Consider the following 57671-nt stretch of genomic DNA (forward strand, 5'->3'; position numbering starts at 1 on the left):
TCAACAAAAAGATTTACAGAGAAATGGGTTCACCAAAGCTGGAGACAATTGATGAATTGTACCAATACCTTATAGACGTAAAAGCGAAATATGGAGATCAAGTGATTCCATTTGAGCCGGATCGCGGGGTTGACGGCCAAGGCATCGGTGTCCTTTATACAGCATTCAAAGAAGGCGCCTTGTATGATTCTGTCGGCAGACAGCTGATTGGTGTACCTAATGGAGACAAATTGACTTCACTGTTCACTGATCCTGCGTTCCGGGAGTCGCAAAAATTTGTATCCAAGCTTTATCGTGAGAAGTTGATGACACAAGACGCTTTCACGCAAACCAATGAGCATGTTACTGAAAAGCTTCTTTTGAACCGTGTTGCCGTATACGCAAGCTCCAACGTTACACAAAAAACGAATATCGCACATTCCGAGATTATTAAAGAAAATCCGGAAGATGGTTATTTTGTAGTCTGGCCATTCCACAAAGAGGGTCTGGATAAAAACAAAATTTATCCGGGCGGATACGACAAACTGGGCTGGAATGTCACAGTTATAACAAAAAATGCCAAGGATCCCGAAAAAATCTTCGCATTCCTGGACTGGTTCACAGGTCCAGACGGCATGAACCTGCAATTCTTCGGACCGGAAGGGAAGAACTGGAAGGGCTATGACGGTGAAGGTTCCCCTATCTTTACTGAACAATTCGATCCGGTTGAAGTTGCTGATATTCAAACGAAAAATACTTGGATTCAAATTGTTGGCAATACCTCTTATATCGACCCAGCAAAAATGAAGATGGAAGAAACATTGCCTGAGAATGACCGGAACTGGCAGGCTAAATATCAAAGTGAGATCACTTGGCCGACAGGTATCGACATTACAGAATTCAAAGACTTAACTCCTCCGACTGACAGCGATGAAGCGAATATCCAGACGCTAATGACGGAGTTGCTGACGCAAGTACTGGCAGAGTCCTCGCAAGCCAAGTCTGACGCGGATGTAGACAAAATTCTTGACAAGGCAGAAGCTGATGCAAAATCATATGGCTATGAGAAATTACTGGAATGGCGCTCAGGCCAATGGCAAGAAAAACGTAAGATTCTGGGACTTAACTAATCCCGCAAAGCAAGACGAAGCATCCCAACAGGTTCAGTGAACCCGTTGGGATGTCTCTGCATTCAATTATAATCATCTTTTCTATATATTGTTAGTGTTGTTTTTGGTATCATTAGACTATTAACAGTCGAAATTACCATTCTTTCAAGGGGGCACATGGTCAGTGAACAAGAAGAGAGAAATGTTCATGCGACTTCTGCTTACAGCTTTGGCTTTAAGTTTGATCTGGGGCTGCAGCAATGCAGGGACGGTGAAAGAATCAGAGAAGAATCAACCAACACCAATCGATGATAGCGGGCTGTATGAAAACGGCTTGTACATCCTGGGCAAGGAAAGGCTGGACATTACGTTCTACGGCCATTACAGCTACTATTCCATGCCTGTATGGGGAGCTGATCCCGCATCCAGGTGGATCAGGGATCAATTCAATATTCATATTACGCCCATTAGCTCGGACGGTAAGGCAAAGTATAAGCTGCAGAAGATGATTGCCGGCAACAACCTGCCGGATATCGTATGGGGCGACCGCGATTACGATCTGGAGCAGATGCGGGAAGCGGGTATGCTTGTACCGCTGGATGAGTATATCGAGAAATACCCGAACCTGAAGAAATGGGCCGGAGAGAAAGTATTGGAATTGCTTCGTTCGCCTGACAAAAAGATTTATTATTTTCCCAACTACTACACAAGCCAGCCTTACGGGAATGCGGGCTTTGTCATTAATAAAAAAATATATCGCGAGCTGGGATTCCCGCCATTAGATACGACGGAAGACTTGTATCAGTATTTGTTAATGGTAAAGGAGCATTATCCGAACATTATTCCGTTTGAGACAGGGCAGGCAATAGAAGGTCATGGCATTGACCAGCTGTTTTCCGCCTTCAAGGAAAATAATTTGGGTTTTACCAGACTTTACGCTGTAACGGAAGGCGACCGGATGACGTCTATCTATAAGGACCCGGCGTTCCGCGAATCGGCGGTATATGTGGCGAAGCTGATGCGAGAGGGTCTGTTTCCCGGTGATGCGATGACCCAGACGGAGGATCAGGTGACGGATAAGATCGTCCAGGGCAAGGTAGCCGTCTACGCCAGCGCGAATCCGATGATTAACGGGATGGTAGGAGACGCCGCTCTTCGCAAGATCAACCCTGATGACGGATATATGTTCATCGAGCCCATCTACAAGCACGGGCTTGACCGCTCCAAGATCTATCCGGGCACGTACAATCTTCTGGGTTGGAACGTCGCCACCATTACGACGAGCGCGAGAAACCCGGAAGCGATATTCGCCATGCTGGATTGGATGACGGGACCGGAAGGTTCAGCTGTCCAGATGTGGGGGCCTCCAGGACCGGAAGGTTACTGGAACGGCTTTAGGGAAGACGGCATCACGCCTAATTTTACCGCCCGATACGGGACCGATCAGAAAGAGCTTGCAGAAATACAGGCGATTTCAGGTGACATGATATGGGTGGGCAATACCGTTTATTTGGATAAAACAAAAAGCGAATACGAGCAGACGCTTCCAGAGGAACAGCAGAACTGGTCGACGTATTGGCAGCAAAAAATTACTTGGAAATCGCAAGGCGATGCAACGGAATTCATTAATGTGCAGCCGCCTCCCAACTCGGATGAAAGCAGAACGATGAACAAGCTCAAAGATATATGGCTTGACGCACGCAGTGATGCGTTATTCGGCAAATCCGACGAGGAAGTGCTGTCTATATTGGACGATGCGCATCGCGCTTCCATGGATGCGGGATTCCAGCAATATTTGAATTACATTACGATGAGATGGCAAGAAAATTTGAAAGTTCTGAATAACAAATAACAACTTACATTCAGCATTGATGCTTCATGGGGGGAAGAGACGATGTACAATGTGCTGTTAGTAGATGATGAAGAACTGGATTTGGAAGGAATGAAGCAATTTATTCCTTGGACGGAGCTGGGTATGGAGGTCAAGGGCTCCGTCAATAATGCGCTGTCCGCCTGTGAGGTGCTGGATCAGCATGCCATTGATATACTCGTAAGTGATGTGAATATGCCATATATGTCTGGACTTGAGCTGGCCCGTATTGCGCTGCAGCGGAAGCCCAATATCCGGATCATCTTTGTGAGCGGATTCCAGGAATTCAGCTACGTGCAGCAAGCTCTGTCGCTCAAGGCTTACAACTATGTACTGAAGCCAATGGACGACAACGAGCTGATTGCTTCGCTCATGAAGGTGAAGCGCGACCTGGACGAGGAGCTGAAGCACCGGGAAGTCGAAGAGGCGTACCAGAATATGATTCCGATTGCCAAAAGCGACCTGCTGCTGCGCCTCTTCGAAGGAGAGGACCCATCGGATCGCGAGTTCATGGCGAAATTGACGAAGACGCATGAGCTGCATCGCTTGAAGTGGCCGATCCGGGTAGCGGTAATGGAGCTGGATCTGCTCTCCAGAACGGAAGACAATGCCCGTTCCCGGTTGGAAGTGTCTAGAGTATTCATCAAACAGCTGCATGAAGCGGTCAGCGCAGGCGGGATTATTCCTTATTGCAAGCTGAATTCTCAGCGAATCGCTTTGCTGCTGGAGGCTGACGGAATCGAAGCTAGAATTGCCAAGCTGCTAGATACGGCCCAGCGCCGCTTGAACGTTACCGTGACGACCGGTCTCGGCGCGCCGGTGCATGCGGCGGAGAGGCTTCATGAATCGTACGCACAAGCTATTCAGGCTGTCGAAGGCAAGATGTTCCTTGGAAAAGGCGGCATTATCAATTACGAGGAAGTAAGCGCGGAGCCGGGCATGCTGGACTCCCGCATGCTGGACGCTCATATGAACGCTTTGATGAAAGCGGTTAAAGATTACGAGCTTGTCCAAATCTATGACGAGTTCGAAGGCTTATTCCGCTCCTTGACGAGCTTGCGCTCCAAATTTACGGTTCATAACTTGACCAACTATATTATTTGGAAGCTGGATCAGCATCTGAGCGCGATGAACGAGGACCTGTTCGAGCTGCTAGGCATCGATATCCGCAATCTGGATATCTTGCTCCAATTCGAGACGGTGAACGATATTCGCAGATGGCTGCTTTACCGTGTATTCGAGATTTCGGAGAAGCTGCATCATAAGAACAGCACAAAGGACAGCAAGTTTATTCGCAACGTTATGAAGACGATCAAAGACAGGATGAGCGAGAATATTACGCTGAAGGATATTGCGCAGCATTTCTCCTTCTCACCAAGCTATCTAGGCTTTCTCATCAAGGAAAAATCGGGGCATACGTTCAATGAGCTGCTGGTTCAGCTGCGCATGGAGCGGGCATGTGAGCTACTTAAGACGCCGGGCATGAAAATCTATGAAATAGCGGATCAGGTAGGCTATCGTTATCTGCCGTATTTCAGCAGGCAATTCAAAGAGAAGTTCGGCATGACGCCGCTTGAGTATCGCAAAAGAGAGCAGTAGCCTATGGAGGGAAAGATGAAATCGGCCTGGGAGAAACGAAAACGCCTGGGATATATGCCAATCGGCTATAAGCTCATGCTCTCATATCTTGTATTTATTATTATTCTGATTACGGTGAACGGCTACGTCTCTCACTCGATGTATGATTCCTCCATGCGGAAGCAGACCAATGACAATATCAAGAATACATTGGTTCAAATCCGGGATAATGTCACGTATAAAACAGATGATATTATTCGGATATCTTCTGCGATGTACGAAGATGACAAGTTTATTGATAATCTCAGGGATGAGCTCTATGACAGCAAGGAAGTGAATATCCGTCATGTGGATGTGTTGCGTCCAAAGCTCGATAGTACGTCCAGATCTATTGGCATGAATTTAAGATTGTTTGTTTACTATAATAATCCTACGATTGATGAAGAATATAACAACTATAATAAGCCAGAGGCGCAATACAATGAAAAGGTAATTAACCTATTAAGATATGATCGAATCGTTCACCAACCTTGGTATTATTCGTTTCCGACAGAAGAATATGGCGTTACGATGCAATGGAAGCAAGTGGAGGATGATCGGGCAGACGACCGCATTTCCATGATTCGCCGAATTATGGATTTGTCCATTCCAACCAAAATGAAGGAAGTTGGCATGATGCGGTTCAGCGTGCTGATTGACGAGTTGTTTGAGAGCGTCTATTTCCGCAATCTTGGGGAAGGTGCTGTCTTGCTTGTGAAAGACAAGACGGGAAAAATCCTCTATGCTTCTAATCAGCAGCTCCACGATGCGAAGGAAGCGAGCGAACGCGCGCCAATTACACTTGCATCCATGGCGAAGGCGCATCCGCCGGGTGAATTTCTGACGCTTCAAGAATATATGCCCAAGCAGGATTGGACGATTGTCGCTTATGTGCCGTTGACGATCATCAAGCAAGAGGCAGAGCGTGTCCGGACTTATATTCTATTGCTCTGTCTGCTTTGTTTTGTCTTGTTCACATTCACGGGCATCTTTATGTCGCGTTACTTCTCCAAGCGGATAACGAAGTTTGTCTCCGTCCTGAATGCGTTCCGCGAAGGTGACTTGCACAAGCGGATCTCTTATCGGGGGAAGGATGAATTCTCGCAAATCGCCACGGCGCTTAACGGAATGGGCGAGGATGTCGAAGCGCTCATTAATAAAGTTTATTTGACCCAATTGCAAAAGAAAGAAGCGGAGCTTGAGATGCTGCAGACGCAGATCAATCCGCATTTTCTATACAACACGTTGTCGTCTATCAACCGGCTAGCCAAGTTTGGGGAGAATGAGAAGCTGCAGAAGATGGTGGTGGAGCTGGCGAAGTTTTACCGGCTGACACTTAATTCCGGCAGAACGCTTATCCCTGTTTCCTCCGAGGTCGAGCAGGTGAATGCCTATCTGGATATACAGAAGGTGAAGTATGGGCGCCGGCTGGAGGTTACCTTCGACGTGGACGTCAACGTATGGCAATACGAGACGATCAAGCTGATTCTGCAGCCATTCGTAGAGAACGTGCTTAAGCACGCGTGGAGCGGCGACCGAATTCATATCCGCATCGTGGCCAAGCTGGATGGCGGCGACATTCTCTATCGGGTGATCGATGACGGGATGGGTGTGAGGCAGGAGCGGATTGCAGAGATTATGAGCGCTTCGAATGAAAGCGAGACGGGCTTTGGCATTCGCAATATTCACCAGCGCGTTCAGTTGCAATACGGCGAGCAATACGGCGTATCGATATTTAGCGTGAGAGGTGCAGGGACCTCCGTCAATGTCCGTATTCCGGCCCGGAAGCGCAAGCTGTTCTTGGAGGACTTGGAGGACGATCAAGCCAGCAGCTAATTTACTGACGGAAATGACATGGCCTAATATCCAAACTGCGCAAGACTTATCCTTCCGATCGCTGTTGTAACCAGATTCCTTCTTGAACAAAGAGGTAAAGGGGGAATCTGGTTACAAAGGCGAACGCTATCGCTTCTCCAGGATAAGTCTTGCTCCGTTTGGTTCGGCCATGTTAAAGCTATGCAGCAAAGATGGCGGTGCAGGGATAAGCTCCCGACACCGCCATTTTTGGCTTCACCTAATTGTTAGGATACGAGTCTTCGTCACTTAACCTCAATACCCATCTGTTGAATGCCCAAGCTCTTCGGACAATTCCATGCCCTCGTTAGCTGGATGAGTACCGACATGGCCTTCGGGTCCGTTAGCCGACTTCAAGCCGTCGGCTACCCTTTTGCCGTAATCGGTATCCGCTTCCGTGAAGTGACGCACCATCGTTTCCTGAATCAGGGATGTACAGGTGCTGAGCGCATCCACAAGATTGGAGATGAGTTCATCCTGCTCCCATGTCTCCATACTGCGATAGGTGTCGCCTGCCTGCTTGAAGTTATTTTGCCGGTCGATTGGTTCGCGGGTTAGCTTGTCGTTATATTCCGGCTCATGCGGAGCCCCCGGACGATCAGCCTCCACCAGTCCACCAAGCGAAGAGGGCTCGTAGTTGACATGAGGATTTTGCCCAGGCGCCACATCGACGTAGAAGGCCATCTGTCCGTCGCGCTGATTGGTCGCTACTCGCTTCTTAGGAGCGTTGATCGGAAGCTGCAAGTAGTTGCTGCCTACCCGGTAGCGCTGCGTATCCGAATAAGAGAAGGTGCGGCCCTGCAGCATCTTATCATCTGAGAAGTCCAGGCCGTCCACGAGAACGCCTGTACCGAAAGCGGCTTGTTCCACCTCGGCGAAGTAATTCTCCGGATTGCGGTTCAGCACCATCTTGCCGACGGGAAGCATCGGGAATTGCTTGGGATCCCATAGCTTGGTGTCATCCAGAGGATCGAAGTCCAGCTCCGGGTGCTCGTCATCGCTCATCCATTGCACTTGAAGCTCCCATTCAGGATATTCTCCGCGCTCAATTGCTTCGTACAGGTCTTGAGTTGCATGATTAAAGTTTTTGGCCTGCAGTTCTTCGGCTTCCTTCTGCGTCAAATTGCGGATGCCCTGCAGCGGCTCCCAATGATACTTCACAATAACAGCTTTTCCATCAGCGTTGACCCACTTATAGGTATTGACCCCAGAGCCCTGCATTTGGCGGTAGTTCGCCGGAATACCCCATGGAGAGAACAGGAAGGTAATCATATGGGTCGCTTCAGGCGATTGCGACACGAAGTCGAAGAAGCGCTCCATACTCTGCACGTTCGTAACCGGGTCTGGCTTGAAGGCATGCACCATATCGGGGAATTTCATCGCATCGCGGATAAAAAAGATTTTCAGATTGTTGCCGACGAGATCCCAATTGCCGTCTTCGGTGTAAAACTTCGTGGCAAAGCCTCGCGGATCACGAAGCGTCTCGGGCGAATGCCCGCCATGAATAACGGTCGAGAATCGTACGAATACCGGTGTACGCTTACCGGCATCCTGGAACAGCTTGGCACGGGTATATTTGGAGATCGGCTCGTCTCCCAGCTTCCCATAGGCTTCGAAGTAACCGTGCGCGCCAGCACCGCGTCCGTGCACGACACGCTCCGGAATCCGCTCGCGGTCGAAATGCGATATTTTTTCAATGAAATGGTAGTTTTCCAGAGTGGACGGACCGCGGTTGCCGACGGTGCGGATATTTTGATTGTCTGTAATGGGATGGCCTTGCCGGTTCGTTAACGTTTCCTTAGTCTCGCCGGGCGCCAGCTCGCTGCTGGCAGCACCGGAAGCCGGCTTTCCATCGTTATGCGCTGTCATAGGATGTCCTTCCACCTTCGCTTTAATTTGGAAATCGTTTCAGCGTATTATGGGTAGGGGGTGCTTTTTTTATGCGGAGTTTAAGGGGAGAAATTCATATCATAGGACTCATCGGAACTTCGTTTGTGATATGATTGGACTATATACCATTTCATAAATATTGGGTATTGTGGAGGATGGCATGATTAAATTTACATTTCTATTCCTTTGGCTAAGCTGGCTATTGGGAAATCCGATAATAGCAGTGATTGTACTGCTCCTTATTCTGTATGCGCTGGATCGCAGATTCGTTGGCCTTACGCCAAGCCTGTGGAAGCCATTCAAGCGGAGAAGCCGCATCTCCAAGCTGAGGCAGCATATTGCTTCGTCCCCAAGCGATGTCTCCTCCAAGCATGAGCTGGCACGCTTGCTTATCGAGAGCAAGAAGTTCAGGGAGGCAGCCACGGTGCTTGAGCCGCTTCAAGGAACGCTGGCGGAATCGGCTGAATACTGGGATGACTTAGGACATTCTTATCTGAATCAAGGAGACATAGTGAAGGGTGAAGCCTATACGGAACAAGCGTTGAAGCTCAACCCGAAGGTTAAGTACGGAGCACCTTATTTACGGCTGGCGGCTTCGCGGATGAAGCATAATCCGGAACAAGCCTTAAAGGATCTGGTAGACTTTCAGAGCATTCATTCATCTTCATGCGAAGCGTACGACAAACTGGCGACGATCTATAAGGAAATGGGCCGGACCCAGGATTCCAAGCTGGCTGCTCAGGATGGACTTCGCTTGTATAAAGCCTTGCCGCGATACAGGAAGCGATCGGAGCGCAAGTGGGCGGTTCGATTGCTGCTCAAAAAATGATCATAAAGGGGCAAGAGTGGACAGATGCAGCGCAATGTATGGCTTATGGCAATCAGCGTGATCGCCGCGTTGATCCTGATAAACAATACGGTCTATTACTTCTTGACGAAAAAAACGCTGGAAGACGGCCATAAGCAAGAGATGCTCCGGCTCGCGAAGCAAATCGAGCTATCTGTGGAACAAACACGCAAAGGCGCGGAGTTCTATGAAGAACAAATCGGCAGAGAACTAAGGACGGCTTCCATAGCTGCCCAATATGCGCTTGATCCGGATATCGAGAAAGTGACAAGCGACCAGCTTCAGGAGCTAAGCGAGAAGCTCGATATCGCTCATATCAGTTTGCTTAAGCGAACCGAAGACGACATTGTACTGTATCAATCTTCTGACCCTACGCAGCCAGGAACAAGCACAAAGCAGTGGAAGCCATGGCATGAGATTTTCCAGCAGCTGTTCGAACGGGAAGAATTGTCGAGCAATTGGCTGGGCCAGAAGATGACGAATTTTTGGAGCGGTCCGTTCGAAACCTCCTCAACGGATAAGGAGAAAATTTACAAGTGGGGCTATTATTACGACGGGACGACGAACTATATGATCGATCCTTACGTCGACTTCAAGAGCAGCCAGGAAACCTATATGCAGATCGCCGGTGTGGAGCGGCTGCTGATGGATTTGGTGGACAAGGATGAATCGCTTCTGGAGATTGCGGTGTTCAATCCTCGAACTTTCCCGGAGGGTATTCAATCCACGGATAAGGAAGGCGATACGAAGGAGCATATCGTTCAGCGTTCGCTCCTGTTCGGCAAATACGGGATAAAATCCGGCGGCGATGTGTTGTCTGTCCAGCAGGCGCATCATTCCAATACAATCGTGACGGACATGGACAAAGTGGATGGACGCCAAATATTTAAAATGTTTATTCCCGTATCCATAAGCGACAGTGACAGGAGCGTCGTGGATGAGCTGGGCAATCCGCTTAATAACTATGTTCTTACGATCATTTCGGATTATGGCATTATTCAGGAAAAGCTGAACAAGCAGTTTTTGAATCTGGGACTTATTATTACGCTATTGACATTGGCAAGCCTGATTATTGCCATCATTGCAATGAGATATGCCAAGCAATCTCGGGATAAAGCGGTTGCTGTCACGCAGGAGACGTACGCTGAAGAGATTAACAGCCTGTTCCACTCCATACGCGCACAGCGGCATGATTTCATCAATCATGTGCAAACCATTCATTCGCTGGCCGAGCTGAACAAGCATAAGGAATTAGTGGCGTATACGAAAGAGCTCACCGGTGAAATTAAGGTCATGAACGATATTATCAATATCGGCAATCCAGCAATTGCGGCTCTTATCCGTTCCAAAATCTCGCAGGCGGAGGGACACAGAATCCACTTCCAATGCCGGTTCAACGGCCTCAGGCTGCAAGGGATGGGCGGCAAGACGCTAGACATTAACCGAATCCTGGGCAATCTGATCGACAATGCATTTGATGAGGTGCTGAAGTATGGCGAGGATGAAAGGAATGTTCTGCTGGTAGGGAACCAAACGGAGCATTCGCTGGAATTTATGGTGACGAACGTCTGTCATCAAGCCCAGGTGCAAGCCGCAAAACCATTGTTCGAGGCGGGTTATTCCACCAAACAAAATCAGCATCAGGGGCTGGGACTGGCCATTGTAAAAGGAATTGTAGAACGGTACAAAGGGGAGGCCGCCGTCGTCGCCGAAGGGCAAGACCAGCTCACCATAATCGTTCGTTTGCCGTTATAACAGCAGGACACACGGTACTTGGAATAAGCGTCATTGGGCGGAACACATTCGTCGCCATGGCGTTTTTTCTGTTATAATGGTAAGAATGCATTGTACGGGAAAGAAAGCGGGTGAAGAACTCCTATGCGCCTCGATGAGAAGCTGCACGCTGCCTTCGAGCAGCAGCTTGGCAACCATGTATCCGGCACAATAATCAAGCGGGGCTGGAGTTACTATAAGGACGGACATGTCCAGAACGCAAAGGAAACCGTTCACGATACGCTTACAGGAATTGTACGGGGTAGCGATCTTTATGCTGTCGTTATGGATGCGGAGCATTTTGGCTACAGTACGTGCACTTGTCCATTTAATGGTTATTGCAAGCATATGGTTGCTGTGTATTTTCAATATTGCGCAGAAGTCCTTGGAGGCGATTCGGCTGCGGAGCAGTCTTATTTCCGCTTGCTTGGATTGGTTCCGGCAAGCGTACTGGCTAAGCGGGGCAACCCCGACCAGCTTCAGGAAGATTCGTACAGCCATCCAGGCGAAGATGGAACGGCCATGGAATGGTATGCCTGGATGGAGGCTGAATACGGGGACACATGGAAGAAATGCCGTCACTCGCTCCATGCGCTGCAGCCTGTCCTCTCCGGACTGAAGGGATTGTCTAAGGATTGGGAGCCATCACGCAGGCGTCTGCACTGGTCGACGGCCATTCTGTTCGTGCTGGAGCAGGCAGAGCGCGCCATCAATACCGTAGACAGCTTCAGCCGGTATTATCATGAGATGTCGTTCCTAAGAATGGCAGAGCCGTGGATTGAGCATCTACATACACTTTCGGGAGAGCTGCAGCCTGCATCGATGAGTGATGCAGAACAAGCGTGGTGCGACGAGCTGATAGGGCGCATGAAAGCACGGGCGCTCATGACGGATCGCCAGCTGTTCGAGTGGGGGCATATGTATTTGGCCTTCTGCGAGAAGTTATCTGCCGATCTGGCCTGGCATAAGCGGGAGCTGGATTCGTTGTTGTCAGAGCTAGGCATGCCATCCCCAAGCGAACGCAATGATTCGTTCCTGCATGCCGCTGTCGGCATGCTGTATTTCTTGAGAGGCGAGGATGAGCAATCGATTCATTATTTTGCTCAAGGAGCTTTTGAGCGCATTCAGAAGCTGATCTATCCTTGTGTCGCCCAGCGGATGGAAGCGGGACAATGGGACTTGGTCGAGCGCTGGATGAGCTTCCTTAATGAGCGCGTATACCAGAATCGCAACGCCCGCAACATCGGTCCTTTCATGGCGCTGTGCCGCCGGGCGGACGAGGATCGTCCGGAGCTTCCGGTATGGAACGGCTATATGACGGAGCTGCTTCCCTATTCGTATTCGGAGCTGTCGGAGCATTGGCTGAGCTTGCAGCGGTATGAGGATTGGACGGATCTGCAAATGTTCCTTGGCGTGAAGGCTGAGGAGATAGACGCGGCCGCCATGAGAGAGGTTGCGAAGGCGGCGCCGCATGTGCTTCTGCCGCTCTATCACCAATCTGTAGATAGCGCGATCGCCTCTCGGAACAGGCAAGGCTACCGGCTCGCAGTCAAGCAGCTCAAGAAGCTGGAGAAGCTGTACAAATCGATCAAGGAAACGGCGAAGTGGGACGCCTACCTGACAGAGCTAGTTACAAAAAATCAACGGCTGCGGGCGTTGCAGGAAGAGCTGTGGAAAGGGAAGATCATCACATGAGAACGATGACCAGCTCGAGAGAATGGACAATTGACGGTTTATGGAACGGAGAGCATGGCGAGAGCGGGATTTTCTTGACGGGCTTGGACCGGAAGGATATACCCGAAGGGAAGCAGAGAACGCTCTTATTCGGGTGGCATAAGGCGTCGTGGTACGGGGCTAAGATCGAGGAACAACGCATCGGCGCTCAGCTGTATCTGAAGCTTTCTCCTCTCTTGGCTATCGATTATTTGTCTGCGCCTGCGCCCGTTCGCTTGCTGCGCATCTCCTGGTCCCCTCGAATGACCATTATGATTCAAATCGCAAATATAGTCAGAGAAGCGCTGCTGAACGGCTGGTATGAGCCGGACTGGAATAATTGGTCGGAGGAGCACAGAGCATGGTCTGTAGCCATACCTGATGAGCGCATCGAGCTCAGAGAGCTGTGGGAGCAGTCGCTTCAGCAAGCAGCCGGGTTCGGTGATGTCGAGATTCATCGATGGCTTGGCGAAGCGTTGGAAGAGATTCTAGAGGGCGATCAGGAAGCCGGTGCGCTCTGGCGTTCCATTGCAGCAACTGCGGGCGAAGGCGTCTTGAGACGCAAGGGTGCCGACGAGTCGGAATGGCTTGTTGCGATCGGCTACCAGAAGGATATGCTTCCATTCCGCGTGGCGCTGCAGTTGGCGGAGCCTGCGGAAGGAAGAAGCTGGCGGCTTACCCCTGCGCTGCAGAATCGCGATGGCGGAGAATGGCTGCCGCTTGAATCCGATGCCCCGGGCAACCGGACAGCTCCCGAACTGCCGGAGGAGTGGAAGCCCTTTCTGGCTGCGAAGCTGGAGAAGGAGGAAGTAAAGTGGGCAGGCGTCCTGGCTCATCTGGAAGAGAAGGCCGGAGAGATCAGGAAGACGCTTACTGAGCAAGAGGCATGGACGTTCCTGGAGCATGACAGCATCGCGCTGCTGGAAGCGGGCATACCCGTACTTCTGCCTGCATGGTGGGAAGCGGTACGTTCCAGAAAGCTCAGGCTGAAGGCCAAGATGAAATCTTCTGTCGGTTCTTCCACCCAATCATTGTTCGGACTGGACCAGATCGTACAATTTGACTGGAAGCTGGCGCTTGGCGACGTTCAATTGACAGAAGGCGAATTTCTCCGCATGGCGGAAGAGAATAAGCGGCTGTTCCAGGTAGGCAATGAGTGGGTGCATCTGGACCCGCAAGATGTCGCGGAAATTCGCCAGTGGATGAAGCGTGTCGGCAAGCGCAACGGATTGACTTTCCGCGATGTGCTGGAGATGCATTTGCGCGGAGGCGCGGACCTTGATATCGGAGACGAGGATTCGCATGATCTGCGGGCCGAGGTGGAGTTGAACGAGCATTTGGCAGAATGGCTGGAACAGCTTCAGCATGTGAATAAGCTGCCTGTGGCCGATCCTCCGACCTGGTTCAGGGGGGAGCTGCGTCCGTATCAGCAGCAGGGCGTATCGTGGCTGCTATTCCTGCGCAGGTTCGGCTTTGGCGGCATATTGGCTGACGATATGGGTCTTGGCAAGACGATTCAGTTCATGGCTTATTTGGCGACGGTTAAGGAGCGCGAGGATGGGGCCAACGGTCCGTCGCTCCTCATCTGTCCTACCTCCGTTATAGGCAACTGGGAGAAGGAAATCGCCCGGTTCGCTCCCAGTCTGCGAATGGTGCTCCACTATGGAAGCAAGCGCCCCAAGGGAGAGGAACTAGAGGAGTCCGTGCGCGATGCGGATCTCGTCATAACCTCTTACTCACTGGCGCAGCTGGACGAGGAGGAGCTGGCGCGCGTGCATTGGAACGCACTATGTCTGGATGAAGCGCAGAACATCAAAAATGTCTACACGAAGCAGTCGGGAGCGATCAGAAGGCTGGAATCCCGCCACAGGATTGCGTTGACAGGCACGCCAATGGAGAATCGCCTCACCGAGCTCTGGTCGATCTACGACTTCGTCAATCCGGGTTATCTCGGCAGTCTGCATGATTTCCGCAGGGCGGTAGTCGCGCCAATCGAGCGGTCCAGAGACAAAGAGATGATTGAAGGCTTGCAGCGGTGGGTGAAGCCGTTCATGCTCCGGCGCGTCAAAAAAGACCCGCTTATTCAGCTGGATCTGCCGGATAAGATTGAATCGAAGAGCTATATGACGTTGACGACCGAACAGGGGACAATGTATGAAAATATCGTATCTGACCTGATGGAGAAGCTGGATAAGCTGGATGCCATGCAGCGCCGCGGTCTGATCTTATCCAGTCTCACCAAGCTGAAGCAGTTATGCGATCACCCCTCGCTCCTGCTTAAGGAGACGGGCGGCACCGCTTGGGAAATCGAGCGTTCAGGCAAGATGGCTCGTCTGCTGGAGATGTGCGAGGAAATCGCGGCTGAAGGGGAGCGCTGCTTGATATTCACCCAATACGTCGAGATGGGCGAGCGCATCAAGAGCATGCTGGAAGATGGGCTTGGCGTTCCCGTTCCTTATCTGCACGGAGGCGTGCCGAAAGCGAAGCGGGATGAAATGATCACCGCATTCCAATCGGAAGACGAGCCGCGCTGCGCATTTGTGCTATCGCTCAAAGCCGGCGGGACAGGGCTGAACTTGACGGCGGCCAATCATGTATTCCACTTCGACCGCTGGTGGAATCCGGCAGTCGAGAATCAGGCGACGGACCGTGCATTCCGTATCGGGCAGACCAAGCAGGTGCAAGTACATAAATTCATTACGCTCGGCACGCTGGAAGAGAAGATTGACGAGATGATCGATAGCAAGCAATCGCTGAGTGAACAGGTCGTAAGCGGTTCGGAGAACTGGATTACTGAGCTCAGCACGGATGAGCTGAGAGAGCTATTCGCACTTCGCGAGGGCTGGCTGAAAGGATGATAGCGTCTAATGGCAGGAGAAGGATTGCAGGATCGCATCAATCGTCTTAATCTGGAGGGCAAGAGAGCGGATCAAGGTGATTCGGCCGGGAGCCATGGTGACTCCCTGCAGTCCGCCGATCCGGGGCCCGTCCATGCGAATGAGCATTGGCGGGCATTCTATGCTCGGGTTAGGGAGATCATGGAAGGACTTCGTCGGTAACAATAGAATTATATCCCTTATTGTCGTATTTTTTAGCCTCGTTCCTGCTTTGCGAGTAAGGCTATAATAGAAGTACGATCAGGGAACATGTATCTCTGCGAGGAGGATTTCCTACGTTGAAGAAAAGCTATATTCTAATTGCTGTTCTTCTTGCATTCATGACGAACGCTGCATCCTGCGGCGTGAACAAGCCCAAGGATTCCCATGATCAGGAAGACGCTTACCGAGAAGTGACGCTGTCGCTGCGGCATACGCAGATTAAGGAGACGAGCAAGACCCGCCTCAGATTGCTGGAGGATGTCGTTGCCAAGACGATGGCCGAGAATAAGGGCGTTACCTTCAAGATGGAGGGCATCGAGGAAATCGTCAACCGCGATACGAAGCTGAAGCAGGAGATGGCTGCCGGCAATCCGCCCGATATCTTCGAGGTGTTCGGCGGAGCTGATCTGAATCTGTATGTCAAGGCGAACCGGATGCTGGATTTGACGCCGATTCTGAAGGAGCTGGATCTGATGGACAAGTTCCAGAGCCTTGATGAATTCACCATAGACGGCAAGGTATACGGCGTGCCATATGGCGGCTATAGCGAAGGGCTGTTCTACAATAAAAAAATATTCAACAGCCTGCATCTGGACATTCCGAAAACGTGGGATGAGCTGATGGAGACGGCGGAGACGATCAAAGAAGCGGGCTATGTGCCGTTCGGTCTGGCTGCCAAGGACGCCTGGATGACCGGCATGATGTGGAATACCATCATGGAGAGGTACGTTGGCATCGACGCGTTCAACAAGCTGGTTACGGGCGAGACGAAATGGACGGACCCGCAGTTCGTGAAAGGCTTCGAAGCTTATGCTGAAATCGTGAACAAGGACTACTTCACACGAGGCGCGCTTGGACTTCTGACGCCGGCGCAAGGCTCGCAGCTGCTGAAGGGTCAGGCGGCCATGGTCTTCACAGGCACATGGGATGCCATCCAATTCACGAGCCAGGATGCTGGAGGATTGCAGGGACAGCTAGGCTTCTTCTCTTTCCCTGAGATTCCGGAGGGACTGGGCGATCAACATTCCATCAATGCTTCTTATTCGAATGGGTTCGGTTTTTCGTCGACACTGTCGAAGGATCAGATGGAGATCGTCAAAAAATTTATCGCCAACTTCTTCAACGAAGAGGTGCAGAAACGGGCATTGAAGGAAGACAAGCTGCTGCCTTCGATGAAAATATCCGACCTTTCCGATATCGATCCTTTGATGAATGAAGTGCTGACCGTCATGAACAACGCCTCCAGCTCGTGGCCGGCGTTCGACGCGATCGTGCAGCCTGTCGTAACCGCCGAAATCGGTATCCGGCTGCAAGAGCTTCTTGGCGGGCTCAGCACCCCTCTGGAAGTGGCCGCCAATATTCAAGCCGCCCAAGAAAAGGCGAATGCCGCGCAAGTGAAGTCGGCCGGACTCGGCACTCCCCCGGCGTGGGAAAGCAAATAGGGGGCAAAGCTTAGATGAATCTTAGACCAAAGCTGATGCTTGCCTTTATATCGCTCATCATTATTCCGATGATCGGTCTTGGCATCTTTTCTTTCGTAAATTCGGAGTCGCTGCTGGAGAAGAAATACAGCGAGCAATCCGAGATAACCCTGAAGGCGATCGGGGGCAATATATTGTACTTCTTCCGGGAGCTGGACCAGCTGTCCAACGGCAACGTGATCAGCTCCGAAGTGCAGGATCCGCTGAGGCTGAGCGAGCTTCCGATGGATGATCCCAGCACGCTTATTCGCTTCACTCAGGCAGAGAAGGAGATGAGCCGGATTCTGTTCCAGCATCCGGCCGTCAGCTACGTTGTGCTCTATGCGAAGAACGGGATGATGTTCCGCTCCTACCGCAATGATCCCATGACGTTCAAGCCGATATCCTTCAGCGAGCTGCAGCGGCATTCGCTCTACGACGACGTAATTCGCTTAGGGGGCAAGCCGCTCTGGATCGGTCCCCATGAGCAGCGCGACTTGACCGGGGTCAATCCTCCGCTCTTCACGATGATGAGAGTTGTCAAAGATCTGGAATCGTTCAATGATCTGGGCATTATGGTTACGCAGTTTAAGACGGAGGAAGTCATCAGCATGCTGAAGGCGTTCCAGAATCCGGATGCCGATTCGCCCGGAGCACGCTACTTCATCCTGAATAGCCGCGGGCTTGTCATGCTGGACAGCAATAATCGTTATGACGGGCACAGCATCGACAATTATACGAACTCTATGCCGCAGCTGACCGAGACGTACGAGAGCTCACGGATGAAGTTCGACGGCGTAGACAGTCTGGTGTCCTCCTATCAGCTCGATCGGAACGGGTGGGTTCTGCTATCGGTTCAGCCATGGAATTCTCTGACGAATGAGAATGTCCGGTTCGTGCAGTGGATTGGCATGATTACCGTCATCGGGCTTCTGTCGGCAGTATTGTTCAACGTGTTTTTCGTGAACCGGGTCGCCAAATCCATTATTAAGGTTGTCCGCAAAATGAGACTCGTCGAGCAAGGCTTGCTGGATATTCGCGTCTCCGCGCAAGGCAAGGACGAGACGGTGCTGCTGGCGAACAGCTTCAACAGCATGGTAGAGCGGATCGGCGATTTGCTCAGCGAGGTTAGAAGAGAGCAGGAGCGCAAGCAGCATGCGGAGATGATGCTGATGCAGGCGCAGATCAAGCCGCACTTCCTGTTCAATACACTGGAATCGATCAACGCGCTGGCCGCGCAGAATGAAGGCGGCAAAATTATGCTGATGGTCCGGCGGCTGAGCAATCTGCTTCGGACCAGCATGCATCATTCGGAGGAAATCGGCATCAAGCAAGAGGTAGAGCATGTCCGCAGTTATCTGGAAATTCAGAAATACCGGTTCGAGGAGCTGTTCTCTTATGAGCTTGACGTACCGGAGGAAGCCTTCGAATATACGATTCTGAAGCTGACGCTGCAGCCGCTTGTCGAGAACAGCATTCAGCATGGATTCGACGGATACGAGGACGGGCAGGGGCTTATCTCGATTGATGTAACGGTGGAGCCGCAGCATCTGGTCATCATAGTCAGCGACAATGGCATCGGCATGAATCATGATGTGCTCTATAAGCTGTCAGACGGCTACAGCCCTTCGCGCAAGTCGCATGACGAAGCGGAGATGGGCGAGCGCAGAGGATTGGGCATCCGCAATGTCGCGGATCGGCTGCGCATTCATTACGGCGCTGGCTATGGCATGATGATTTGCAGCTCCGAAGGTTACGGCACGACGATCCGGATTATTATTCCGAAGAGCAGAGGTGAGGGACTATGATAGGCAAAGTGCTCCTAGTCGATGACGAAGCGCATATTACAAGAAATTTGGAGAAAGTCATACCATGGGAGATGCTTGGCCTGACCGTGGCGGGCGTAGCGAAGAATGGCGTTGAGGCGCTGCAGCTGATGGAGCAAGAGTCCATCAATCTGCTTTTATGCGACATTCGGATGCCTGTTATGGACGGCCTCGAGCTTGTGCGGCAAATCCGTGAACGCGAGATTCCATGCGACATCATTATGCTGTCCGGTTACCAGGACTTCGCTTACACGCGGGCTGCAATCCAGTATGGCGTGAATGATTATGTGCTGAAGCCGATCCCGTATGATGAATTAACGGGCGTAATCGCACGCGTTATGTCTAATCAACGGAACAAGCAAAAGCAGCTTTTTGAGGAGCAGCAGAAGATTGGCCGCATGATAGACCTTGCCAGCGAGAAGATTTTATATGATATTATAATGGACTATACCGACTTCTCGGGCAGCCACTGGCTATTCTCCGGCGATGAGCAGCAGCTTCGATTGCAGCAATTTGTGATGATTGTGCTCGACCTGGACGTCAGCTCCGAGAAAACGAAGGACTGGCGCGACTGGTCTGATAAGGAGCGCAAGCTGTGGAACTTTGCGGTGTGCAATGTGCTGCGGGAGAAGCTGCAGAGCAATGGGCTTCATCATGCCGTCATTCAGACGAGGGACGGCGAATGGTGCGTGCTGATTGAGACCGATAAGTCGATGGCATTCGATATGGCGGTCATTCGTGTATGGGCGGAGATGCTGCTCACCGCGGTGCGCAATCATATTAAGCTGTCGCTTAACGCAGGCATCTACCGGCAGTTTGTGCGGGTTGAGGAGCTGTCGGATGCATTCAAGCTCGTCCAGATGGGGATGCAGCTTACGCCTGCCACCAATACGATTACGTATTATCCATTAGAGCAGGAACGCTCCGCAGGGGCCGACCAGGCATTCTGGGTAACCGCCGAGAAGCTGATCAGCGCCGTGAAGCGGGGCGATGTTGCGTCGGTCGGCGCGGAGACGGAGAACATCTCGCAGCAGCTTCAGCTCTTGAATGAGAGCAACAGCTCCAGAGTCAAGCCGTTGCTTCATTTTTTTGTCCTTCATTTGATGAGGGAAATGAAAGAGATGGCCGTCTTCACCCGCGAGCAGGAAGAGCTGCTCTGGCGCAGGCTGGATCTTCGGTTCGGAATTAAGGATCTGCTTACCTTTATCCAGCAGGTAACAAGCGCGGTATCCGAGCGCTCTATGGATAAGAAGAAGCAGTCCGAGAACTCCATGTCGGAAGCCAAAATCTTTTTGGACCGAAACCTGTACCGGGATATCAGCGTAGAAGAAGCCGCTACTCATGTTGGTCTAAGTACGTCTTACTTTAGTCTGTTGTTCAAGCAGACCTACGGGGAGACTTTCATTGAATATGTGACCAGACAACGTATGGAGCGCGCCAAGAGCTTGCTTGCCGAATCCCAGAAGAGCGTCGCGCAGATTGCGAAGGAGGTCGGCTATGCGGAGCGCCGGTACTTCACCAAAGTGTTCATGAAGTATACCGGAGACAATCCGACCGATTACCGGAGTAAATTTCAGTCGCAGGGAAAGGAATTCGAGGCGGAAGCTGAGGAAGAAAGCAGTTAAAAAACGGATGGAAATTGTAGGAGGGTAAATGGAATGGCACTTTATGAGGATTGGAAAAACTGGGACCTGAAACAAAAGATCGGGCAGCTGTTCGTATTCGGCTTTAACGGATTCGAGCCTACGGAAGAAATTAAAGGACTGATCGAGTCTTACGGCATTGGCGGCACGATCTACTTCACGCGCAACGTTGAGAGCGCACAGCAAGTACATGGCTTGTCTGTGAAGCTGCAAAAGATTGCGAAGGACGCAGGCAAACCGCCTATCTTTATCGCAATTGACCAAGAAGGCGGCATGGTAGCCCGTCTGGTCGACGGCGTAACGCTTATGCCGGGCAATATGGCGCTTGGCGCTACAGGTCAATCCGAAGCGGCAGAAGAGACCGCTCGCATTTGCGGCGAAGAGCTCAGACTGCTTGGCATTACGATGAACTATGCCCCTTGTATCGACGTGAACAACAATCCGGACAATCCGGTTATTAATGTTAGATCGTACAGCGACCGTTCCGACGTTGTCTCCAGACTAGGCGTTGCCGCAGTGCAAGGTTATCAAGCCGCAGGCGTAGCTGCTACGGTAAAGCATTTCCCTGGTCATGGCGACACTTCTGTCGATTCTCACCATGCGTTGCCAGTATTGCCGCATAGCCGCGAGCGTCTGGACGCGATCGAGCTGCTGCCATTCCAGGCGGCTATTGAAGCGGGCACAGACTGCATCATGACCGCGCATGTATGCTTGCCGGCTCTGGAGCCGAGCGGCGTGCCTTCGACGTTGTCGGAGAACGTGCTGACAGGCCTGCTTCGCAAGGAGCTGGGCTATGACGGCGTAGTCGTAACCGACTGTCTGGAGATGAGCGCAATCGACGAGTTCTACGGTCCGGCACAAGGCGCTGTGAAAGCGATCAAAGCGGGTGCTGACATGGTTCTGGTCTCCCACCGTATCGAGAAGCAGGTTGCAGCATTGGAAGCGGTGGCTGCGGCTGTCGAGAGCGGAGAGCTCTCCATCGAGCGTATCGACGAAGCCGTTGCTCGCGTGCTGAAGCTGAAAGAGAAGCGCCAGCTGGAGCAGCCGATCGAGCCGTGGGATAACGTGAAGGATGCCATCGGCACAACGTCGAACAAGGCTGTTGCTGCCAAGTGGAGCGAAGCTTCCGTTACGCTGGTGAAGAACGAAGGCGCAGCGCTTCCTCTGAAGCGCGATGTGCAGACGCTGGTGCTGTGGCCGGATATCGTGCCGGTATCGGTAGCCGACGAGATGTTGTCCGGCGACGGTACGCTGGGCGACTTCCTGAAGCATTACGGCGCTAATGTGGTAGAGCGCAAGATGAACAGCGAAGACGCGCTGCAAGGCTTGGATGAATTCGAGCAAATCGTTGTTGTCACCTACGATGCATCGAAGCATCCGCTGGAGAAGGATGTTGCCCGTGAAGCGATCAAATTGGCCGGCGACCGCGTTGTTGCGGTATCGGTGCGCAATCCGCTTGACTTGCTGCTGTATCCGGAAGTGAAGAGCTACCTGGCAGTGTACGAGTGTAGACCGCTGGCATTGTCTTCCGCAGCGAAGGTGCTGCTTGGCGATCTGAAGGCGGCAGGCACATTGCCACTGGAAATTTCGCCAGCTTATCCGTTCGGCTGGAGCGCTCAGCAATAATACATTATTAATACAAGAAGGACTGTCCTAAGAATAGCGAAATAGTTGTGCCACACATCGCTAATCGCGATAACAGGGCGGAATTGTCTAGATTAATTGCTAGATAGCTCCTCTTGAAATGTAAGATAAACCAAAAGCTAAAGATGGCGGTGCAGGGATAAAACCCTGGCACCGCCATCTCTTATTTTCACCGGTTCATTCATCAAAGTGAGATGTTTTCGAACTACCCTGCTTTTAAGATAGCTCCTTTTTTCTTTATAGGCCTCTCTTACCGGACAAAATGATCATAGGTCAAATCATGCAAGATATACGCGAGGAAAAAGATAACACATGGATTCTCGTAATGATGCTGGATATGAATGAGCTGCTGATAATACTTGTCACCGTAATGGGGGTTATTGCGCATCTCCAGATTGCTCTTGATCAGTGCGTCGATCTTGTCTGCAATGTCCACGAGCTCTCCCTCGTAGGTATCGTCCTTCGCATCGACGAGGAAGTCCGTCAGCTCTTGGTGGAGGAAGGCAGGGAGCTGTCCCACCATCTCCTTCGCGACCTCGCGCTCATATTGTTCGAATGCCTGGCGAATAGCTGGCGATGATTTCTTGATTGGAGAGGCGACATCGCCGCTGACACCTTCTACGACATCATGCAGCAGCGACTTGCCGAGCAGTCGGTATAGATCAATATCCTTGCGGCCGAACCGCTCTGCTTCAAGCAATCCGTTGAACAACGACATGGCTGCAACGCGGAACGAATGTGTCGCGTCATTATCGGGAACAAGGTTGAAGCTGCCGCCCCAGCGCTCGATCAGATCGAGGTTCAGAATATGGTGTAGGAACTGCCGGATGCCTTCATCCTGCTCCGATTGCTCTAGCAGCCACGGAATCGATTGGCAGGGGGAGCGCAGCAGCTCCCCTCGCAGCTCCTCGTACTTTTCTTTGAACAGAGTGCTGGAGTCGCGTTCATACTCCCGCTTGCAGAAGAGCATCGCGTCGAATGTATCGATGCCGCGCACCAGTTGCCCGATATAGGTATCATCTTCGGCGTCTACGATGTAGTCGTAGAAGCGGGGCTGAAGCGACTTGGACAGCCGGGAGACGATATCCTTGCTTACTTCGCCCTCCAGCGTCTGGATGTGCCCGGCGACATGCTTGTCTTTTTTGGTGACGTATTTGATCGAGCCGGTAACCGTCTCATTGAGATCATGCAGCAGCGCTCTGGCGACCAGCTGCAGCTTGTTGACGGAATGGCCGAAGAGCTGCTCCTCGGCGATGCCGGCAAGCACAGCGATAGATGCGCAGCGGAAGCTGTGGCTGGCGGCATTGTCCTTGTAGCGTGGAGAAAACTCCTTCCATCTGGATACATATTGCATGCCAATTATGGCGCTGACGAAACGGCTATTGTTCATGGCGCACCCCTCGTTATTCATCATTTGAAGTGTATGAACCCCATACTGTCTATGCTATTATAAAGCTTAAACGTATAGAGAGACTAGAGAGAAGATCGAGGGATGGGCATGCGAGAGTGGGGACTAGCGTTTAACCGTTATTTTGAAAAGTGGATGTTTCTGATTATTCCAGGGTCGCTTGTACTTGGATTTCTATTTGCCGATATGCTCAGCCCGATGGTTCACGCTGTGCCGTATTTATTTGCATTCGTGACGCTGACGATGGCGCTTGGCTGCGGTCTGGGCGAGCTTGGCGGTGTGCTGAAGAGGCCTGGCATTATGGGGCTGACTTTGATCCTTGCCCATTTGGTATCGCCTGCAGCGGCTTATCTGGGCGGCTCGGCTTTGTTCGGTGCTGATTCGCCTTACGTGGTCGGGCTTGTGCTCTTCACCATTATTCCGCTTGGCGTATCAACCGTGTTGTGGGTCAGCATGTCCGGCGGCAGCGTGCCGCTTGTGCTGGCGCTTGTCGTGTTGGATTCGCTGCTTAGCCCGCTTGTGGTGCCTGCCGCAATTCATCTCTTCTTCGGAACGTCGGCGCATATAGACGCCGGTCCCATTATGCTGGATCTCGTCGTCCTGATTGTGGTGCCGACGGTGATCGGCGTTGCGCTGAACGAATGGTCCAAAGGCAAGATCCAGGGGCAGACGAAGCCGTATACGGCGCCTCTATCGAAGCTCTGCTTCGTAGGTGTCGTATCCTTGAATGCGGCGGCAATCTCGCCGTATGTCGATCAGTTAAAGCAGGATATGCTCGTGCTGGTGCCGGCCGTCATCGCGCTTGTAGGACTCTGTTATGCATTTGGGTTTGTGGGTACGGCTTTTCTGCGCGACAGCAAGCTGCAGATCACGGTCTCCTATGCGACAGGAATGCGCAATATTTCGCTTGGCATTGTACTCGCGCTGGGTTACTTCAGCCCGCTGGCCGCCGTGCCGGTCGTTCTGTCCATTCTTGTGCAGCAGCCGCTGGCTACCGTACATCATTATGTTTTACAAAAACTTAATAAAGATAAGACTGGCGTAAGCGGCAGCGCGCATGTAGGATAAACGATGGATAGTTGAATGTGAAGGAGCAAAAACGGGATGAACAGCTTTCGTACGAGACTTACGTTCATTATGATATCGATGATTGCCATATCCGTCTTTGCGGCGGGCATGCTTATGATGAAGACGTTCAAAGAAAATCATATAAATGCGCTGGAAGACAACATGGTGCGGCAGATGAAGGTGATCGCCGCCAAGATGGATTGGCATAAAGGCGACGACCTGGGATCCATGACCTCCTATTATACGTCGGAAGCGAAGGAACTGAAGACGTATACGGACGCAAGGGTCACCTTCATTCGCAGTGATGGCGTTGTCGTAGGCGATTCGGATTACGATGCCTCGAAGATGGACAACCATCTGGATCGGGAAGAGGTCATCGACGCCTATAAGAAAGGAACGGGCCGCGCGGTTCGTCCCAGCGAGACCATGAACCAGAATATGATCTATGTCGCCATTCCGGTGGAGATCAAGACAGGCCAGGAGCCTTACGTATTGCGGCTTGCCATGAGCCTGCAAGAGGTCGATCAAAGCATCGGCAGACTGACGATGGTGCTGATCGGCGGACTGCTTATCCTGTTTGTCATCGCGGCGTTGATCAGCTACCGGATTGCGCAGAGCCTGACGGGACCGCTGGAGCAAATTACGAAGGTTGCGAAGCGCATTAAGAATATGGATTACCGTGCGCGAGTAAAAGTCAGAAAGCATGACGAGATCGGCGAGCTGGGGACGGCCATTAATGCGATGGCGGACAGCCTGCAAGTGCAGATGACGCGCATTAAGCAAAATGAAAGCCAACTGGAGAGCGTCCTCGCGAACATGATTAACGGCGTCGTGATGATCGATGCCAAGGGCCAGATTCTGCTGATGAACCGCCGCGCGGAGGAAGTGCTGGGCTTCTCGGCAAGAGAACTGGTAGGCAGGCACTTCACGGAAGCGAAGCAGCAGTACGAGCTGGCGCAGATTATACAGGAGGCGCTGGATACACGCAGACATCTGCGGGAGGAGATTACCTTCTACTTCCCGGAGGAGAGACTGCTGGAGCTTAATCTGGTGCCGATCAGCCAGAGCGGCCCCGGCGAATTCGGAGGGGTGCTGCTTGTGCTGCAGGACGTATCCGCCATTCGCCGGCTGGAGCGAATGAGAAGCGAGTTTGTCGCCAACGTATCGCATGAGCTGAAGACGCCGATCGCGGCGGTGAAGGGCTTTGCGGAGACGCTGCTTGGCGGCGCGGTGAAGGACGAGGAGACGGCGAAGTCCTTCCTGCAGATTATATTCGACGAGAGTGAGCGGCTGAACCGGCTTATCGGGGACATCCTGGAGCTGTCCAAGATTGAATCGCGCCGCGTGCCGCTGTATTTCTCTCCGGTCGAGATGGAGAGCTTTGTTGCCAAGACATTTACGCTGCTGGAGCCTGAGGCAAGGCGCAAAAATATTCAGCTGAGCCACAGCATTGAGACGGGGCTCTTTGTTGAAGCAGATGAGGATCGCCTCCGTCAAATCATGATGAACCTGCTCTCCAACGGCATTAACTACACGCCTGACGGCGGGCGGGTGAGCGTCTCCGTGCTTGCATCGGATCAGGACCATATCCGCATTCAGATTACAGATACGGGCATCGGCATACCGAAGAAGGACCTGCCGCGCATATTCGAGCGCTTCTATCGTGTCGACAAGGCCAGGTCGCGGAGCTCAGGCGGCACCGGTCTTGGCTTGTCCATCGTGAAGCATCTGGTCGAGCTGCATAAAGGTACGTTGTCCGTGACGAGTACGGTTGGGGTGGGGACGACGTTCACGATAGAATTGCCAGTGATTCAATAAAAAGGTTTACCTATTTTTCATAAAACCATGGTAAACTAAGGATGATTCATCTTGAAGTGAGGAAGACGGACCATGCGTCCGATTCCCAAGGTTGGAGGTCAATATGTCGCATAAAGTGCTAGTAATTGAAGACGAACCGACGCTCGCAAGGCTGTTGTCGTACAACTTGACGCAAGAGGGGTACGAGACGACGGTGATCGACCATGGCGGCGAAGGCTTGCAGACGGCGCTGCAGCGGAGCTTCGATCTTATTATTCTTGATATTATGCTGCCCGGCTTGAACGGATTCGAAGTGCTTAACCGGCTTCGCCAGAATGGCGTGCGTACGCCCGTTATCATTCTTACCGCGCGGAATGCGGAGGAAGAGGTCGTACAAGGGCTGAAGCATGGGGCAGATGATTATATTACGAAGCCGTTCGGCGTAGCAGAGCTGCTTGCGCGCGTATCGGCCGTCCTGAGACGGACACAGCAAGACGACGCCCCGCCGGTGGCGACGAACGAGAAAGTGATTACGGTCGGAGAGCTGTCGATCTACCCGGAGAAATACGAGGTGATCGTAGGCGGAGAGCCGATTCCGCTCAGACCGAAGGAATTCGAGGTGCTGCTCTATCTGGTGCAGCGGCCGGGCATGGTCATTACCCGCGACGACCTGATGAATGTCGTCTGGGGCTTCGATTATATCGGCGGCCAGCGTACGGTTGACGTTCATGTCAGCTCACTAAGGAAGAAGCTGGAGCTGGGACAGCAATCTGTACAGATCGAATCGATACGCGGTGTCGGCTATAAGCTGGTGATGCCGAAAAAGCTCGCAACCCCTAAAGGATAGGGATGCGAGCTTTTTTCATGCCTGCATGTTGATTTAAGGCCGCTGCCACGCAAGCATCTTCCGCTGGAATTGCTTAGGCGAGCAGTCGTTGTATTTCTTGAACATCTTGTAGAAATGCGCCATATTCGGCATGCCAATCTTCTCGCCAACTTCGGAAATGCTGAGATCCTTGGTCAGCAGAATGCGCTCCGCCCACTTTACTTTCCGGTAATTGACGTATTCGGTGAAGGAGAGGCCGATTGTTTTTTTAAAATATTTGACGAAATAGTAATAGCTCATGTTGGCGATCTTGCATACTTCTTCGACCTGAATCCGGTCGGTCAGGTGGTTCTCGACGTAATCGAGCACGGGCTTCAGCCGGATCTTCTCGAAGTTGTCCTGCTCGACGAGCATCTTGCGCGTATCGCCGCGCAGCAGCAGCAGCAGGATCTGCTTGATCAGAATGCTGACGGCAAGCTCGTAGCCGGTGTCCTTGCGCTTGACTTCCTCCAGGATGCCCTCAATGCATGCTGACGTCTGCTTCTTGATCTCCTCATTTTCCCGGAAAATATAATTCGCTTTGCTAAGCGGCGTGTGCGTCTCCGAGAAATACCGCATATAGGGAATGGAGCTATGGTCGAAGAATTGCTCCAGATCGAACTGAAGGACGATATAATCCAGCACTTTGCTGCTTCGGTCGCGATGAAGCTCTGAATCGCCGATAATGACGACTTCTCCCGGCTCCAGATGATAGCTGTCCTCTTCCAGATAGACGTCTAGCTGACCCTCCATAATGAGCAGCAGCTCAAGCTGCTTATGGTAATGCCAATTCGTAAAACCGCCTTCATCTCTGAGCGTTCGGAATATGCGAATGGACAGCAGCGGATTCTCATATACGACTTTTTCGTTGATTGCCTCCATTTGTTGGGCGCCTCCCTCAACGTTCTGATCTGCGAATAATTTGATTAATCACTTCAGAGAATACTAGTCCGATCGCAATAGCGCCGGATATCATGAAGGCTTTCACCGCTAGCTGTACCGCCGTATCGTACTGATCCTCGACGACATGGCGCATTGCGTCATAAGCCAGTCCGCCCGGTACAAGCGGGATAATGCCGGATACGCTGAATAAAATGATCGGGGTTTTGTTCAGCTTGGAGAACCACTGGCTAAGCACCGTCACTAGAAAAGCGGCAATCAGCGTAGCGGGTATCGCATCGAGATTCAGTTCGATTCCGACCACGTAGACGATCCAGCCGGCCATGCCCACTGCGCCGCAATGGGGCAGCAAGCGCATCGGCACATTGAATACGAAGCCGAAGGCGGCCGATGCGATAAAGCTGGTTATAATTTGGGCAACGATGTACATGAGCGCTTAGCTCCCTTGTGCGAGTTCTCATTTAATTAAACGTTAAAACGGTTGCGATGCCGGCCCCGATGGCGAAAGCCGTCAGAAAGGCCTCTGCCCCCTTCGATAACCCTGACACCAGATGTCCGGCCATCAGGTCGCGTACGGCGTTCGTAATATGAAGGCCGGGGACAAGCGGCATGACGGAACCGATGATGATCTTGTCCAGATCTGTTCCGAGGCCGAAGTGGACGACCAGAGATGCTGATGCCCCGATCATAATCGCTGTCAGAAATTCCGCAAAAAATTTGATCGGAACGAAATGATGGATAATCAGAAAAAATAAATATCCAAGGCCGCCGATCATCGCCACCGGCAGGAAGTCCGTCCAGCTGCCCTGGAACATGATCAGGAAGCAGCCGCTCGCGATCGATGCGGCCAGCACCTTGTACACATTCCGGTAAGCATTCGGGGTACGGTCGATATCCTCCAGCAGACGGAAGGCTTCCTCCACGGGAAGGTTGCCGCCGCTGATCCGTCTGGATATGTCGTTCACCATCGATACCTTGAGCAGATTGTTGTTGCGCTCCGAGATGCGATAGAGCCGTGTAACGTGTGAGGCTCCGTCAATCGCGAAGATAAGTCCCGTTGGCGTGACGAAGCTATGCGAGCTTTCGATACCGTACGCGGCCGCGATGCGGACCATCGTATCTTCAACGCGATAGGTTTCTCCTCCATTTTGAAGGATGATTTTGCCTGCAAGCAGACAGGTTTGGGTAATGAGATCGACTTGGGATTTGGGTATCCCCGCATTCAAGCTTTCGTTCTCGATTGGGATCGGATTGTCCGACATCGTATAATCATTCCCTCTAATCGTGTTCGGTGTCCAAGTCGGCTCTTACTTGGAGGTCTGTGTGCGGAATTCCGTCCTGATGCGCTCTAGCAGCTCGGGACTTGACGCTACATCATAAGCGGTGCCTGCCAGCATCTTCGCGCCGAAGATCATGCCGTCCAGCGCACGCTCAGTCATCGCGGCGTCGCGGAACGCTTCCGTATGCAGCAGATATCTCTCATCCACCACTTTCACGTATGGATGAATAGCGGGACAACGCACAGATACATTGCCGAGATCCAGGGAGCCGTTGTCCTTGCCCGACTCGATCTCCTCCGGAGCAAGGCCGGCTTCGATGAGATTCGCATTGAATTGATTAGACAGCGTCTCATTCGTGAGCAGCTCGTCATAAGAGTATTCATAGTTGCTCATCTTAAGCGTCGTTCCCGTTGCCAGCGCCGCCGCTTCGGCAATACGTCTCACTTTGGCTGTCAGTTCATTGGTATAGTCGCGGTTGGCTGACCGCACATAGAACTTGGCTGAAGCGTAATCCGGAATAATGTTAGGCGCTTTGCCGCCATTGTCGATAATGCCATGGATGCGCGCATGGCTCCTTGTCTGCTGGCGAAGCGCATTCACATTGTGGAACAGCGACAGCACGGCGTCCAGGGCATTCACGCCTTCATATGGGCTAGCTGCGGCGTGAGCGGCTACACCTGTATATTCGAACTGGATGGCGTCAAGCGCAAGCGATTCGCCGGAGCGTTCGTAGGAATGATAGGGATGCGCCATCAGGGCTATGTCGCAATCGTCGAACAAACCCGCCTCCGCCATCGGTACTTTAGCGCCTTTCGTTTCTTCTGCTGGTGTTCCGTATACCCGAATCTTGCCACCAAGCTCGTCAATGACGGATTTCAGGCCGACAGCCGCAATCATGCTCATGGAGCAGATCAGATGATGCCCGCAGGCATGGCCAATCTCCGGTAAGGCGTCATACTCGCAAAGAAAAGCGATAGTCGGCCCCTGCTTGCCGGAATCGTATTCCCCGATAAAGGCGGTCGGGATGCCCAGCGTGCCTCGCTCAACCTTGAAGCCTTGCCGCTCCAGCTCCTCGCTTAATAAACCGGAGGCGAATACCTCCTCATGCCCCAGCTCCGGCCGGCTGCCGATCGCACGGGAAATGGCGCGGAACGTATCCGCGTGCTGCTCTATCGTGTCCATTACGGTTTGTTTGGTCGTCATCATGTATTCCTCCATTGTCGCGTCTTTCCTTTAAGCCTATTTCCTCGATACTTAGTTTATCATACTGCCTTAGGATTCGATATGCTCGCAGTTATTTCGGAAAAGTAAGACATTTAACATTGCGTTTACATCTCCATTAAACCGGGATGATGCTAAGGTCCTATAGTGTACCCAGAGAAGATAGGACAGGAGAGTGAATCCATGACAATCGAATTACTGGATCAACGAGCTGAGGGTGCTGGCGCTACTGCGGCAGAAGCCAAGAAAACATCCACCCCTATCCAAAAGACGGAATCCATGAAGGCTCCGAAAGAGGACCGTTCCGCAAAAACATCCCGGGCTGTGTCTGTGCCGGCGGCAATGGCTGAGGTTCGACTGGATGATTTTCTCCAAGAAGCGCCGACGGCTTACGAGGAACACACATGCAGAGAGGTCATGGGCATCTTCAAGCAGCATCCCGCTACGGAATGTGTGGTGATCTGCGGCAGAGACTGGAGTGTAAAAGGGCTTATGATGAGGAACCGCTTTTTCTTGAAGCTTGGGAGCCGGTACAGCGCAGACTTGTATTATGAGAAATCGATTGTCGCCTTGATGGATTCTGCGCCGCTCGTCGTGGAGGCGAGCAGTGGGCCCCAGCATATTATAGATCAGGCGTTAAGCCGCGATGAGAGCGTATTGTATGATTGCGTCATTGTATCGAGAAACGGACGATTTGCCGGTATTTTGACGGTGGGCCATTTGCTCGGCTTGTCCAGAAAGCTGCAGGAGCAGTCGGTCCAAAGCCAGCTTCGGACGATCGAGTCGGTCGAGCGGCGCATGCAGGACATACAAGCTGCCATTCAAAGCGTGCGCCAATCGACGGCACAGGGCGAATCGCTCTCCGCGGATATGGTGGATTTGACGTTAAGCGGCAAGACTGCGCTGGATAGCGTTACCCAAACATTCGGAAGCATGGCGGACGCCTCGCGGCTGCAAGAGGAGAAGATGAAGGAGCTGCAGGCGGAAGCCGGCTCGATCAGCAAAGTCTCAGGGCTAATCAAAGAGCTTGCGGATCAGAGCAATCTGCTGGCACTGAACGCATCTATTGAAGCGGCAAGAGCCGGAGAGCACGGACGGGGATTCGCGGTAGTGGCCGGGGAAGTGATGAATCTGGCCAATCAGACCAAGAAGTCGGCGCTTGACATTACGACGCTGACCAAGACGATCTTGGACGCCATCGGCCATACGGCGAGTCTGGCCCAGGCGGGGCGCAATGAGACGGTAAGCAGCGAGCTGCAAGTAAAGGCGGCGGAGGGCGCGTTCGGTTCTTTGTTCCAGGTTGCGGCGAGAAACCGGGACAGCGCAAAGCAAATCGAATATTTGACGGAACAGGCTTATCGGCAGGCAGAGCAGGCATCGCAGGAGCTTGATCAATTGCGCAAGTCGACATTTAACACTACGTTAACATAAAGGAAACACGCGATTTACATTGCGAAAGTATGATAGAGAGCGAACTAGAATCGCTTTTATACGCATAATGGCTGTTAACGATAAAGCTTGCCAGCATCTGATGTGCCAGCTGCTTCGCAGATGCAGGGGCATCTTGCGAATCGACCGAAGGGGGATTACGGCTTGAAAACATTAATTAACATCAATCGTCTCAACTTATATTATACCCAGTTCCATGCGCTTAAGGATGTCTCGCTTACGATACCGGAGAAGGCGATTACGGCATTCATCGGACCATCCGGCTGCGGGAAGTCTACGCTGCTTCGTACGTTGAACCGGATGAATGACATGATACCGGGCACGCGCATTGAAGGCGAGCTGCTCATCAACGGAGAGAACATCTACTCATCCGAGGTGGAAGTGGAGACGTTGAGAAGAAAGATCGGCATGGTGTTTCAGCAGCCTAATCCGTTCCCGAAATCGATCTATGACAACGTCGCCTACGGGCCGCGACTTCATGGCAAGCACAGCAAGAAGGAACTGGATGAGATTGTGGAGACAAGCTTGAAGTCGGCTGCGCTCTGGAACGAAGTGAAGGACGACTTGAAGCGGTCCGCGCTGGGATTGTCGGGCGGCCAGCAGCAGCGCTTGTGCATTGCTCGAGCCATTGCAGTGAATCCAGACATTCTGCTGATGGATGAAGCAACTTCCGCGCTTGACCCGATCTCGACGCTGAAGATCGAGGAGCTGGCGCAGGAGCTGAAGGACAAATATACGATTGTGATGGTTACGCACAACATGCATCAGGCGGCCAGGGTATCGCATCAAACGGTATTTTTCTTGAATGGCGAGGTCGTGGAATATGCGGAGACGGAGAAGCTGTTCTCGAATCCGACAGATCAGCGCACCGAGGACTACATTACGGGACGGTTCGGCTAAGCAAATAATCATCAATGGACGATTGGGGAGGCAGGCACGATTATGATGACGATGAGAAAAGAATTCGACCAGGGGTTGGAGAAGCTTCATCAACTCATTATCGAGATGGGAAGTTTCGTAGAGAGCGCTCTTGCGGATTCGATGGAAGCGCTGAAGACGATCGACGTAGCTCGCGCGAAGGAAATGATTGCGAATGATCCGACGCTTAATCAAATGGAGGATCAAATTATGGAGATTGGCTCCAAGCTGATCGCCACCCAGCAGCCGGTAGCCAAGGACTTGCGCCGCATTCTGGCTGCATTTCGTATCGCGAGCGACCTTGAGCGCATGGGCGACCTGGCAGTGGATGTTGCCAAAGTCGTGCTCAGACTGGAAGGCCAAGAGCTGATCAAGCCGTTGATCGATCTGCCTCGCATGGCCGAGATCGTACAGCAAATGACATACGAATCGATTCAGTCCTTCGTTCAGGAGAATGTGGATCTCGCTTATAAAATGTCTAAGGACGATGACCAGGTAGATGCGCTGTACGGTCAAATCACACGCGAGCTGTACTCGCTGATGATGGAGAACCCGCGCAACATTACGCAGTCCTCGCTGCTCAGCTTCGTTGGGCGCTACCTGGAGAGATTCGGCGATCATGCGACGAACATCGGAGAAAGCGTCGTCTATCTCGTAACCGGATCGCGACCTGATCTAAATGTATAATCTGTCAATCCGAACTGAATAAAGGTTAGATGATAAGATGGCGGTGCAAGGAATGGATTCCTTCACGGCCATTTTTCAATTGACGCAAATCTCGAAGCCGGATATCCGGCTTTTTTTTATGATAATTCAGGGGAGACGGTATTAATCAGAAAAGGAAGCTATGCGCCGAATGAAGAAAAGGCCCTCGGGGCCGGAATCACCTGTAACAGAGCAGGGGAGAACCGGTCCCAAAGGCATCCGCAGCGTCAACACTGTTACTGGAAGGCTGCCGTGAAATGCGAGGCATACGTATATATGCCTGCCTGGAAGGTCACTTTGTACGTCCCTTGCGGCAGATTATGCAGCACGGCATAGGAGCCGTTATTTTGATGATACAAGATATCGCCGTTAGGCGCTTGAATATACAGGGACCAAGATGCCGGTACATAGGCTTCCGGGAACGGATAGCTTGCGGTTCCTACTGCGCTGACCACGAGTGTGCCGGAACCGGTCACCAGCTCATAGAAGCCATAGGCAGGAGGCGGCAGCGGAATCCGCGCTGCGGATGCACTAAGAACAGGAAGCAGCGCCATTAATAAAGCGGACAAGACCATAATGGATATCGCTTTTTTCCTTAACATGCAAGCACCTCTTTCGAATAGATTGGTTTTGATCGCAGCGTGCGAGAAATCAATTTTTGCATGACGCCTCGCATTATAGAAAACGCTTACACGGAATTTGAAAGCTTAGGGGTTGCTTGGGCGAATAAGACATTTATTCAAAAACATGAATAGCAACGATTCATCGTCATTGGAATACTGCTGAGAAATAGGAGCAGTACGTATGCACATTGCCTGCTTGGAAAGTGATTTTGTACGTTCCATATGGAAGATTGTCCAGCACAACGTAAGAACCTTGATTCTGGCTGTACAGGACATCTCCGTTAGGAGCTTGAACCGTTAACGTCCACCATGCCGGAACACCGACAGCTTCCGGATGCGGATGGCTTGCTTCCCCTATAACGCCGACCACGAGCTTGCCGGAGCCAGTGACGAGTTCATAGAATCCATAGGCAGGCGGCGTCAGCGGGTAACGCGTTCCTGCATTAACCTGAAGCACAGGAAGCAAAGCCATCAATATAGCGGAGAAAATCATAACGGTTATTGCTTTTTTTCTCAATCTCAACATCATTACACAACCCTTCATCTTAAAATGATATGAATCGTATGGGCATGCAAGCCTCTCTAGTACTCGATTCCCCCCTTTATCGAGAAATAAATCGCTTACATAGAACCATTTTAAGAGAATTAGTACAATTTGTAAATATAGGATATGAAAAGAATAAATGTTTCTAATTTCTAAGTTGAGATAGATTGCGAGAGCCATGCAAAATGGCCGATTATGATACAGGCTCCGGTGACAGCAAACGTGTTATGGAGACAATCAGTTCCTGATCCCAGTAGTGACGGGACCAGCTTGCAACCAGTTTCCAGGACGGAACATCGCCCCATAGCGGCAATATGGCGTACCGGCCATCGCGGGGAACCAGACATTCGGGAAGCAGCGTGAGCGACTCGGCATCGGCAAGATGATTGAGGATAAGCTCGACGCTGCCGTAAGAGATGCCGGTATGGAAGTAGTGGTTTTCGCTTTGGCTCCATTGCGCGATGCATTGTTGTACGGAGACGTCAGCCAGTTCAACCGTCTCTGCCTTATCGCTCAGCATGTCCGACGACAAGACGCCGCCCCCGGCCCCAATCAATGGATGCGCGCTTGCGCCGACAAGCTTCAAGGTCGCGCTGCTTATTGCTTGGTGGCGGTAATTGCCGCCATCCCCGTGGATACGATCTTCTCCGCATAAAACAAGATCTACCGTCCCTTGCTCCAGCTTATCGAACAACTCCTCGCGCTCATGCACGGCTACGGAAATGTTGGCGATTCCGCGCAGCGGCTGAAGCTGCCGCAAAGCCGAGGAATAAGCCATATACGCAGCGGCGCTGTTGCTGCAGCCGATGACGAACCGCTTGCGCTTGCTCTCATGCATGACGGACAGACGGGTCATGGCTTCATCATACAACGCTGTAATTTGCAGCGCGTAGTTCAGCAGCATCTTGCCGCTAGGTGTCAGCAGCACTTTGCCGGTACGGGACTCGAACAATTTGACGCCCCATTCCTCCTCCATTTTTTTCATATGAAAGCTGATGGTAGGCTGTTTGAGCTCCAGCGCATTGGCCACAGCGGTGATCTGTTTGTACCGATCTATGTAGACGATTAACTTCATTTTTAACAAACTCATAAGCGGCCTCCAAGATCATTAGTTTTATCAATATTATAATCAAAAACATAGATGGATTCTATAATATTTAATTGTTAATTTTACAAACAGAAAACATTAGGATAATAGCGCGGCTCTACAATAAGTCTTGTAAACAAAACCAAACAGGTAGTGAGAGGGGAAACTAGGAAATGAAGAAGACGGTCATGTTGATTATGGCAATGGTATTGACATTCACACTGGCAGCATGCGGACAAAACACTAACAATGGAGGAAATGCAAGCACGCCTCCAGCGACAAATAACGCAGGCAATGCATCCACTGAGCCATCCACTGAACCTACTCCTGATACCAAATTGGAAGGTTCGATTCTAGCAACAGGCTCCTCGGCTCTTCAGCCTCTGGTAGACCAAGCATCGAAAGCATTCATGGATGCGAACAGCGGCGTAACGATCCAAGTACAAGGCGGCGGCAGCGGCACAGGCCTGACGCAAGTATCCGAAGGCCAAGCGGACATCGGCAACTCTGACGTATACGCAGAAGAGAAGCTTGACGCTGACAAATCTGCAGAGCTGATCGACCACCAAGTTGCAGTCGTTGCAATGGCAGCTGTGGTAAACCCTAAAGTGAACGTCGATACACTGACCAAACAACAACTGATTGACATCTTCACAGGCAAAGTAACGAACTGGAAAGAGCTTGGCGGCGATGACCAAAAAATCGTGATCGTTAACCGTCCAGCAAGCTCCGGCACTCGCGCTACTTTTGAAAAATATGCACTTGGCACAAAAACAGACGACCTGCAAGGCTCCATCCAAGAGGATTCCTCCGGTACTGTTCGTAAAATTATCGGCGAAACACCAGGCGCTATCGGATATCTTGCCCTGTCTTACCTGGATGATTCCATTAAAACAATCGCTTACGAAGGCGTAGCAGCTAACGAAGAGAACGTAGCAAACGGCACGTATCCGGTATGGGCTTACGAGCACATGTACACGAAAGGCGAGCCTAACGCAGTAGTGAAAGCTTTCCTGGACTACATGATGACAGACGAAGTTCAAGACGGCGCAGTCGTTGAGCTTGGCTACATCCCTGCGAAAAACATGCAAGTTGTACGTGATATCGAAGGCAACATCACAAAAAAATAAGATAGATTCCCATCCTAAGCACGAAAGAGGCGGACAACCGATCTGCCTCTTTCAAGCTCTGTAGAGGAGATTCATATGGCCCAGACTACTACCGATAAAAAAATATCAGCCAACAATCATTTTGCAGAAGAATGGGTCGGGCGCATTTATACGACCTTATGCGTACTGGTTCTCGTAACAACGATTGTTGCGATGGTTTACTTTGTAGCTTCCAGAGGTCTCAGCACCTTTTTTAAAAATGATGTAAATGTGCTTGATCTGTTAACCGGGCTGAAATGGAGTCCAGAAGGCGAACCTCCATTGTTCGGGGCTTTGCCGTTCATCTTCGGTTCCTTCAGCACGTCTATGCTTGCCGCACTGATTGCGGCGCCGCTCAGCTTCTGCGCAGCGGTATTCATGATTGAGATTACACCGAAGTTCGGGCGCAAATACTTGCAGCCCGTTATTGAATTGCTTGCGGGCATTCCATCCGTTGTATACGGCTTTATCGGACTTAGCGTAATCGTACCTTTCTTCAGGGACGTATTCCCTGGTCAGGGTGTCGGCATCGCCGCAGGTGCTCTAGTCCTGTCCATAATGATTCTACCAACGATGACTACAGTTGCTACGGATGCCCTTGCGTCGCTGCCTTCAGGCCTTAAGGAAGGTTCGTACGCGCTTGGCGCTACCCGTTGGCAAACGATATATCGGGTTGTGCTGCCGACAACACTGCCATCGCTGATGACTGGTGTCGTGCTTGGCTTGGCCAGAGCGTTCGGCGAGGCGCTCGCCGTTCAGATGGTTATCGGCAACGCGCCGTTCATCCCGCGCGGACTGTTCGAATCCGCTTCGACGCTAACGAGCGCTATTACGCTCAGCATGGGCAATACGGTCAGCGGTTCGGCGCATAACAATGCCCTTTGGTCCTTGGCGCTCATCTTGATGGTCATGACCTTCGTCTTCGTCTTTATCGTACGCTGGCTGGAAAAGAGGTCGAAATTATGATGAAACCCAAAACAGTAGACAAGATCGCCACAGCCGTCATTATCGGCGTTGCGGGATTGATCGTGCTTGTACTTGCCGGCTTGCTCGGCTTTATCATGGTGCGCGGCCTCGGGCATCTCAGCTTTGACTTTCTTACGTCGCCTCCGGAGTCGATCCGTGCAGGCGGGGGCATCGGTCCCCAATTGTTCAACTCGCTGTTCCTGCTTGTACTAACCATGATTATTACGGTACCGCTTGGTATCGGAGCAGGCATCTACATGAGCGAATATGCCAAAGCGAACAAAATTACGGACTTTATCCGGCTCGTCGTGGAAGTATTGTCTTCCTTCCCTTCGATCGTTGTTGGTTTGTTCGGTCTTCTTATGCTCGTTAATTACTTCGGACTCGGCTTCTCGCTAATGGCAGGCGCCCTAGCGCTAACGATCTTCAACCTGCCGCTGATGGTGCGGATTACGGAGCAGGGCCTGAAGAGCGTACCGCGCGAGCAGAAGGAAGCGGCGCTGGCGCTTGGCCTCACCAAGTGGAAGACGATTACGTCGATCATGCTGCCGATCGCGCTGCCGATTATCGTATCCGGTACGATCCTGGCAGCTGGCCGCGTATTCGGCGAAGCGGCTGCGCTGCTCTTCACGGCAGGCATGAGCTCGCCGCGGCTTGACTTCTCGGATTGGAACCCGCTTAGCCCGGTGTCTCCGCTGAATCCGTTCCGTCCTGCCGAGACGCTGGCCGTTCATATCTGGAAGATCAATTCCGAAGGTCTTGCTCCCGATGCGACGGAGATCGCTGCAGGCGCATCCGCCGTGCTTGTCATTACCGTGCTTCTGTTCAACCTTCTGGCAAGGTGGCTTGGCCGATTCATGTACCGCAAGTTTACCGCTATGAAATAGGAGGCACCGCATATGACTGAAAAAGGGATATCCGTCAAGGATTTGAGCGTATATTACGGCGACAATAAAGCCGTTAAGAATGTCACGATAGATTTCAACAACAAAGACGTCACGGCGCTGATTGGACCGTCGGGCTGCGGGAAGTCGACCTTCCTTCGCACGCTGAACCGGATGAACGATCTGATTCCGAACGCACGGATGACGGGCGAGATTTGGATTGGCGATGAGGATATCAACCATCCGAAGACGGATGTCGTCTTGCTTCGCCGCCGGATCGGCATGGTCTGGCAGCGCCCCAATCCGTTCCACAAGTCAATCTATGAGAATATCGCCTTCGGTCCGCGTTATCACGGCTTGAAGAACAAGAGCCAGCTGGACGATCTCGTGGAGGAGTCGCTGCGCAAGGCAGCTTTGTGGGAGGAAACGAAGGACAGACTGCATACTTCCGCGCTGAAGCTGTCGGGCGGACAGCAGCAGCGTCTGTGCATCGCGCGTTCCATCGCGGTGAAGCCCGATATTATTCTGATGGATGAGCCGGCATCGGCGCTCGACCCGGTATCGACTTCCAAGGTGGAGGAGCTGATCTCCGAGCTTAAGCAGGACTATTGCATCGTTATCGTCACGCATAATATGCATCAAGCGGCGCGCGTATCCTCCAAGACCGCCTTCTTCCTCTCAGGCGAGCTGGTGGAGTACGACAATACGGAGACGATGTTCACCAATCCGGTGAAAAAGGAAACAAGCGACTACATCTCGGGACGATTCGGTTAAGCAAGACGGTAATGGGCCATTTATTCAAGACAATTTCCAGCCAGCGGCAAGCGGGCGGGAGGTTGTCTTTTTTTAGGATTCGCAACAGATGTTGGACCAATGTCTAGGAGAAAAGTCGCGGTTTTTTGCGCAATTTTACGCGGCTCTAACAATTGTATAGATCAATGTTCACAATTATTCGTTATGGTTGGGGTAAGGATTCATTACGATTCATCATTTCTGGCATCGAGGGGATTCGCATGGGCGAGATCGGCTTGGGATTGCTGCATCAAGGAATGATACAGTCCATTCGGAAGCAATGGGCCGCGGGCTGCGGCGTAGCTGTCCTTTATTTGCAGGGGAGTCATGGGTATGATGGGGATTTGCGCGCCATTATGGGCAACGGGCAAGGCGGGGAGAAGCGGGTGTTCTGGAAGCAGCAGCTGGAGCATGATTATTATTACATGCTGCGTATTCCTCCTGATGAGGAATGGAGTCCGCATATAGCGAGGCAATGGACAAGCTCGCTGCGCGAGCGGTTATCTGCTGAAGCGGGGATGCGCGGAGGCGGCGCAGCAGTCGCCGCTTCTGTCGAAATACGGATCGGACTGTGTGTGGCGACGCCTGCACCAGAGGCGATGACGGAGGCATCCGTCTTCCGCGCCATGCAGGTGGCGAGAGAGCGATCTGCCGCTGAGTCTGGTGAAGGGCTGGGCATGGATGTTCAGACCCGTTCGGACTCTGGGAGAGCTGAACGGGAAGGAGCTGCTTCTCTTGCGCGTCCCGGCGCACAGATTATCGGGACGCTGGCGGCCCCTATTGCAGCTATTGCGTTTTATGAGCATGTATCCGAGGCTTCCCATGTATTTGATACTGACGCACATGTACCGGGTATCGTCGTGGTACGAGATGGAGAGCCGGTAGGACTGCTGATGAGAGAGAAATTGCATCAGATGCTGGCAGGCCAGTATGGACTTCCCTTGTACTGGAACCGGTCTGTCGAACGCATTATGGACAATAAGCCGCTTATTGTGGATGAAGGGATGCCGGTGGAGCGGGTGTCCCAGCTTGCCATGGAGCGGAGCGACTTCCGGCTGTATGATGTCGTCATCATTACGATGAATGGCAAATTGAAGGGAGCCGCTTCCGTCAGGGCGATTCTGGAATGTATGACGGCTCTTCGGACCGAAGAGGCAAGGTCGGCTAACCCGCTTACGGGATTGCCGGGCAATAGCGGCATCCAGTCCGAGCTTGCCAGCCGGATTAGCGGGAAGAAGCCTTTTGCCATGGTATATGGGGATATGGATTTTTTTAAATGGTTCAACGATTGCTTCGGATTCGGGCTGGGAGATGAGCTAATCCGCTACTTGGCTGACTTAATGCGGAGCGTGTTCCGCACCATGGGCGGTTCAGACGTATTCATCGGACATATTGGCGGCGACGATTTTATTGCTCTATGTGATCCGGCCCTGGCCGAGAAGGCTTGCCGCGAGCTAATCGGCTTGTTCGATCAAGGCGTCCGCCAGTTTTATGGCGGTGAAGAAGTGACTGCAATTACGGACCGCAGCGGCCATATAATCGAGCAAGCGGGTGTATCGCTATCGCTGTCGGTACTCATATGGGATGGGCAGGCACAAGTGAGCCCGGCCATGATCTCGAAGCAAGCTGCAAGGCTGAAAAAAAGCGCCAAGTCGATGAAAGGCAGTATATGTATGATCGAGCATCTAACGTAAACAGCAGCATAGAGAGGATACGAATCGACGGTGAACATACAGCAGAATGAGACTGGAGCAACAAGAGGCTCGTCTATTCCAGAAGGCTCCGAATATGCGGGCGTGATCTATCTGTCGTGGCAACGATCGGGTGATGGGTTGTACCAAGATAAGGTTGCCCGCCTAAGAGAGCAATGGAGAACGGTTGCGGAGCAAGAGATGCCGTCCGTATTGCGTGATGTGGCGCTAAAGGTGGAATGGTGCTGGCAAAATGATGATTTATTCCTGCGAGCATGGCTTCAAGGCATGGAGCGGTTATGGTGGGAGAGCCTGCTGGAGCAGACTGCCCACGCATCCGTCTGTAAGCTGGAACCATTGATGAGCGCGGAGTATGGCGGAACCAGCCAGCTGAATATCGGTGTCGCTGTACTGGAATATCGCGGCGCCCAAGGCGATGGAGGATCGATCTGGTACGAAGCGGCCAAGCGTGCGATTCTGCACGGGCAGCAAGAGGGCGATATGAAGCGGCATGCAAGGCGCAGAGCCTTGCGAAGCATAATGTCGGAGAAGGCGATCTATCCCGTGTATCAGCCGATTGTCTCGCTTGCCGAGGGGGCGGACATCTTCGGCTATGAGGCCTTGACCCGGCTTCACGACAATAGTGTGTTCCGCGGACCGATGGAGCTGTTCCGCTTTGCCGGGGAGGAAGGAGCGGTCTATTCGCTGGACCGGATCGCGAGGGAGCGTGCGATAGACGGCTGCCTGAAGCTTGCGCCTAATCAGAAGCTGTTTATTAATGTCATGGCGCAAATTATGGAGGATCCTTCCTTCTCGCCGGGACGGACACTCAGCTTCCTGGAGCGTCAGCATCTGCAGCCGAATCAGGTCGTATTCGAGATAACAGAACGAAGCTCGATTGAAGATTATCCCGCTGTGAAGAAGGCGCTGCAGCATTACCGCAATCAGGGCTATCAAATCGCCATTGACGATGTGGGAGCGGGTTATTCCTCCTTGCAGTCGATTGTAGAGCTGCGGCCCGATTACTTGAAAGTGGACCGGTCCATCATCCATCACATCCACCAGGATGACGTGAAGGCCCATATTCTACATACGTTACAGGAGGTAGGCGCGAAGCTCGGCGTGCCGCTTATTGCTGAAGGCATTGAACAGGAGGAAGAGCTTGCAGCTTTGGCACGAATGGGCATTCCTTACGCGCAAGGCTATCATCTGGGCAGGCCAGGCCCTTTTCCGGCCTAAAAGAAGGGCTTTTTCCAGGCAAGTCAGGTCGACGATGCTTGGGAAGAGCCCATTTTGTGGTATGATAGGGAATAGGATATTTAGCTTTGATGAAACGGGGTGCTTCTTCTTTATATGGATAAATGGATGTTGATTGACGGGAATAGTATTGCATACCGCGCGTTCTTTGCCATGCCGCCGCTAACCAATTCGGCTGGCCAGCATACGAACGCGATTTTTGGCTTTACGACGATGCTGCTGAAGCTGCTGGAAGAACATAAGCCGACGCATGTGCTGGTCGCATTCGACGCAGGCAAGGTGACGTTCCGTCATGAAGGCTATAGCGAATACAAAGGCGGCCGTCAGAAGACGCCGTCTGAGCTGTCGGAGCAATTCCCGGTATTGAAGGACTTGATCACTGCCTTCGGGATTGCACAGTTCGAGCTGAACGGCTATGAGGCCGACGACATTATTGGCACGCTGACGAAGCAAGCGGATGAGAACGGCGTGAAGACGATCGTTGTGACTGGCGACAAAGATATGCTGCAGCTGTCCTCGGACGGCGTTACCGTTGCTGTGACGCGCAAGGGCGTCAGCGAGGTGGAGCTGTATACGCCGGAGTCGATTCAAGAGAAATACGGTCTCGTGCCGCTCCAGATTATCGATCTGAAGGGGCTAATGGGCGATACGTCCGACAATATTCCCGGCGTACCGGGCGTAGGCGAGAAGACGGCGCTTAAGCTCCTGCATGAATATGCCTCGGTAGAGAATGTGCTCGGCAATCTGGACAAGCTTAAAGGCAAGCTGAAGGAGAACCTGGAGAATCACCAGGACGATGCCATTATGAGCAAAAAACTGGCGACGATCTTCCGCGAGGTGCCGCTGGAGCGGGGCACAGAGGAGCTGCGCTGGAATGGCTACGAAAACGAGAAGCTTGGCGAAGCGTTCCGCAAGCTGGAATTCAAGTCGCTGATTGAGAAGCTGTCGCTAAGCTCGGATAGCGGAGCGACAGAGTCCGAGGCCAAGGCGGCAATTGCGGAGCTGAACATTACCGTTGTGGCGGAGGGCGATTCCGGTGAGCTGGAGCGGCTGACGAAGGTGCTGCTGGCGTCGGACAAGCATGGCCTCTATATCGAAGCGATTGGCGAGAATCCGCATCACGCAAACCTGCTCGGCTTAGCGGTTGCAACGGAGGATGAAGTGTTTGTCCTGTCAATGGAGACGGTCAAAGGTTCGGGAGCAGACGGCTTCCGCGAATGGCTGGCGGACGAAGGCAAGCCGAAGTATGGCTTCGACACGCATAAGGCGGAGCTGGCGCTGCGCTGGAGCGGCCTTGCGCTTGGCGGCGCGGCATTCGACGTCCAGCTCGCCGCGTACCTGCTCGATCCGACGGATAGCGCGCTGTCTCTAAGCGCAATCCATGACCGCCAAGGACTGAGCGGCGTGCCGTCTGACGAATCCGTCTATGGCAAAGGCGCCAAGTTCAAGGTACCTGACGCTGAGACGCTTCACCGCCATCTGGCGCTGAAGGCGGATGCGGTCAGAAGGCTGGTGCCGATTATGACGGATGAGCTGAAGAACAGAGGCATGAGCAAGCTGTACTTTGATCTGGAGCATCCGCTCTCCCGCGTGCTTGCCGGCATGGAGCATCAAGGCATCAAGGTTGAGAAGGGTGTGCTGGAGGAGCTGGGCAAGGATCTGGAGTCGCAGCTATCCCGTATCATGGGCGAAATCTACACGCTGGCGGGTACGGAGTTCAATATCAACTCGCCAAAGCAGTTGGGCGAGATTCTGTTCGAGAAGCTGGGTCTGCCGGCGAAAAAGAAAACGAAAACGGGCTACTCGACCGACGCGGAAGTATTGGAGGAGCTTGCTCCGTACCATGACATCATTCCGCTGATCCTGCATTTCCGCCAGCTCTCGAAGCTGCAATCCACATACGTGGAAGGCTTGCTGAAGGAGGTTCGCGAGGAAACGGGCAAGGTGCATACGTATTACCGCCAGACGATCGCGGCGACTGGGCGCCTGAGCAGCCAGTTCCCTAACCTGCAGAACATTCCGATCAGGCTGGAGGAAGGCCGTCAAATCCGCAAGGCGTTCGTGCCGTCCGAGCCGGGCTGGACGATTCTGGCAGCCGACTATTCGCAGATCGAGCTGCGTGTACTCGCTCATATCTCCGATGACGAGAACCTGAAGGAAGCGTTCATCCATGATATGGACATTCATACGAAGACAGCGATGGATGTGTTCGGCGTAACGGCGGAACAAGTGGACAGTAATATGCGCCGCTCCGCCAAAGCCGTCAACTTCGGCATCGTATACGGCATCAGCGACTTCGGCTTGTCTCAGAATCTGGGCATTACGCGCAAGGATGCAGCTCAGTTTATCGAGCAGTATTTCAGCGTATTCAAGGGTGTCCGCGATTATATGGACAATATCAAAGCCCAGGCGAAGCGCGACGGCTATGTGACGACGTTGCTGGACCGCCGCCGCTACTTGCCGGAGATCAAGGCTTCTAATTTCAATCTTCGTTCGTTCGCTGAGCGGACGGCGATGAATACACCAATCCAAGGTACCGCCGCCGATATTATCAAGCTAGCGATGGTGCAAATGGATGAAGCGCTGCGCGAGCGCGGCCTGAAGAGCCGCATGCTGCTTCAAGTACATGACGAATTGGTATTCGAGGTACCGCCGGATGAGCTGGAGCTGATGAAGACGCTGCTGCCTGAAGTGATGTCGAATGCGCTTGAACTGGTCGTGCCGCTGAAGGCGGACGTCAGCTTCGGAGATAATTGGTACGAGGCGAAGTAGGGCTGATATAAGGCGAATGAGGCCTGAATGCAGTATAATGGTTGTTGAGGTGAGGAGACATGCCTGAACTGCCAGAGGTAGAGACGGTTAGACGAACATTAATGGAGCTTGTCGCGGGCAAACGGATCAAATCCGTCACCGTCAAGCTGCCACGCATTATACAACGGCCTGAGGAACCGCAGCAATTCGCGGACGCCCTCGTCGGCCATACGATTCAAACGGTAGAACGCAGAGGAAAGTTCCTTCGGATCGTGCTGGACGGACTGGTGCTGGTGTCGCATCTTAGGATGGAAGGGCGTTACGGCGTCTATCCGTCCGATGAACCGGTAGAGCTGCATACCCATGTCATGTTCCACTTCGATGACGGAACGGACCTCCGCTACAAAGATGTCCGGCAATTCGGCACGATGCATATCTTTAAGACGGGCGAGGAGCTTGCGTTGCCGCCGCTGAACAAGCTGGGCATCGAGCCGCTGGACGAAGCTTTTACAGTGAATGTGCTGAAGAACAAGCTGGAGAAGCGTACGACCAAGATCAAGCCCCTGCTGCTTAATCAGGAGCTGATTGTCGGCCTCGGCAATATCTATGTGGATGAATCGCTGTTCCTGGCGCGCATCCATCCGGAGAGGTCGCCGGGCAGTCTGACCGGGGCAGAATGGAAGAGATTGCATGAAGCGATTCGCTCCACGCTTGCGCGGGCGATAGATGCAGGAGGCTCGTCTATCAAGTCCTATGTGAACGGACAAGGCGAGATGGGGATGTTCCAGCATCAATTCCTTGTATATGGAAGAAAGAACGAACCTTGCAATAGCTGCGGCAAGCCGCTGCACAAGTTTGTCGTGGGCGGCAGAGGTACGCATATCTGTACGAAGTGTCAGCCGATGAAGGAAGCAACGACGGTTAAGTCATAGTTCAATTTGCCGCTATCTGTGCACCGCAGCGGAACCCCCGCATATGATGATGTTACGAACGATAGGCGGATGCCCTGTCGCTGGTCCGTCCCGTTGGACCTGACCATGTAACAGTCATCTGCTCATGCGGGGAGGAGCTTTACGTTGATTGCACATTTGATATCGCTGGTCGTGCTTGCTTTTGCCGTTAGCTTGGATGGATTTGGCGTCGGCGTGACCTATGGCCTCAGGAAAATTCGTATCCCTTTCCTGTCGGTGTTCATTATCGCATGCTGCTCCGGATTGATTATCGGGCTCTCCATGCAAGCTGGTGGGTGGATCGGCAAGTATATTTCGGAATCTGCCGCTTCTCTTATCGGCGCCACCATACTGATCGCGATCGGCTGCTGGGCATTGATTCAACTGGTGCGGGGCAAAAGCAATGATGATCTGGAACCTGCGGCTGAGGGTATTGGAGCGGCGAACGAGCCTGCCAGAATTGCTGCAGCTGCAGAGACGGCCCAAGTGCTGAAGCTGGAGCTGAAGCGGCTGGGACTGGTCATTCAGATTCTGCGTACGCCGCAGGCGGCGGACGTCGACCGGTCGGGTACGATCTCTTCATCCGAAGCCGTAATGTTGGGTGTAGCTTTGTCGCTGGATGCATTCGGCGCTGGTCTAGGTGCTGCGCTGCTAGGGCTTCCGCCGCTTCTGACGCCGTTAGTCATTGCGGCAGCGGGCGCATTGTTCCTGGTTGCAGGCACACGGATCGGCATGCGGTTCGCGGCAAGGAAAGGCATGCATGTGCTGTCGTATGTGCCGGGTATATTATTGATTATGATAGGCATTATGAAGCTGTTATAAATGGAGGTGGTCGCAATGATCATTGGTTTGACCGGCGGAATCGCCAGCGGGAAGAGCACAGTCGGGCGTATGCTCGTCGCTCTTGGCGCTCGGCTTGTGGATGCCGATGCGGTCGCGCGCGAGATCGTGCGGCCCGGAGAGCCGGCGCTAGAGGCGATCGCCTCTCTCTTCGGACAAGCTGTCTTGCAGCCTGACGGCACGCTGGACCGCACTGCTCTGGGCAACATTGTATTCAAGGACCCGGACTTGTTGGCCAAGCTGGAGGCGATCACGCATCCGGCTGTGCGCAAGCGAATGTGGGAGCAAATACATACGTATGCGGAAGCAGAGCCTGAAGGATTGGTCATTGGAGATGTGCCGCTACTGTACGAGACGAAGCAAGCTGATCTATACGAAGGCATACTTGTGGTCTATGTTCCTCCCGAGCTTCAGGTCAAGCGGCTGATGGATCGCAATGGGATGAATGAGGAAGAAGCGCGGCGCAGAGTTTCCTTGCAGATGGATATCGAAGAGAAGCGAAAGCGTGCGGACTGGATTATTGACAACAGCGGGACGACGGAGGAGACGCAGGAGCAGGTTGTTGCGTTATGGAATCGTCTGGTCAGGACTTCCAGATGAAGAGACTGCGGATGAAGAAACGGTACGCTCTAGTGTTGGTACTAGCTCTGCTCGCCATTCTTTTTCTGAAATCAGATTGGTTGGCCTCATGGATGTATCCGGTTTATTATAAGGAAGATATACGGGCAAGCGCATCGAATTACGATCTGGAGCCTCATCTGATCGCAGCGATTATACGGGCGGAATCCAATTACGTCACGGGCCGCGAGTCGAGGAAGGGCGCTTTGGGATTAATGCAAATTATGCCGGACACGGCGCATTGGGTCGTGGAGAAGGCGGGATTCGCCAAGGTGGATGATGACATATTGCGTCACCGGGCGGATGTAAGTATCGAGGTTGGAGCTTGGTATTTGAATTCCTTGCATGTGCAATTCGAGCAAAATGCTGTGGCCGCCGTGGCTGCATACAATGCCGGACCTGGCAATGTGCGCAAGTGGCTGGAGGCTGGAAGCTGGGACGGGAGCATGGATAGCGTAAAAGATATCCCGTTTGGCGAGACGCGGCATTATGTACAACGGGTCTTTTACTATTATAATAAGTACAAAGATTTGTATCCCCGTTTCTAGGACGTATATGACCATTGAACGTTAAGGAAGCCTTGGAGAGCTTGTCTCTTCTGGACAAGCTACTCCAAGACTTTCGTTATTCATACAGATGAATCATTATTTTGTGCCGGCTAGGGATTGTTCAGCAATTTGAACCAGGCGACGGGTAATGGAACCCCCGATGGAGCCTGCGTCTCTCGTTGCCATGTTACCATAGTAGCCGTCTTGTGGGATCGCGATACCCAGCTCTTGTGCAACTTCATATTTCAGTTGGTCCAGAGCTGCAGTCGCTTGCGGCACTACCAATTGGTTGCTGCTGCGGGATTGACTCATTGTTGTTCACCTCCTTGCGGTTGGTAACTGTATTATGTGCGATATTCCAAAGTTCATTACAGGAAACGAATGGGATTTCATGGATGGAGTTAACGTGTAAGGATACAATCTGATGAAACAGTAAGTTGAAGGGAGGATATCACTATGAAATGTCCGTATTGTGACTATGCGGGAACCAAGGTATTGGACTCTCGTCCAGCCAACGAAAACAAGTCCATCCGCCGCCGCAGGGAGTGCGAGAAGTGCAATCGCCGCTTCACGACGTTCGAGATGATTGAAGAGACGCCACTAATCGTCATCAAAAAAGACGGCAGCCGCGAGGAGTTCAGCCGCGACAAAATTCTTCGCGGCCTCATTCGCGCCTGCGAGAAGCGCCCTGTGCCAGTCGAGCGCCTGGAAGTAATCGTCTCCGAGGTGGAGAAGGAGCTTCGCACGACAGCACATGCAGAGGTCGACAGCAGCGAGATCGGCGGCATCGTCATGAGCCAGCTCTATCCGGTCGACGAAGTGGCCTACGTCCGCTTCGCATCCGTCTACCGTCAATTCAAGGACATCGACATGTTCATGAAGGAGCTCAACAGCTTGCTGCATAAGCATCCGCTTAATGGCGGGGATAAGGGTTAGCGCGCGAGAGATTCTGTGCGAGAAGGGCAGGGGGAGCGTTGGTTTCTCCCTGCTTCTCTTATTGAAGCCTATCAGGTGGTGGAATGGCTCGGTGCCCGCCAAATGGCAATTGACATCGCTTTCCTGCCATGGTATGATCTATCTTGTCGCTAAATTATTATGGGGCCATAGCTCAGCTGGGAATCCATCTTGTATTGCTCACACAATCCGAGGGATGGAAACGAGCATAAGATAAATTGGGGGCTTAACTCAAGTTGTCGAATTGGGTCACAAACTAAATAAGGGGCTATAGTTTAGGGGGAAAACAGGTCGCTGGCAGCGATCAGTCGGCGGTTCGATTCCGCCTAGCTCCACCATACTTTAAATCAAGAACGGCAGAGGTGCCGTTTTTTTTGTATTCCTTTTATTTGTGTTGCAGTACTCCAGACATGTAGAGTGCTGTGTGTCGCTCGTAAGGAAGTCATATAACAGAGCCGCATTTACCTTCTATATTTGAGCCTAAGCGTGTTAGCGCTTGGGCTTTTCTTATGCAGAGATCCTGTAGAGCCAATGTGAAAGAAAAAATTTTACTTTTCATTACTCGTCATTTTCCACGTATTTGAATGGTCTTAATTCATGCGGAGAGTAATTTTCATCACTCTTAGGGGTCTTTATTTTGTACGGTATGCAAAATGTAGGCAATCCGGGTTTCTCTGAGGAGAAACCTTTGCCCCGCACGGCTTTGCAGCCTTTCTTACATCATGCCGCCCAAATCAGGCATGCCTGCAGGCAGGACCTTTATCTTTTTCCAGTTTATTTATAATTACCGCTTTGGTTATCAGGAACACGGCCGTAACGGATGCCGCGTTCTTCAGAGAAGAGTGAGTCATATTATAGTTTTATGTCGAAATAAAGTTTCACAATAAAATGTATTTGTGAAATTTATTGACGAAACATTCGAATTTGTATAATATTCAGATAGGAAACACTGTGCGATATTACTGTGCGATATTAAGCTGTCGAAGTTAAGATCTTGTGAAACAGAGAGAAATCAGGAGGAAAATTACCTATAGGGAGGAATGGGAAAAGAAATAAGGCGAATCTGTTCAGTGGCTTGGAGCGAAATACCAACATTAATAAAAGGAGCAGTGAAAATGAATCGTTTATTAGTGCGTTGTAAAGCAATATGCAGCCGGATGCTTATCGTATTCATGCTAACATCCATGTTACCTGCTATTCACGTTTCAGCGGCGGGGGTTACTCCTCCAGATTCAGATGCTTGGACACCCTATCAACAGTTCTTAAACTCGGATGTTTCCAAGAAGGAAGATATGCGTGCGACCTGGATTGTAACCGTTTACAATTCAGACTGGCCATCCTCAGCATCGTTAGCTATCACTGATACTGCAGCAAGGGTGGAAAAGCAAAAGCAAGAACTAAGCAATATCTTGGATGCGGCAGTTGCTAGCAATCTGAATGCAGTTATGTTTCAGGTTCGCCCATCTTCCGATGCGCTTTATAAATCTGATCTAGTTCCCTGGTCTACAGTTATGACAGGGACACCAGGCGGTGATCCAGGCTTTGACCCGCTTGAATATGCAATAGATGAAGCGCACAAGCGTGGAATAGAGCTGCACGCATGGTTTAATCCTTATCGTGCTGCAACTGCGGTAAATGATGCAATGGTTGCTCAACTCAAAGCACTGCCAAAGAGTATTTTCAACACTCATTTTGATTGGATTAAAAAAGCCTATGATGGTGTGTATGTAGTAGATCCAGGTATACCTGAAGCACAAGCATGGATAGCGGATAGCGTTATGGAAGTTGTTAATAAGTATGATATTGACGGCGTTCATTTCGATGACTATTTCTACCATGAGGGTAAAGCCTATGATTATGATGACAAAGCTACATTTGAAAAGTATAAGGGCGGTTTTACAGACATAGGCGATTGGCGAAGAAATAATACATACAAGCTAATCAGCGATATTTCCCAAAAAATACGTTCAGCAAAACCATGGGTACAGTTTGGAATAAGCCCTGCTGGTATGTGGGGCAATATTAAAGACGGGCATGTTAACGGTTCTCCAACTGCAGGTGGCGGACCAAACTACGATAGGGCCTTTGCAGATACGTTAAGATGGGGGAACGAGGGGCTGATTGACTACCTGACCCCACAGGTTTACTGGCCCTTTGGCCGTGATGTGGCTCCCTACGGTGTCATAGCAACATGGTGGGCGGATCACCTTACAAATCCCAATACAAAGCTTTATATGGGTATGGGATTGTATAGGGTAAATGATACAACCAATCCAACTGAAACAGGATTTTTGGATCCCTATGCCAAAGAGGAGATAATCAGGGAGATACAACTCAATACAAACTATAGGAGTGATATTACAGGCCGGGGGATCGATGGTTCATTCCTTTACCAGGGCAGCAATATTGTTCCAGGTTCAAGAATTTATAAAAAGGAAGCTGTAGAAGAGGGAGTAAGGACTGCTTGGGTGAATAAGGCTATAGCTCCAAAATCAACCTGGAAGAGCAGCGTTGCTCCAGCGATGCCCACAAACGTTACTGCCGAGGCTGTAGATGGCGTTACACAAGTAACATGGACATCTAATGATGAAACAGGCAGCACAGCATATTATGCGATTTATAGATTTGCACAGAATGAAAATCTTGATACATCAGATTCAACAAAAATAATTGCAGTTGTTGGTAAGGCTGTTGATAGTGACGGTAAAGATATAACAAGTTATACCGATACAGCTATATCAGATCCAAGCAAGGTACAGTATGTAGTCACTGCACTTGACCGCCTCCAGAACGAGAGCTCGCCAAATGCACCGACACCGGTTAGTGCAATCGATGCAGACATTACTACTGCAGCCGGTACAGCCCCGGTTCTTCCGTTATCCGTAAAGGTTAACATGACATCAGGTTCTCCGGCTAATATGATGGTAAAGTGGGACAAGATAACTGACCCTAATCTTTATTCCGCTGCCGGAAATAGCTTTGATGTAACCGGGAAAGTTATTCATGCTAACGGAACACAAACAGAAATGACTGTAACAGCACATGTTTCAGTTGTTGCACCGGCTATAAAATATATTAATCCTGTAATTGTAAGAACAGAACAAAATACTGCTCCGGTATTTCCAGCTACTGTAGATGTCATATATACAGACAGTACAGTTTCGTCACTTCCTGTTATATGGGAAACACCGGATCCTGAAGATTACAAAAACGCCGCACCTTTCGATGAATACAGAAATCCAAGTGTGAAAGGCATACAGGGAATAGTTGATGGAACAAATCTAAAAGCAGAAGGCAATTATATCGTATATCCGGCAGTTAACTTATATGCGCCCATAGCTGTTACAACTCGGGTGGGAATACCTCCAATACTTCCCCCTAGCGTTAATACCACATACACTGACGGTACAAGCTCAAGTGTAGCAGTAGTCTGGGATGATATTCCGGCAGAAAACTACGCTAGTATTAATGACTTTACCGTAAAGGGAACAGTTGAAGGTGCCGCAATGAAGGTAGAAGCTGCGGTAACTGTTGAAAGCGCTGTAAACATAGTAAGCATTGATCCGGTATATGTGAAGACAGGTATCGGCGTAGCACCAAAGCTTCCAAATACCGTTAAGGTAACCTATGATGATGGCACGAAGGACACTGTTTTAGTAACTTGGCCAATTGTGGATCCGGCTGTTGACTGCTTAACAACACACAGATTTACGGTTACAGGAACAATAAACGGTACATCCACTAATGTTACAGCTACAGTTGAAGTTGCTGCAGTCATAGTGCTGGACGACTTTGAAAATGGGGTTGTTAACAGCGGTGCTGCCCAGAGCATGATTAAGTGGACAGGCGACAGTGCCAGCAGCACACCGCCAACTTTGTCCTACGATACCGCTATAAAGCATAGTGGAAATAGTTCCTTGAAGGTTGACTATAAGTTATCCAAGGTTGCAGGTACTGCAAGCGCTTATGTTCGACCGAACCAAGGTACGGGCCTTGTGTTTAAACCCGGGGAAGTACCGCAAAAGATAGGCTTCTGGGTATATGGAAATAATGTTACAACTTTTGCTCTAAGGGCAGAGTTCCGTTCAGGAATTACTGCTGGTTCCACTAATACAAATCAAAACATTTCTAATACGCTGAATTTTACTGGATGGAAGTATCTGGAGTACACGGTGGCTCCGTCCTATCAAACTACGGGCCTTACTATAACGCTTATGCCCGGTATCGTTGCCACATCATCCAATGATAAGGTGGACAGCACCATTTATATCGATGATCTTGTGGCTGTTTATGGAAGCGAAACAAAGGATACAGCAGAAATAAGTGGGGCAATTGCAGCTGCGCAAAGCCTTTATGACAGCACAACTGCCGGTACAGGCCACGGGCAGTATCCTTTATCAGAGCGCACGGGGCTTAATGCTGCTATTGATGCTGCAGCTAGCGTTATGAACAATCCTGCAGCCGTTATGGCAGATCTTTATAGTGCTACCGATTTGCTTAACTCAGCAGTAGAGGCATATATTGCTGCACAGATTGTAAGCGAGCGACATCAAATCATAGAGGACTATGAAGACCATGGCAGCGGAAAGAGCATCGTTGACTGGATTAATGATGGAGGAAGCACTAAGCCCACTATTTCATATAATAATGATCCCAATTATGTGAAAGACGGAAATCGATCATTTAAGATTGATTATAATTTTGCGGGAACTACCGGGACAGCCAGTGCTTATGTAAAAGGGGCATCCTACCCTAACCAAAAATTGAAATTTACCGGAGAGAATACACCGAACAAAATTGGTTTTTGGCTTTATGGTAATGATGAGACGATTTTCAGCTTACGTGCAGAAATAAGAAAGGCAGACGGTTCTTCAGCCACAACTGCCAATTTCTTACCAGCCAATTCCGTGATGAAATCAGGCTGGAATTTTGTAACCTATGATGTGCCACAAGCAACTTTTAATGCATCAACGGGCCTTTTACTAAATATTATGCCTGGATTAGTTGAAACCTCTGCTGCTGGCAGAGTAAACAGTACGATCTACATTGACGACCTTACTGCAATATATAATGTTGCTCCGGCTGCAACATTAAATAAAACAGGACTGATAGGAGCGATTGCAACTGCAAAATCCCTGCTTCTTGGCGCAGTGGAAGGGACACAGGGAGGCCAGTACCCTATAGGCTCCACAGCAATTTTGAATGATGCTCTCATTGCTGCACAATCTTTGGTAAACAGCACAGTACAGTCAGATATTGATCTTGCAGCAGAAACATTAAATGCTGCAGTTAATACCTTTAAAACTTCACAAATTCCGCTAATTGATATTCAGGGTTTAAAAGCTGCGATAGATGCCGCAAAGGCAAAGCATGATCTTGCAGTTGAAGGAGCACTGCCAGGACAGTATCAAAGCGGAGCCAAGGCAGCACTGCAAGCTGCGATAGATGCAGCAAACACAGTATATAACAATGCAGGCGCAACACAAGGAGATGTTGAGGCGGCAAAAACTGCATTAGCACAAGCTGTTGCTGATTTTGACGGAATGGTGGTTTCGCCTTTAGTGACAATTGATTTAGATGCTGCGATAGCAAAGGCTAAAGCTCTGCATGATGGAGCAGTTGCAGGAACAGAACCCGGACAATATCCGCAACAATCAATTGATGATTTGTTATCGGCAATAACAGCTGCAACAACTGATAAAGCTGATGCAGAAACTCAGTCAGATATTGATCGTATATTAAACGATCTAAATCCTGCAATTAAGGCTTTTGAGGATGCAATGGTTCCATTAGATGTTGATAAAACTGAACTGATTGAGGCTATTGCAGATGCACAGGCTAAGGTTAATTCAACCGTAGTAGGGACACTTGGCGGACAGTATCCGCAAAATGCAAAAACCGCTGTTACAACCGCAATTGCAGCAGCACAAGTAGTTTTAGGCGATATTCATGCTGACCAGGATGCTATTGATGTGGCTGTAGCCGCATTAAAGACAGAAGTAGCAAAATATCTTGCAGCACGAATAGCAGCTCCATGGGATAAGTATCATGTTCCAGAGGAAACACCGGTAAACAAACGTGAGATGCGTGCTGCCTGGATAAGCACTGTTGTTAATATTGACTGGCCATCAACAGATTCATGGAAGATTGAAGACACACAAGCTCGTGCGGCGGCGCAAAAAGCAGACCTTATAAAAATTCTTGATGATCTTGCAGAAACAGGCGCCAATGCAGTGATGTTCCAAGTAAGGCCGACATCAGATGCATTTTATAAATCAGAGCTTGCTCCATGGTCATACTGGCTGACTGGAAAACAGGATGTTGATCCGGGATTTGACCCGTTGGAATTCGCAATTGAAGAAGCGCACAAGAGAAATCTCGAACTGCATGCGTGGGCTAACCCATACCGAGTTTCCATGCCGGCGGCCATGTATAAGGACGAATCAGGAAAGCCTTTATCGGACTTAAAGGCAGTAGGAGATATGCTCAGCAAGGTGCCTGATAGTATCTATGCCAAGCATCCGGAATGGGTAAAGGTTGGCACAAACCGCTTTGTCCTTGACCCGGGAATTCCAGAAGCTGCGAAATATGTTGAAGACTCCGTTATGGAAATAGTTGAGAATTACGATATTGACGGAATACACTTTGACGATTATTTCTATGTTGGCAGCAATGGCGGTTTTGATGCCGGTTATAGTGATCAGAGCACATATGATACCTATGCCGACAAAACGGAGTTTCCGAAGATTGAGGATTGGCGCAGAAATAACACATATACACTGGTTAAAAATCTGCATAATAGAATAAACGCAGAAAAACCGTGGGTTAAATTTGGGATTAGCCCGGCAGGTGTATGGGGCAACATTAAAGACGGACATCCGGATGGTTCTGAAACTTCGGCCGGAATACCAAACTATGACCGTGCTTATGCAGATACTAAGAAGTGGGTTTTAGAAGAAATCATCGACTATATAACCCCACAGGTGTACTGGACATTTGCAAATTCAGCTGCAGGGTATGGAGTTGTTTCATCATGGTGGTCTGATTTGCTTAAAAACAACCCTGATGTAAAAACACAGCTATATATGGGTGTAGGTTTGTACTGGCTAGATCCTAAGGAAGCAGCTACTGATAAATATTGGACTACCGAAGGTGTTGGCGATCAAGAAATTGCACGTCAGCTTAAGTTCAATGCTGCAAATCCAAATATAGACGGTACGATGATCTTTACGTATAACTCATTTAAAGCTAATTCGCCTAATGCTAATTCTGCTGCATCACTTATTAAGAATGACTTATGGGCGACCAAAGCCCTTATGCCGGCAATGCCTTGGAAGGGTGGAGTTGCACCTGAGGCTCCGGTATTAGTAAATGCAGCATTCGAAGACGGGAGCCATACAATTAGCTGGCAGGATAATGATGAAAACACAGCATATTATGCCGTTTATCGTTTTGAAGATAATGAGGCTGTAAACATTAACAATCCTGTTAAATTGATTGCTACAGTTCGTAAGAGTGAGACAGGTCTGCAAAGCTATATTGATCATACAGGAAAACCAACAAGCAATTATGTTGTGACTGCATTGAACAGGCTGAGCGACGAAAGTATTCCGTCAAATGAAAGCACTCAATTGCCAATAATTGATACAACTGCATTGGACAGCGTTATAGTAGCAGCTGTGGAACTAATGGATAATGCTGAGGTTGGTACAGAAGCTGGGCAGTATCCACAAGAGGCAATAGATGCCTTAACTGCTGCAGTAACAATTGCATCGGCTATAAAGGATAATGCCAAGACCCAGGAAGAGATTGATCGTGCAGTGGAAGGCTTGAAAGTCGCAGTAGAAAGCTTTAAGGCTGCACAAATACCGGATCCGAATGTTAAAGTCGAGAAAGTGAGCCTTGATAAAGAAACGCTTCAATTAAACGTTGGCGGTGTTTACCAATTAAACGCGATTATCACTCCATCAGGAGCAGCTAACAAGAATGTAACATGGACATCAAGCGATGATGGAATTGCAGCAGTTGATAACACCGGTAAGGTTACAGCAATAGCAGAGGGTATAGCTGTTATCACAGTGACA

At 51.1% G+C, this 57671-nt stretch carries 41 protein-coding genes, 1 tRNA gene and 1 pseudogene (2 of these 43 cut by a window edge); 33 read left to right on the forward strand and 10 right to left on the reverse strand.

Features of this window, described 5'->3' with window-relative positions; genetic code table 11:
- The 4 genes from ACFVSO_RS16535 to ACFVSO_RS16550 all read left to right on the forward strand — a co-directional run.
- Positions 1-1109: the 3' portion of an extracellular solute-binding protein gene (locus ACFVSO_RS16535; RefSeq protein WP_387475458.1), read on the forward strand. It extends 583 nt beyond the left edge of the window; only the last 1109 of its 1692 coding nucleotides appear in the window; its start codon lies off the left edge, out of view; its stop codon occupies positions 1107-1109.
- A gap of 163 nt (positions 1110-1272) precedes the next feature.
- Positions 1273-2940, forward strand: a complete 1668-nt coding sequence (locus tag ACFVSO_RS16540; protein ID WP_387475460.1) for an extracellular solute-binding protein — start codon at positions 1273-1275, stop codon at positions 2938-2940.
- Between the two features lie 42 nt (positions 2941-2982).
- The gene (locus tag ACFVSO_RS16545; protein ID WP_387475462.1) at positions 2983-4557 is read left to right on the forward strand and encodes a response regulator; all 1575 of its coding nucleotides are present in this window, start codon (positions 2983-2985) and stop codon (positions 4555-4557) included.
- Between the two features lie 15 nt (positions 4558-4572).
- Positions 4573-6411, forward strand: a complete 1839-nt coding sequence (locus tag ACFVSO_RS16550) for a sensor histidine kinase (protein WP_387475464.1) — start codon at positions 4573-4575, stop codon at positions 6409-6411.
- Positions 6412-6684: 273 nt separating this feature from the next.
- Here ACFVSO_RS16550 and ACFVSO_RS16555 read toward each other — a convergent pair.
- A pseudogene (locus ACFVSO_RS16555) lies at positions 6685-8229 on the reverse strand (catalase); the annotation flags it as partial.
- A gap of 250 nt (positions 8230-8479) precedes the next feature.
- Between ACFVSO_RS16555 and ACFVSO_RS16560 the strand changes: the two are divergent.
- The 9 genes from ACFVSO_RS16560 (at position 8480) to ACFVSO_RS16600 (ending at position 22305) form a co-directional block, all read left to right on the forward strand.
- On the forward strand, positions 8480-9148 hold the full coding sequence (locus ACFVSO_RS16560) for a tetratricopeptide repeat protein (protein ID WP_387475466.1): 669 nt from the start codon (positions 8480-8482) through the stop codon (positions 9146-9148).
- Positions 9149-9172: 24 nt separating this feature from the next.
- The gene (locus ACFVSO_RS16565) at positions 9173-10921 is read left to right on the forward strand and encodes a sensor histidine kinase (RefSeq protein ID WP_387475468.1); all 1749 of its coding nucleotides are present in this window, start codon (positions 9173-9175) and stop codon (positions 10919-10921) included.
- Between the two features lie 123 nt (positions 10922-11044).
- Positions 11045-12634: an SWIM zinc finger family protein gene (locus ACFVSO_RS16570; RefSeq protein ID WP_387475470.1), complete on the forward strand. Its 1590-nt coding sequence runs from the start codon at positions 11045-11047 to the stop codon at positions 12632-12634.
- Positions 12631-15510, forward strand: coding sequence for a DEAD/DEAH box helicase (locus ACFVSO_RS16575; RefSeq protein WP_387475472.1), 2880 nt, complete (start codon positions 12631-12633; stop codon positions 15508-15510). Before ACFVSO_RS16570 ends, ACFVSO_RS16575 begins: the two co-directional genes overlap by 4 nt.
- A 9-nt stretch (positions 15511-15519) precedes the next feature.
- The gene (locus tag ACFVSO_RS16580) at positions 15520-15711 is read left to right on the forward strand and encodes a hypothetical protein (protein WP_387475474.1); all 192 of its coding nucleotides are present in this window, start codon (positions 15520-15522) and stop codon (positions 15709-15711) included.
- Positions 15712-15827: 116 nt separating this feature from the next.
- On the forward strand, positions 15828-17192 hold the full coding sequence (locus tag ACFVSO_RS16585) for an ABC transporter substrate-binding protein (protein WP_387475476.1): 1365 nt from the start codon (positions 15828-15830) through the stop codon (positions 17190-17192).
- 14 nt (positions 17193-17206) lie between these two features.
- A complete protein-coding gene (locus tag ACFVSO_RS16590) occupies positions 17207-19018 on the forward strand; it encodes a cache domain-containing sensor histidine kinase (RefSeq protein ID WP_387475478.1) in 1812 nt (603 codons plus the stop codon).
- Positions 19015-20661, forward strand: a complete 1647-nt coding sequence (locus ACFVSO_RS16595; RefSeq protein ID WP_387475480.1) for a response regulator transcription factor — start codon at positions 19015-19017, stop codon at positions 20659-20661. Before ACFVSO_RS16590 ends, ACFVSO_RS16595 begins: the two co-directional genes overlap by 4 nt.
- Before the next feature lie 33 nt (positions 20662-20694).
- Complete coding sequence (locus ACFVSO_RS16600; protein WP_387475482.1) at positions 20695-22305, forward strand: glycoside hydrolase family 3 protein; 1611 nt, start codon at positions 20695-20697, stop codon at positions 22303-22305.
- Positions 22306-22573: 268 nt separating this feature from the next.
- Here ACFVSO_RS16600 and ACFVSO_RS16605 read toward each other — a convergent pair whose 3' ends face one another.
- Entirely contained in the window at positions 22574-23713 is a 1140-nt protein-coding gene (locus tag ACFVSO_RS16605) for a YfbR-like 5'-deoxynucleotidase (RefSeq protein ID WP_387475484.1), read from the reverse strand.
- Positions 23714-23821: 108 nt separating this feature from the next.
- On the opposite strand from ACFVSO_RS16605, the gene ACFVSO_RS16610 reads away from it, so the two are divergent.
- The 3 genes from ACFVSO_RS16610 (at position 23822) to ACFVSO_RS16620 (ending at position 27443) form a co-directional block, all read left to right on the forward strand.
- Complete coding sequence (locus ACFVSO_RS16610) at positions 23822-24799, forward strand: bile acid:sodium symporter family protein (RefSeq protein WP_483875068.1); 978 nt, start codon at positions 23822-23824, stop codon at positions 24797-24799.
- A 36-nt stretch (positions 24800-24835) separates the two neighbouring features.
- Positions 24836-26617 carry a two-component system histidine kinase PnpS gene (gene pnpS, locus ACFVSO_RS16615; RefSeq protein ID WP_387475488.1) on the forward strand — a complete coding sequence of 594 codons (1782 nt, stop codon included), beginning with the start codon at positions 24836-24838 and terminating at the stop codon, positions 26615-26617.
- Between the two features lie 103 nt (positions 26618-26720).
- Positions 26721-27443, forward strand: a complete 723-nt coding sequence (locus tag ACFVSO_RS16620; protein ID WP_387475490.1) for a response regulator transcription factor — start codon at positions 26721-26723, stop codon at positions 27441-27443.
- Between the two features lie 33 nt (positions 27444-27476).
- Here the strand turns inward: ACFVSO_RS16620 and ACFVSO_RS16625 are convergent, their stop codons facing one another.
- From ACFVSO_RS16625 to ACFVSO_RS16640, 4 genes are read right to left on the reverse strand one after another with little or no spacing between them, the layout of a single operon-like run.
- Positions 27477-28343, reverse strand: a complete 867-nt coding sequence (locus tag ACFVSO_RS16625; RefSeq protein WP_387475492.1) for an AraC family transcriptional regulator — start codon at positions 28341-28343, stop codon at positions 27477-27479.
- A gap of 16 nt (positions 28344-28359) precedes the next feature.
- Complete coding sequence (locus ACFVSO_RS16630; RefSeq protein WP_387475494.1) at positions 28360-28791, reverse strand: threonine/serine exporter family protein; 432 nt, start codon at positions 28789-28791, stop codon at positions 28360-28362.
- 31 nt (positions 28792-28822) lie between these two features.
- Positions 28823-29623, reverse strand: coding sequence for a threonine/serine exporter family protein (locus ACFVSO_RS16635; protein ID WP_387475496.1), 801 nt, complete (start codon positions 29621-29623; stop codon positions 28823-28825).
- Between the two features lie 45 nt (positions 29624-29668).
- A complete protein-coding gene (locus tag ACFVSO_RS16640; RefSeq protein ID WP_387476211.1) occupies positions 29669-30844 on the reverse strand; it encodes a M20 family metallopeptidase in 1176 nt (391 codons plus the stop codon).
- 201 nt (positions 30845-31045) lie between these two features.
- Here ACFVSO_RS16640 and ACFVSO_RS16645 point away from each other — a divergent pair, with 201 nt between their 5' ends.
- The 3 genes from ACFVSO_RS16645 to phoU all read left to right on the forward strand — a co-directional run bounded on the left by ACFVSO_RS16645 (position 31046) and on the right by phoU (position 33916).
- Positions 31046-32293, forward strand: coding sequence for a methyl-accepting chemotaxis protein (locus ACFVSO_RS16645; RefSeq protein WP_387475498.1), 1248 nt, complete (start codon positions 31046-31048; stop codon positions 32291-32293).
- Positions 32294-32413: 120 nt separating this feature from the next.
- Positions 32414-33211, forward strand: a complete 798-nt coding sequence (gene pstB / locus ACFVSO_RS16650) for a phosphate ABC transporter ATP-binding protein PstB (protein ID WP_387476213.1) — start codon at positions 32414-32416, stop codon at positions 33209-33211.
- Positions 33212-33256: 45 nt separating this feature from the next.
- Positions 33257-33916: a phosphate signaling complex protein PhoU gene (gene phoU, locus ACFVSO_RS16655; RefSeq protein WP_119802681.1), complete on the forward strand. Its 660-nt coding sequence runs from the start codon at positions 33257-33259 to the stop codon at positions 33914-33916.
- A gap of 254 nt (positions 33917-34170) precedes the next feature.
- Here phoU and ACFVSO_RS16660 read toward each other — a convergent pair whose 3' ends face one another.
- The 3 genes from ACFVSO_RS16660 to ACFVSO_RS16670 form a co-directional block, all read right to left on the reverse strand.
- Positions 34171-34536: a hypothetical protein gene (locus ACFVSO_RS16660; protein WP_387475500.1), complete on the reverse strand. Its 366-nt coding sequence runs from the start codon at positions 34534-34536 to the stop codon at positions 34171-34173.
- Between the two features lie 166 nt (positions 34537-34702).
- Positions 34703-35086 (reverse strand): hypothetical protein, encoded by a 384-nt coding sequence (locus ACFVSO_RS16665; RefSeq protein ID WP_387475502.1) that lies wholly within the window; start codon positions 35084-35086, stop codon positions 34703-34705.
- A 208-nt stretch (positions 35087-35294) separates the two neighbouring features.
- A complete protein-coding gene (locus tag ACFVSO_RS16670; RefSeq protein ID WP_387475504.1) occupies positions 35295-36191 on the reverse strand; it encodes a LysR family transcriptional regulator in 897 nt (298 codons plus the stop codon).
- Between the two features lie 170 nt (positions 36192-36361).
- On the opposite strand from ACFVSO_RS16670, the gene ACFVSO_RS16675 reads away from it, so the two are divergent.
- The 11 genes from ACFVSO_RS16675 to ACFVSO_RS16725 all read left to right on the forward strand — a co-directional run bounded on the left by ACFVSO_RS16675 (position 36362) and on the right by ACFVSO_RS16725 (position 48633).
- Positions 36362-37318: a phosphate ABC transporter substrate-binding protein gene (locus tag ACFVSO_RS16675; RefSeq protein ID WP_387475506.1), complete on the forward strand. Its 957-nt coding sequence runs from the start codon at positions 36362-36364 to the stop codon at positions 37316-37318.
- 75 nt (positions 37319-37393) lie between these two features.
- Positions 37394-38302, forward strand: a complete 909-nt coding sequence (pstC, locus tag ACFVSO_RS16680; RefSeq protein ID WP_387475508.1) for a phosphate ABC transporter permease subunit PstC — start codon at positions 37394-37396, stop codon at positions 38300-38302.
- A complete protein-coding gene (gene pstA, locus ACFVSO_RS16685) occupies positions 38302-39189 on the forward strand; it encodes a phosphate ABC transporter permease PstA (protein ID WP_387476216.1) in 888 nt (295 codons plus the stop codon). Before pstC ends, pstA begins: the two co-directional genes overlap by 1 nt.
- A 12-nt stretch (positions 39190-39201) precedes the next feature.
- Positions 39202-39960, forward strand: a complete 759-nt coding sequence (gene pstB, locus ACFVSO_RS16690; protein WP_387475510.1) for a phosphate ABC transporter ATP-binding protein PstB — start codon at positions 39202-39204, stop codon at positions 39958-39960.
- A gap of 239 nt (positions 39961-40199) precedes the next feature.
- Positions 40200-41672, forward strand: coding sequence for a GGDEF domain-containing protein (locus ACFVSO_RS16695; RefSeq protein WP_387475512.1), 1473 nt, complete (start codon positions 40200-40202; stop codon positions 41670-41672).
- Between the two features lie 30 nt (positions 41673-41702).
- Positions 41703-42908 (forward strand): EAL domain-containing protein, encoded by a 1206-nt coding sequence (locus ACFVSO_RS16700; protein WP_387475514.1) that lies wholly within the window; start codon positions 41703-41705, stop codon positions 42906-42908.
- A 114-nt stretch (positions 42909-43022) separates the two neighbouring features.
- Positions 43023-45698 carry a DNA polymerase I gene (gene polA, locus ACFVSO_RS16705; protein WP_387475516.1) on the forward strand — a complete coding sequence of 892 codons (2676 nt, stop codon included), beginning with the start codon at positions 43023-43025 and terminating at the stop codon, positions 45696-45698.
- 59 nt (positions 45699-45757) lie between these two features.
- The gene (gene mutM / locus ACFVSO_RS16710; RefSeq protein WP_387475518.1) at positions 45758-46609 is read left to right on the forward strand and encodes a DNA-formamidopyrimidine glycosylase; all 852 of its coding nucleotides are present in this window, start codon (positions 45758-45760) and stop codon (positions 46607-46609) included.
- A 144-nt stretch (positions 46610-46753) separates the two neighbouring features.
- Positions 46754-47449 carry a sporulation membrane protein YtaF gene (gene ytaF / locus ACFVSO_RS16715; RefSeq protein WP_387475520.1) on the forward strand — a complete coding sequence of 232 codons (696 nt, stop codon included), beginning with the start codon at positions 46754-46756 and terminating at the stop codon, positions 47447-47449.
- Between the two features lie 15 nt (positions 47450-47464).
- Positions 47465-48067, forward strand: a complete 603-nt coding sequence (gene coaE, locus ACFVSO_RS16720) for a dephospho-CoA kinase (RefSeq protein WP_387475522.1) — start codon at positions 47465-47467, stop codon at positions 48065-48067.
- The gene (locus tag ACFVSO_RS16725) at positions 48064-48633 is read left to right on the forward strand and encodes a lytic transglycosylase domain-containing protein (RefSeq protein WP_387476218.1); all 570 of its coding nucleotides are present in this window, start codon (positions 48064-48066) and stop codon (positions 48631-48633) included. Before coaE ends, ACFVSO_RS16725 begins: the two co-directional genes overlap by 4 nt.
- A 96-nt stretch (positions 48634-48729) precedes the next feature.
- Here ACFVSO_RS16725 and ACFVSO_RS16730 read toward each other — a convergent pair whose 3' ends face one another.
- Complete coding sequence (locus tag ACFVSO_RS16730; RefSeq protein ID WP_119802496.1) at positions 48730-48945, reverse strand: alpha/beta-type small acid-soluble spore protein; 216 nt, start codon at positions 48943-48945, stop codon at positions 48730-48732.
- A gap of 144 nt (positions 48946-49089) precedes the next feature.
- On the opposite strand from ACFVSO_RS16730, the gene nrdR reads away from it, so the two are divergent.
- The 3 genes from nrdR to ACFVSO_RS16745 all read left to right on the forward strand — a co-directional run.
- Positions 49090-49569: a transcriptional regulator NrdR gene (nrdR, locus tag ACFVSO_RS16735; RefSeq protein WP_119802497.1), complete on the forward strand. Its 480-nt coding sequence runs from the start codon at positions 49090-49092 to the stop codon at positions 49567-49569.
- A gap of 282 nt (positions 49570-49851) precedes the next feature.
- Positions 49852-49925: transfer RNA gene (locus tag ACFVSO_RS16740), tRNA-Ala, on the forward strand.
- A 777-nt stretch (positions 49926-50702) separates the two neighbouring features.
- Positions 50703-57671, forward strand: the 5' portion of a protein-coding gene (locus ACFVSO_RS16745; protein WP_387475525.1) for a family 10 glycosylhydrolase. 1653 nt of this gene lie beyond the right edge of the window; 6969 of the gene's 8622 nt are visible here — the first part of the coding sequence; its start codon is at positions 50703-50705; the stop codon falls past the right edge of the window.

Source organism: Paenibacillus sp. NPDC057967 (genome assembly GCF_042887015.1).
Taxonomy (GTDB): domain Bacteria; phylum Bacillota; class Bacilli; order Paenibacillales; family Paenibacillaceae; genus Pristimantibacillus.

Bases quoted from the DNA above. Each gene is read 5' to 3' on its own strand.
- ACFVSO_RS16730 (WP_119802496.1), bottom strand. From the start codon at position 48,945: ATGAGTCAATCCCGCAGCAGCAACCAATTGGTAGTGCCGCAAGCGACT.
- ACFVSO_RS16575 (WP_387475472.1), top strand. From the start codon at position 12,631: ATGAGAACGATGACCAGCTCGAGAGAATGGACAATTGACGGTTTATGG.
- ACFVSO_RS16695 (WP_387475512.1), top strand. From the start codon at position 40,200: ATGGGCGAGATCGGCTTGGGATTGCTGCATCAAGGAATGATACAGTCC.
- ACFVSO_RS16660 (WP_387475500.1), bottom strand. From the start codon at position 34,536: ATGTTAAGGAAAAAAGCGATATCCATTATGGTCTTGTCCGCTTTATTA.
- pnpS (WP_387475488.1), top strand. From the start codon at position 24,836: ATGAACAGCTTTCGTACGAGACTTACGTTCATTATGATATCGATGATT.
- ACFVSO_RS16605 (WP_387475484.1), bottom strand. From the start codon at position 23,713: ATGAACAATAGCCGTTTCGTCAGCGCCATAATTGGCATGCAATATGTA.
- ACFVSO_RS16600 (WP_387475482.1), top strand. From the start codon at position 20,695: ATGGCACTTTATGAGGATTGGAAAAACTGGGACCTGAAACAAAAGATC.
- nrdR (WP_119802497.1), top strand. From the start codon at position 49,090: ATGAAATGTCCGTATTGTGACTATGCGGGAACCAAGGTATTGGACTCT.
- polA (WP_387475516.1), top strand. From the start codon at position 43,023: ATGGATAAATGGATGTTGATTGACGGGAATAGTATTGCATACCGCGCG.
- ACFVSO_RS16675 (WP_387475506.1), top strand. From the start codon at position 36,362: ATGAAGAAGACGGTCATGTTGATTATGGCAATGGTATTGACATTCACA.
- ACFVSO_RS16580 (WP_387475474.1), top strand. From the start codon at position 15,520: ATGGCAGGAGAAGGATTGCAGGATCGCATCAATCGTCTTAATCTGGAG.
- ACFVSO_RS16595 (WP_387475480.1), top strand. From the start codon at position 19,015: ATGATAGGCAAAGTGCTCCTAGTCGATGACGAAGCGCATATTACAAGA.
- ACFVSO_RS16725 (WP_387476218.1), top strand. From the start codon at position 48,064: ATGAAGAGACTGCGGATGAAGAAACGGTACGCTCTAGTGTTGGTACTA.
- pstA (WP_387476216.1), top strand. From the start codon at position 38,302: ATGAAACCCAAAACAGTAGACAAGATCGCCACAGCCGTCATTATCGGC.
- ACFVSO_RS16560 (WP_387475466.1), top strand. From the start codon at position 8,480: ATGATTAAATTTACATTTCTATTCCTTTGGCTAAGCTGGCTATTGGGA.
- ACFVSO_RS16625 (WP_387475492.1), bottom strand. From the start codon at position 28,343: ATGGAGGCAATCAACGAAAAAGTCGTATATGAGAATCCGCTGCTGTCC.
- ACFVSO_RS16670 (WP_387475504.1), bottom strand. From the start codon at position 36,191: ATGAGTTTGTTAAAAATGAAGTTAATCGTCTACATAGATCGGTACAAA.
- ACFVSO_RS16635 (WP_387475496.1), bottom strand. From the start codon at position 29,623: ATGTCGGACAATCCGATCCCAATCGAGAACGAAAGCTTGAATGCGGGG.
- ACFVSO_RS16620 (WP_387475490.1), top strand. From the start codon at position 26,721: ATGTCGCATAAAGTGCTAGTAATTGAAGACGAACCGACGCTCGCAAGG.
- ACFVSO_RS16610 (WP_483875068.1), top strand. From the start codon at position 23,822: ATGCGAGAGTGGGGACTAGCGTTTAACCGTTATTTTGAAAAGTGGATG.
- ACFVSO_RS16665 (WP_387475502.1), bottom strand. From the start codon at position 35,086: ATGATGTTGAGATTGAGAAAAAAAGCAATAACCGTTATGATTTTCTCC.
- pstC (WP_387475508.1), top strand. From the start codon at position 37,394: ATGGCCCAGACTACTACCGATAAAAAAATATCAGCCAACAATCATTTT.
- ACFVSO_RS16545 (WP_387475462.1), top strand. From the start codon at position 2,983: ATGTACAATGTGCTGTTAGTAGATGATGAAGAACTGGATTTGGAAGGA.
- ACFVSO_RS16590 (WP_387475478.1), top strand. From the start codon at position 17,207: ATGAATCTTAGACCAAAGCTGATGCTTGCCTTTATATCGCTCATCATT.
- ACFVSO_RS16640 (WP_387476211.1), bottom strand. From the start codon at position 30,844: ATGACGACCAAACAAACCGTAATGGACACGATAGAGCAGCACGCGGAT.
- pstB (WP_387476213.1), top strand. From the start codon at position 32,414: ATGCAGGGGCATCTTGCGAATCGACCGAAGGGGGATTACGGCTTGAAA.
- ACFVSO_RS16645 (WP_387475498.1), top strand. From the start codon at position 31,046: ATGACAATCGAATTACTGGATCAACGAGCTGAGGGTGCTGGCGCTACT.
- ACFVSO_RS16550 (WP_387475464.1), top strand. From the start codon at position 4,573: ATGAAATCGGCCTGGGAGAAACGAAAACGCCTGGGATATATGCCAATC.
- pstB (WP_387475510.1), top strand. From the start codon at position 39,202: ATGACTGAAAAAGGGATATCCGTCAAGGATTTGAGCGTATATTACGGC.
- coaE (WP_387475522.1), top strand. From the start codon at position 47,465: ATGATCATTGGTTTGACCGGCGGAATCGCCAGCGGGAAGAGCACAGTC.
- phoU (WP_119802681.1), top strand. From the start codon at position 33,257: ATGACGATGAGAAAAGAATTCGACCAGGGGTTGGAGAAGCTTCATCAA.
- ACFVSO_RS16570 (WP_387475470.1), top strand. From the start codon at position 11,045: ATGCGCCTCGATGAGAAGCTGCACGCTGCCTTCGAGCAGCAGCTTGGC.
- ACFVSO_RS16630 (WP_387475494.1), bottom strand. From the start codon at position 28,791: ATGTACATCGTTGCCCAAATTATAACCAGCTTTATCGCATCGGCCGCC.
- ACFVSO_RS16565 (WP_387475468.1), top strand. From the start codon at position 9,173: ATGCAGCGCAATGTATGGCTTATGGCAATCAGCGTGATCGCCGCGTTG.
- mutM (WP_387475518.1), top strand. From the start codon at position 45,758: ATGCCTGAACTGCCAGAGGTAGAGACGGTTAGACGAACATTAATGGAG.